At 47.9% G+C, this 49,893-nt stretch carries 29 protein-coding genes; 16 read left to right on the top strand and 13 right to left on the bottom strand.

Annotation, left to right across the window (positions count from 1 at the left end):
• Positions 1-185 precede the first annotated feature (185 nt).
• The 3 genes from gyrB to dnaA all read right to left on the bottom strand — a co-directional run bounded on the left by gyrB (position 186) and on the right by dnaA (position 5,816).
• On the bottom strand, positions 186-2,681 hold the full coding sequence (gyrB, locus tag AAKU61_RS15655) for a DNA topoisomerase (ATP-hydrolyzing) subunit B (protein WP_354333742.1): 2,496 nt from the start codon (positions 2,679-2,681) through the stop codon (positions 186-188).
• A gap of 317 nt (positions 2,682-2,998) precedes the next feature.
• The gene (gene dnaN, locus AAKU61_RS15650) at positions 2,999-4,105 is read right to left on the bottom strand and encodes a DNA polymerase III subunit beta (protein WP_354333741.1); all 1,107 of its coding nucleotides are present in this window, start codon (positions 4,103-4,105) and stop codon (positions 2,999-3,001) included.
• Between the two features lie 316 nt (positions 4,106-4,421).
• Positions 4,422-5,816, bottom strand: coding sequence for a chromosomal replication initiator protein DnaA (gene dnaA, locus AAKU61_RS15645; protein WP_354333739.1), 1,395 nt, complete (start codon positions 5,814-5,816; stop codon positions 4,422-4,424).
• A 624-nt stretch (positions 5,817-6,440) separates the two neighbouring features.
• On the opposite strand from dnaA, the gene rpmH reads away from it, so the two are divergent.
• The 8 genes from rpmH (at position 6,441) to AAKU61_RS15605 (ending at position 15,417) form a co-directional block, all read left to right on the top strand.
• Positions 6,441-6,575: a 50S ribosomal protein L34 gene (rpmH, locus tag AAKU61_RS15640; RefSeq protein ID WP_061535510.1), complete on the top strand. Its 135-nt coding sequence runs from the start codon at positions 6,441-6,443 to the stop codon at positions 6,573-6,575.
• 72 nt (positions 6,576-6,647) lie between these two features.
• Complete coding sequence (locus AAKU61_RS15635; protein WP_354333737.1) at positions 6,648-7,049, top strand: ribonuclease P protein component; 402 nt, start codon at positions 6,648-6,650, stop codon at positions 7,047-7,049.
• A 10-nt stretch (positions 7,050-7,059) separates the two neighbouring features.
• Entirely contained in the window at positions 7,060-7,422 is a 363-nt protein-coding gene (gene yidD, locus AAKU61_RS15630) for a membrane protein insertion efficiency factor YidD (protein ID WP_354333735.1), read from the top strand.
• A gap of 7 nt (positions 7,423-7,429) precedes the next feature.
• On the top strand, positions 7,430-9,115 hold the full coding sequence (yidC, locus tag AAKU61_RS15625; RefSeq protein ID WP_354333733.1) for a membrane protein insertase YidC: 1,686 nt from the start codon (positions 7,430-7,432) through the stop codon (positions 9,113-9,115).
• A 139-nt stretch (positions 9,116-9,254) separates the two neighbouring features.
• Positions 9,255-10,742, top strand: a complete 1,488-nt coding sequence (locus AAKU61_RS15620) for a tRNA modification GTPase (protein ID WP_354333731.1) — start codon at positions 9,255-9,257, stop codon at positions 10,740-10,742.
• A gap of 437 nt (positions 10,743-11,179) precedes the next feature.
• Complete coding sequence (locus tag AAKU61_RS15615; RefSeq protein ID WP_503012625.1) at positions 11,180-13,585, top strand: penicillin acylase family protein; 2,406 nt, start codon at positions 11,180-11,182, stop codon at positions 13,583-13,585.
• Between the two features lie 92 nt (positions 13,586-13,677).
• The gene (locus tag AAKU61_RS15610) at positions 13,678-14,448 is read left to right on the top strand and encodes a class II glutamine amidotransferase (protein ID WP_354333727.1); all 771 of its coding nucleotides are present in this window, start codon (positions 13,678-13,680) and stop codon (positions 14,446-14,448) included.
• A gap of 27 nt (positions 14,449-14,475) precedes the next feature.
• Positions 14,476-15,417: a LysR family transcriptional regulator gene (locus tag AAKU61_RS15605; RefSeq protein ID WP_354333725.1), complete on the top strand. Its 942-nt coding sequence runs from the start codon at positions 14,476-14,478 to the stop codon at positions 15,415-15,417.
• Between the two features lie 134 nt (positions 15,418-15,551).
• Here the strand turns inward: AAKU61_RS15605 and AAKU61_RS15600 are convergent, their stop codons facing one another.
• From AAKU61_RS15600 to AAKU61_RS15585, 4 genes are all read right to left on the bottom strand, one after another.
• A complete protein-coding gene (locus AAKU61_RS15600; RefSeq protein WP_354333723.1) occupies positions 15,552-17,627 on the bottom strand; it encodes a TonB-dependent receptor domain-containing protein in 2,076 nt (691 codons plus the stop codon).
• Between the two features lie 144 nt (positions 17,628-17,771).
• Positions 17,772-18,158 (bottom strand): TonB-dependent receptor plug domain-containing protein, encoded by a 387-nt coding sequence (locus AAKU61_RS15595; RefSeq protein WP_354333721.1) that lies wholly within the window; start codon positions 18,156-18,158, stop codon positions 17,772-17,774.
• 851 nt (positions 18,159-19,009) lie between these two features.
• Entirely contained in the window at positions 19,010-21,043 is a 2,034-nt protein-coding gene (locus tag AAKU61_RS15590; RefSeq protein ID WP_354333719.1) for an oxidoreductase, read from the bottom strand.
• 465 nt (positions 21,044-21,508) lie between these two features.
• Complete coding sequence (locus tag AAKU61_RS15585) at positions 21,509-21,787, bottom strand: DUF4148 domain-containing protein (RefSeq protein ID WP_354333718.1); 279 nt, start codon at positions 21,785-21,787, stop codon at positions 21,509-21,511.
• Between the two features lie 277 nt (positions 21,788-22,064).
• On the opposite strand from AAKU61_RS15585, the gene AAKU61_RS15580 reads away from it, so the two are divergent.
• A complete protein-coding gene (locus AAKU61_RS15580) occupies positions 22,065-22,988 on the top strand; it encodes a LysR family transcriptional regulator (RefSeq protein ID WP_354333716.1) in 924 nt (307 codons plus the stop codon).
• 8 nt (positions 22,989-22,996) lie between these two features.
• On the opposite strand, the gene AAKU61_RS15575 is transcribed toward AAKU61_RS15580, so the two are convergent.
• Positions 22,997-23,725, bottom strand: coding sequence for a DUF1045 domain-containing protein (locus AAKU61_RS15575; protein WP_354333714.1), 729 nt, complete (start codon positions 23,723-23,725; stop codon positions 22,997-22,999).
• A 76-nt stretch (positions 23,726-23,801) separates the two neighbouring features.
• Here AAKU61_RS15575 and AAKU61_RS15570 point away from each other — a divergent pair, with 76 nt between their 5' ends.
• The 6 genes from AAKU61_RS15570 to AAKU61_RS15545 all read left to right on the top strand — a co-directional run bounded on the left by AAKU61_RS15570 (position 23,802) and on the right by AAKU61_RS15545 (position 37,819).
• Complete coding sequence (locus AAKU61_RS15570) at positions 23,802-24,938, top strand: alpha-D-ribose 1-methylphosphonate 5-triphosphate diphosphatase (RefSeq protein ID WP_354333712.1); 1,137 nt, start codon at positions 23,802-23,804, stop codon at positions 24,936-24,938.
• A gap of 571 nt (positions 24,939-25,509) precedes the next feature.
• Positions 25,510-28,401: a TonB-dependent receptor domain-containing protein gene (locus AAKU61_RS15565; RefSeq protein ID WP_354333710.1), complete on the top strand. Its 2,892-nt coding sequence runs from the start codon at positions 25,510-25,512 to the stop codon at positions 28,399-28,401.
• A 118-nt stretch (positions 28,402-28,519) separates the two neighbouring features.
• Positions 28,520-29,794: an aspartyl/asparaginyl beta-hydroxylase domain-containing protein gene (locus tag AAKU61_RS15560; RefSeq protein WP_354333708.1), complete on the top strand. Its 1,275-nt coding sequence runs from the start codon at positions 28,520-28,522 to the stop codon at positions 29,792-29,794.
• A gap of 295 nt (positions 29,795-30,089) precedes the next feature.
• The gene (locus tag AAKU61_RS15555; RefSeq protein WP_354333706.1) at positions 30,090-33,644 is read left to right on the top strand and encodes a transglutaminase family protein; all 3,555 of its coding nucleotides are present in this window, start codon (positions 30,090-30,092) and stop codon (positions 33,642-33,644) included.
• A 468-nt stretch (positions 33,645-34,112) separates the two neighbouring features.
• Positions 34,113-36,884 carry a circularly permuted type 2 ATP-grasp protein gene (locus AAKU61_RS15550; protein ID WP_354333704.1) on the top strand — a complete coding sequence of 924 codons (2,772 nt, stop codon included), beginning with the start codon at positions 34,113-34,115 and terminating at the stop codon, positions 36,882-36,884.
• The gene (locus AAKU61_RS15545; protein WP_354333702.1) at positions 36,881-37,819 is read left to right on the top strand and encodes a transglutaminase family protein; all 939 of its coding nucleotides are present in this window, start codon (positions 36,881-36,883) and stop codon (positions 37,817-37,819) included. The genes AAKU61_RS15550 and AAKU61_RS15545 overlap by 4 nt, the downstream gene beginning before the upstream one ends.
• Before the next feature lie 175 nt (positions 37,820-37,994).
• Here AAKU61_RS15545 and AAKU61_RS15540 read toward each other — a convergent pair whose 3' ends face one another.
• The 4 genes from AAKU61_RS15540 to AAKU61_RS15525 all read right to left on the bottom strand — a co-directional run bounded on the left by AAKU61_RS15540 (position 37,995) and on the right by AAKU61_RS15525 (position 43,371).
• Complete coding sequence (locus AAKU61_RS15540; RefSeq protein ID WP_354333700.1) at positions 37,995-39,746, bottom strand: hypothetical protein; 1,752 nt, start codon at positions 39,744-39,746, stop codon at positions 37,995-37,997.
• Between the two features lie 20 nt (positions 39,747-39,766).
• On the bottom strand, positions 39,767-41,038 hold the full coding sequence (locus tag AAKU61_RS15535; RefSeq protein WP_354333698.1) for an ATP-grasp domain-containing protein: 1,272 nt from the start codon (positions 41,036-41,038) through the stop codon (positions 39,767-39,769).
• A 45-nt stretch (positions 41,039-41,083) separates the two neighbouring features.
• On the bottom strand, positions 41,084-42,607 hold the full coding sequence (locus AAKU61_RS15530; RefSeq protein ID WP_354333696.1) for a pyridoxal phosphate-dependent decarboxylase family protein: 1,524 nt from the start codon (positions 42,605-42,607) through the stop codon (positions 41,084-41,086).
• 380 nt (positions 42,608-42,987) lie between these two features.
• On the bottom strand, positions 42,988-43,371 hold the full coding sequence (locus tag AAKU61_RS15525) for a flagellar protein FlaG (RefSeq protein WP_354333694.1): 384 nt from the start codon (positions 43,369-43,371) through the stop codon (positions 42,988-42,990).
• Positions 43,372-44,045: 674 nt separating this feature from the next.
• On the opposite strand from AAKU61_RS15525, the gene AAKU61_RS15520 reads away from it, so the two are divergent.
• Entirely contained in the window at positions 44,046-46,442 is a 2,397-nt protein-coding gene (locus AAKU61_RS15520) for a DEAD/DEAH box helicase (RefSeq protein ID WP_354333692.1), read from the top strand.
• Between the two features lie 119 nt (positions 46,443-46,561).
• Here AAKU61_RS15520 and AAKU61_RS15515 read toward each other — a convergent pair whose 3' ends face one another.
• Positions 46,562-49,387 carry an ATP-binding protein gene (locus AAKU61_RS15515; RefSeq protein ID WP_354333690.1) on the bottom strand — a complete coding sequence of 942 codons (2,826 nt, stop codon included), beginning with the start codon at positions 49,385-49,387 and terminating at the stop codon, positions 46,562-46,564.
• Between the last annotated feature and the right edge of the window lie 506 nt (positions 49,388-49,893).

Here is a 49,893-nt window from a genome sequence, read left to right as displayed (position 1 = left end):
CCTACCTGTAAAAATAATCGTATTGATGAATTGCTTCCGCTGCGGGCAAAATCGGTTATTTGCTGATCGTCTAGGTGGGTCTGTCGGACGCATACGGTCAAAAAATGATGTGCTCGTCAAAACCCATACCTGTAAAAAAAGCCATCCAAAAAATGGATGGCTTTTTTGATTGTTATATTTTTACGTTATACGTCAATATTCCCAGCCCTTAAAGCATTGGATTCGATGAAAGCACGACGAGGTTCTACATCATCGCCCATTAGCGTAGTAAATATCTGATCAGCAGCAATCGCGTCTTCGATTTGTACTTTGAGCAGGCGACGTACTTTTGGATCCATGGTGGTTTCCCATAACTGCATTGGGTTCATTTCGCCTAGTCCTTTGTAGCGCTGTTTGCTGACGCCGCGTTCGGCTTCGTCGCGCAGCCATAGCATGGCGTGATGGAAGTCGGCTACGGCGCTTTCTTTCATACGCTCGCCTTCGCCACGGCGGATGAAGGAGCCTTCGCCTAGCAGGCCGCGGAAGGTGTTGGCGGCGTTTTCTAAAACTTTGTAATCGTTACTATCGACGAAGTCGGCGTCGATGCTGCTGACTTTGACGTTACCGTGGTACATGCGTTCTATGCGCAGGCCGAAGGAGCCAGACAAATCATCCGTGCGTACGATGGCTTTGACCGCCGGGTCGTTGATAGTGGTGGTGAGGGCGGTGGCGGAGATTTGTGCGTTTTCTGCGGTGTCCATTTTGAGCGTGACGCCGGTCATGATGGCAGTGAGGGCGGCACGATCGATCATGCGGGTCAGGCGCGTCATGATGGCGTTGGCGAGATTGTATTGGCGTACCAGTTCTGCCAGTGGTTCGCCCGTAATCGGGTCTGCGCCTGTGCTTGGGATGAGCGATGCGCCAGTCAAGGCAACGGTCATCATGTAGCTGGCTTCTTCAGAGTCATCTTTGAGGTAGCGTTCATCGCGGCCAGCTTTTACTTTGTACAAAGGTGGCTGGGCGATGTAGATGTGGCCGCGCTCTACCAGTTGTGGCATCTGGCGATAGAACAAGGTCAGCAGCAAGGTACGGATGTGGGCACCGTCGACGTCGGCATCGGTCATGATGATGATGCGGTGGTAGCGCAGTTTTTCTACATTGAATTCGTCTGGGCCGATGCTGGTGCCTAGCGTGGCGATCAGAGTGGTGATCTGTTCGCTAGAGAGCATTTTTTCAAAGCGGGCTTTTTCTACGTTAAGAACTTTACCGCGCAGTGGCAAGATCGCCTGGAACTTACGATCCCGGCCTTGCTTGGCGGAGCCACCTGCGGAGTCACCTTCGACGATATACAGTTCGCACAGCGCGGGGTCTTTTTCCTGGCAATCGGCGAGTTTGGCGGATAAGCCTAAGCCGTCCATGACGCCTTTACGGCGTGTGAGTTCGCGGGCTTTACGGGCTGCTTCGCGCGCGCGTGAGGCTTCTACGATTTTGCCGCAAATGATTTTGGCGTCGTTAGGGCGTTCTTGCAGGTAGTCGGATAAAGTTTTGGCGACGATCTCTTCGACCGGGCCACGGACTTCGCTGGAAACCAGTTTGTCTTTGGTTTGTGAGCTGAACTTTGGCTCAGGTACTTTGACGGACAAGACGCAGGTTAAACCTTCTCGCATATCGTCGCCGGTGACTTCGACTTTGGCTTTTTTGGCGTAGTCGTGTTCTTCAATGTATTTATTAATCACACGGGTCATCGCTGCGCGCAAGCCAGTCAGATGGGTGCCGCCGTCGCGTTGCGGGATGTTATTGGTGAAGCATAAAACTTGTTCGTTGTAGGCGTCGTTCCATTGCATGGAAACATCAACGGTGATGTTGGTGCCTTGGTCAGACAGACGCTCGCCAGTGGCTTGGAAAATCGTTGGGTGCAAGACGCTTTTAGATTTGTTGATGTATTCCACAAAGCCACGGGTGCCGCCCTCAAAGGCAAACATTTCTTCTTTGCCTGTACGTTGGTCGGTCAGTTTGATGCGCACGCCGTTATTGAGGAACGATAATTCGCGAATACGTTTTGCCAGAATCTCGTAATGGAATTCGACATGGGTGAAGATTTCTTCATCGGCCCAGAAGTGGACTTCGGTACCGCGCTTGTCGGTGTCGCCGATGACTTTAATCGGGGACACGACGATGCCGTCGATGGTTTCTATTTCACGGTTTTGCGGCACGCCACGGACAAATTCCATCGCATATTGTTTGCCGTCGCGGCGGATGGTGAGCTTGAGTAATTTGGACAGTCCATTAACGCAGGAGACACCAACGCCATGCAAACCGCCGGAGACTTTGTAAGAGTTTTGATCGAACTTACCACCAGCATGCAGCTCGGTCATAACGATCTCTGCCGCGCTGCGTTTTGGGTCGTGCTTGTCGTCCCATTTGATACCGGTCGGAATACCGCGACCGTTATCGGTAATGGAGATGGAGTTGTCGGCGTGGATGGTGACGTTGATCTCGGTACAGTGACCGGCTAGCGATTCATCGATCGAGTTGTCCAGCACCTCAAATACAAGGTGATGCAGACCGGTACCGTCCGATGTATCGCCAATGTACATGCCGGGGCGCTTACGCACGGCTTCCAAACCTTCCAGAATCTGGATTGAGGATGCGCCATAAGCATTTGGCTGCGCTGGAGTGTTGTCTTGGGTGTTCTCGGACATGGTTACCTTCTTTATTATGGTCTTACTTGTTCAAACGTACTAACTGATCTGGAGTTTTAGTTCCCACTCGCAAGCAGCGTAATTGCTGAATGCGGGACTGGGATGAGGGCGCTTATTTCGTTAACTTAGTGAGTCAAATTAATTCGTCAACTTAGTTACCAATTGAATTAGTCATATAACTTGAATAAATCCTGCACAAACCACTTTAAAATCCAAAGCAGATTTGTATAGGCCTAGATCGACTAATCGCCCTCACTCCCCAGCCGCATTCAGCAATTACGCTGCATGCGGCTGGGGAGCTTTAGCACTCTTTCGCACTAAATCCGCATTGGCATAACGACGTATTTAAAATCGGCGTTGTCTGGGATGGTGATTAATGCGGATGAGTTGGAGTCACCAAAGGCGAGGTTGATCTGATCGACTTTAAGGTTGTTCAACACATCCAGCAAATAGGTGACATTGAAGCCGATATCGACACTGTCGCCGCCGTAATCGATTTCAATTTCTTCTACGGCTTCTTCCTGATCGGCGTTGGTAGACAGGATTTGCATACTGCCCGGTGTGACTACACAACGCACACCTTTGAACTTGTCGCTGGTCATAATGGCGGCACGTTGCAAAGAGCGCAGCAATTGCTCGCGACCCAAGGTGAAATTGTTTTTGTAACCCTTAGGGATTACGCGGTTGAAGTCAGGAAATTTGCCTTCAACCAATTTGGAAATCAACTCAATATCGGCAAACGTCAGTTTGACCTGATTGTTGGCGATGTCGAGTTGCACCAGATCGTCTTTGTCTTCTAACAAACGCTGCAATTCGATAATCGTTTTGCGCGGGATGATGACTTCTTGACGTGGGAATTCTTGTTCAACTTCCACCTGGCAGTACGCCAGACGATGACCGTCGGTCGCCACGGCAATCACGTTTTTACCATCGACCACGAGCAACAAACCATTCAGGTAATAACGAATGTCTTGCTGCGCCATAGAAAAGTGCACCATGTTAAACAGATGCTTGAGCGTTTTTTGCGGCAGGCTAACGCTGGCGTTGAAGTGTTCTGCTTGCGCGACGGTAGGGAATTCTTCTGCCGCCAAGGTTTGCAAAGAGAAGCGCGATTTGCCTGACTGCACAGTCATCTTTTTATTGTCGAGCTTGAGGACGATGTCATTGTCGTCCGGCAGTGCGCGCAAAATATCGAGCAGCTTACGCGCAGCGACGGTGGTAGCAATGCTCTCGCCACCCGAACCGATATCGGCATGGGTGGTGATTTGCACTTCAATGTCAGTCGACAAGAAAGACACTTTTTCGCCGTCCTTGCGTATGAGGATATTGGCCAGAATCGGCAATGTGTGCCGACGCTCGACAATACCGCTCACGATTTGCAGAGGCCGGAGGATTGTGTCCCGGTGGGTTTTGACCAATTGCATGTTTATATCCTCGCGTAATTTTGTTAATAAAGGATGATTCACTTCTGTAGCTTACTTCTATGGCTTGGTTCTGTAACTTTGTTCTGTAACTTAGTTTTATAACTTCAATGCCGTAACGCAATGACTTAAAAAACTTAAATACATCGTCCAATCATTCTGCGGCTTCTGGGGCAAAAATGGCCTGGAGGCCACAGAATGATTGGACGTCTAAAATGGTACTTCTAAAACCCTAGGGTGCGCCATGCTCACCATCAACTTTACTTACTTCGTTGCCGCTTGCTTTGGTGCGCACGGCACACCCTACAATTTGTAATGCTTAACCCTTCAGAGTTTGCTCCAGCACATGTAGTTCATGATTACATTCTGGATTCTTGCTGCGATCTGCCGTGATTTTTCGTACTGCGTGCAAGACTGTGGTGTGATCGCGGCCGCCGAACAGTTCACCAATTTCTGGCAAACTTTTTTGCGTTAATTCTTTCGCCAGGTACATCGCGATCTGGCGTGGTCTGGCGATATTGGCTGGACGCTTTTTAGAGTACATGTCGGCGACTTTCATGTTGAAAAAGTCTGCAACTGTCTTCTGGATATTTTCTACCGAAATCTGGCGGTTCTGTACCGATAGCAAATCTTTTAAGGCTTCTTTGACGACATCAATCGTGATTTCTTTGCCGTGAAAACGCGAGTACGCCAGAATTTTTCGCAAAGCGCCTTCTAGTTCGCGGACGTTAGAACGCAGATGTTTGGCGACGAAGAAGGCGACGTCATCAGAGAAATGTACGCCTTCGGAATGCGCTTTTTTGAGCAAAATCGCTACGCGCATTTCTAGCTCTGGCGGCTCAATTGCTACCGTCAGACCAGAATCAAAACGTGAAATCAGACGATCGTCCATACCCGTGATTTCTTTTGGGTAGGTATCGCTGGTGATGATGATTTGCTTCTTGGCGGCGATCAGCGCTTCAAACGCGTAGAAGAATTCTTCTTGCGTGCGGCTTTTGCCACCAAAGAATTGAATATCATCGATCAGCAATAAATCTAGCGAATGATAGTAATGCTTAAATTCGTCAAACCCTTTGCGCTGGTAAGCAGTAACGACATCGCGTACGTATTGCTCAGCGTGGATGTAGCGAATGCGTGCTTTAGGGTTGTCCACCAGAATCTGATTACCAATCGCGTGAATCAGATGGGTTTTACCTAAACCTACGCCGCCATATAAGAACAGCGGGTTGTACGATACGCCAGGATTATTTGCTACTTGGATGGCTGCTGCGCGGGCTAACTGATTGGCTTTACCCGTCACAAAACTATCAAAGGTCAGATCAACATTAATTCGGCTTTGGTCGCGGCGCGGCGTGGATTCTGGCACCGGATCATGCATTTGCGGTGGCATGTCGTTGTTGCTAGTGGACGACTCGCGTGGATCGCTACTTTGATTTATATTGGTGTTTGCAGCGGGAGCCGGTTTTTTATTGATCCGTGGGTCCAGAATAAACTGGACATCAATATTTTCATCCCAAAATTGCACTGCCAGTTCAGTAATCCGGCTGGCGAATTGGGTTTTAACCCAATCCAGTTTAAAACGATTGGGCGCACCAATCCGCAACCGGCCGTCTTCATAATCGATCGGGGTCAGTGGTTTGATCCAGGCGCTATACTGCTGCGGCGTAAGTTCCTGCTCTAATTGGGACGAGCAGGCTTGCCAGAAATTTTCCATGTAGTCACTTTAATGATGCTGATGTGCGGCGTGTTATCGAATGTCAAATTGCTGCTGATTCGCTGCTTAGTCATTAACTTAGCAATGAGTTTAATTGTTGCTTGCTAAACCCTGCAAACGATTCTGCATGAATACTACTTACGCAAAACAAATTAAACATCTTGCCATTAAGGCAAATCGGTCATGCCACACTAATCCGCTATTTTACTCTTGCTATCCCGAGTTATCCACAGGCTAATGCGGAAATTTGTTAGGACTTACGCAAAACCGCCCTAGCTGCGTTGTAGCTCCTAGCTGTACTAAAGTACTATCTGCGTCGCTACGCCTTGACGGGACAATTTTGCGTAAGCCCTATTTGTTTACTTCGACTGCGCTATGACAAGATGAAAAAATGTGCTAAGTGATTGACACGTAAGCAGAAAGTAGTGTCTAATTCAGGGTTCCCTACCCTCTTTTTGTTGATTGCATTGATAGTTTGTTATAAATGCAACACACCATGAGCAGCGGTTTTGGGGAAGTAATGGCGAGTAAGCAATTTTAATTCTGGTTTTAATTCGCATAAAAGCATTACTCGTACATTACCCGTGATTCCGATTTTTTATTTGCTCAAATAGCGAGACCAACATGAAACGTACTTACCAACCTTCCGTCGTTCGCCGCAAGCGCACTCACGGCTTCCGCGCACGCATGGCAACCCGTGGCGGCCGCGCTGTATTGAACGCACGTCGCGCTAAAGGTCGCAAGCGCTTGGCAGCTTGATCTGTCCAGCTATGGTCAGTGCTTGTATTGGCTGGTGGCATGAGTTGCACAACTACTAATATGGTTAATGCAATGACATCAGCAAACGCAAGTGGTGATTTTGCACGCGTTCGGCGCATCGTTAAAACGGATGAATTTTCATCCGTTTTTCGTTTGCGGCCGGTACAAAGAACAGCACATTTTGTTTTGTATGCAAGACCGACCGAGCTGCCAAACGCGCGCTTGGGCGTGGTTGCAGCCAAGCGTTTTGCGCCGCGTGCGGCGACACGCAATACGATCAAGCGTGTTACGCGGGAAATTTTTCGTTGTTCGTCCCTGACCAATGTGGATTGTATCGTGCGCTTGTCCAAGCCCGTAAATACCAAAGCAGGTCCAGCTACCACCGCGCAACTGAAGCGTGAGTTGCGGCTGGAGATCTTGCGTCTGTTTGCGCCAGTGCGTTTGCTGGTTACCGACGGTGCAGAAGCGCTGTGAAATCTCTGCCATGAAACCTTTATTGCTCCTGCTGCTGCGTTTTTACAAACTCGCTATCAGCCCTATGCTGGGACAAAATTGCCGTTTTTATCCGTCCTGCTCAGATTACGCGGCAGAGGCAATCCGCGAGCATGGCGCTGCAAAAGGTTGTTTGCTGGCGGGCAAACGCGTATGTAAGTGTCACACATGGCATCCGGGTGGCGTGGATCCAGTTCCACAAAAATCTGAAAAAAACAGTTTCGTCCCCACATCCGACGGACGTTCTAAAAAGCGTCAAGCTGCGTATGCCAAAAATGCTACTCATGCAACTAAGCATCACAATATGATGGCTTTAAAAAAACGTCCTGATTCTTCTTCTAAATCTACCTGCTAAAACACAAATGGATATCAAACGTACCGTCCTGTGGGTTGTTTTCTCGATGTCGCTGTTGATCCTTTGGGACAACTGGATGCGTCATAACGGCAAACCATCCATGTTCTCTTTTACGCCATCTAGTCAGGCGCAGCAGAGCAAAAACGCCAGCGCTTCTGCATCGGGTTCATCTGCTGCCAGCACCACTGCCACTAGCAACGTCAGCGCTAATGGTGTTGCCACTGGCACCGACGCTGCTGCCGTGAAAAATGAGCACATCACGATTACTACTGATGTAATCAAAGCCGATATCGACACCTTGGGTGGCGAGATCAGTCGCTTGGAATTACTCAAGTATAAAGATGTAGACGACCACACCAAGAACGTTGTGCTGTTTAATGAAAGTGCTAAACGTACTTATCTGGCTCAAACTGGTCTGATGGGTGGTGCTTTCCCAAACCACAAATCTAGCTTCACTGCTAAGCCAGGCGTGCGCACGATGGATGCGGGCGACAAAGTGCAGCTGGTACTGGAATCTGAATTAAACGGCGTTAAGTTGATTAAGACTTATACCTTCAAAAAAGGTGACTACGTCATCGACGTCAAACATGACGTGACGAATAATTCTCCGGTAGCGATCACACCATCTTTGTATTTGCAGTTATTGCATGATGGTACCAAGCCAGAAAACGGCGGCATGTTTAGCGCCTCCAGAGAATTTTATGCTCCTGCTGTCTACACTGAGTCGGATCATTTTCAGAAACTGGATTTCCAGAAAATTGAAAAAGATAGCGCCAATCCAGACGCTAAGCCAAATCACGCGACCAAAGCAGACAATGGTTGGGTCGCCGTGCTTCAGCATTTTTTCGTGTCAGCTTTCATCCCGCAAGACAAAGCGCCACGCACTATCGTGACCGAAAAAGTCAAAGACAATCTGTATGCAGTAGCGACTATTTTGCCAATGGGCAGCATTGCACCAGGCGCGACGGTCAGCATGGATGCGCGTCTGTACTCTGGTCCGCAAGAGTCTGACAAGTTAGAAAAAATTTCACCGGGGCTGGATCTGGTAAAAGATTATTGGTACTTTGCGATTATTGCAAAACCGATGTTTTGGCTGATGGAATTAATCCATAAGTTGCTGGGCAATTGGGGCTGGACAATTGTAGTTTTTACGATCTCCATCAAGCTGGCATTGTTCCCGTTGTCGGCTGCTGGTTATCGCAGTATGGCGAAGATGAAAGTACTCACACCAAAAATGCAAGCCGTGCGTGAGCGTCATAAAGACGAGCCGCAAAAAATGAATCAAGCCATGATGGAGTTGTATAAAACTGAGAAAATCAATCCTCTCGGCGGCTGCTTGCCAATTCTGATCCAGATGCCAGTCTTCTTGTCGCTGTACTGGGTGTTGCAAGCCAGCGTAGAAATGCGCGGCGCTCCGTGGGTGGGCTGGATTACCGATTTGACCGCACCAGATCCTTGGTACATTTTGCCCGTGTTGTATGCGATCTCCATGTTTGTAACGGCTAAGCTCAATCCAAAACCGGCTGATCCTATGCAAGCCAAGATGATGATGTTTATGCCACTGGCTTTCTCAGTGATGTTCTTCTTCTTCCCGGCGGGTCTGGTCTTGTACTGGGTTGTGAATAACGTCTTGTCGATCGCGCAGCAATGGGTGATTAATAATAAGTTGATCCCTCCAGAGCACAAGTCTTAAGGTTTTGAAGGTTTAAGCCAAAAGTCTATGTTAAAAAAGCCCATCTTAATCATGGGCTTTTTTTCTATGGACTCCTGTAGTATTTAGACCAAACCACAGACCATTTTCCTGTATTTTTTTGCAGAGTTAGAATTACACCATGAACCAACATCGCCATCATCAAAGTAGTTACGACAGCACGCCAATTACCGCGATTGCCACGGCACCGGGGCGGGGCGGTATTGGTGTTGTACGTATTTCCGGCAAAGATTTAAGGCCGGTGATTGATGCCTTATTTGGGGGCGCATTTGCCAACGGTTTAAAAGCGATACAACTCAAGCCACGCCACGCGACGTACCTGCCATTTACGCAAGCGGATGGTAGCGTGATTGATCAGGGCATCGTGCTCTACTTTAAAGGTCCGCATTCTTATACCGGTGAAGATGTCTTGGAGCTACAAGGCCACGGCGGGCCAGTGGTGATGCAAATGCTACTGACGCGTTGTCTGGAGGCGGGCAAAGATGCCGGCTTGCGCTTAGCGCAACCGGGTGAATTTACTCAGCGTGCTTTCCTCAACGATAAACTGGATTTGGCACAGGCCGAGGCCGTGTCGGATTTGATTGAGGCATCGACCGAAGCCGCTGCCAAATCAGCATCACAATCGTTGTCCGGTGTTTTTTCTAAAGTGATTCATGTGCTGGTAGAAAAAGTCGTGCACCTGCGCATGCTGGTAGAAGCGACGCTGGATTTTCCTGAAGAGGAAATCGATTTTTTAGAAAAATCGGATGCACGTGGTCAGCTCAGCGCCATCCAAACGGCCTTGCAGGCGGTATTTCAACAGGCGGCGCAAGGCGCTTTATTGCGTGAGGGTTTGAATATTGTATTAGCCGGACAACCGAATGTCGGTAAATCTTCCCTGCTCAATGCGCTGGCGGGTGACGATGTTGCTATCGTCACGCCCATCGCTGGCACTACCCGCGACAAAGTGACCGAGACTATCCATATCGAAGGTATCCCGCTTAATATCATCGATACCGCCGGTATTCGTCATGAAGATGATCAATACGATGATGAACACGAGTACGAGCATAATGAGCACAATAAGGACGCGCCGCGCAGCAGCATCGATGCGGTGGAGCGTATCGGCATCGAACGTACTTGGGCTGAAGTCAGCAAAGCCGATGTCATTTTGCATTTACTCGATGCTGGTCGTGGCCCGACCCGCGCTGACGACGCGATCGTGGCGCGTTTCCCGGATCAAGTGCCTGTGATCCGCATCTGGAACAAAATTGATCTGTCCGGCCATCATCCTAGCGTCGATCAGATGGCGGATGCTACTCACGTATATTTGTCTGCGCAAGATCATATCGGCATTGATTTACTGCGCAAAGAATTACTCCGCATCGCTGGTTGGCAACAAACTGGCGAGTCCTTGTATCTCGCGCGCGAACGTCACCTGATCGCGCTAAAGCAAGCTAACGAGCATTTAGAATTTGCTGCCGCCTACGCTGCACAAAATGACCAGTCGCTGGACTTATTTGCGGAAGAGCTGCGCTTAACCCAAGACCGGCTGAATAGTATTACTGGCGAATTTACTTCTGATGATTTGTTGGGCGTGATATTTTCCCGTTTTTGCATCGGCAAGTGAGTGAAGTTAGCTGTGACGTCAGCTATGATCTGATCCAAATCTCCTCGCAGCGGGTTCGATCACTGAAATCGTCTTAGTTCCTTCGCACGGAAATTTTCTTCATAACTTCATATCTGAAGTCTCTGAATTTAACCGTCCATTGTTTATAAGCCTTTCAGAGCAAAATGCTTTGGGAAGGCTGATAAACAATGGACAATCTTTTTTAGACTTTGTTTGTTTAATTTCAAGGCGATAGTAATTGCAAAAAGTACATTAGTTAGCAATAATATGTTTCAATAATTCTAACAAATTGGGACATTGGCTTACTGCTGGCCATCGTGTCCATTTCTTTCCAATATCACCAAGGAGTTAAGATGACGACACGCCGGATGAAGCTGACTACAAAGCCTTATCAACTTCTTACAACGCTCAGTTTGCTGGCACTTGCCACGCCACTGATGGCACAAACCCTGATCAGTGATACTGACGATGCGCTTTTTACCAAAAATTATCATGCGGAAATCCGTCGTACCAGCATGGGTGTACCTCATATCAAAGCGGCTAATTGGGCTGATCTTGGCTACGGCTACGGTTACGCGCAAGCCGAAGACAATTTATGTACGATGGCGGATGGTTTTCTGACGTATCGCGGTGAGCGATCTCAATATCTGGGCCCGAATGCCTTACCGGTTGCGGGAACCACGTTAGAAACGGCGCGCAATATCGATAGCGATTTTTTCCATAAGCATCTGATTACCAATGATGTGCTCAACGCGATGGTTGCGGCACAACCCCAAGATTTACGTGACATGATTCAAGGGTTTGCTGCGGGGTACAACCGTTATTTACGTCATTTGAAGCTCAGTAGTAACACTGCTTATAGCGCATGCCGCAATGCTGATTGGGTACTGCCTATTCGCAGTAGCGATGTGTATCGCCGGATGTATGCCGCCAATTTGGCAGGTGGATATAGTAATTTCGTGAACAGTATCGCCAGCGCGCTACCGCCTGACGCCACCAGCAAAACTCTGAGCACCTTGACTTATCAGTCTGCACAAACGCGTGCGCCAGAACTTCAGGTTGGTGGTAAAAAAGGTGTCGGCAGTAATATGATCGCCTACGGCAGTGCATCAACCAACTCAGGTAGTCCATTATTATTTGGAAATCCTCATTGGTACTGGCGCGGTGTTGATCGGTTCTATCAAGCTCAATTGACGATACCTGGACAAATTAATGTCAGCGGCGCTTCATTTCTGGGCGTGCCTGTGATCCTGATTGGATTTAACGACAATGTCGCGTGGTCACATACGGTATCGACCGCACGTCGTTTTGGAATCTATGAACTAAGCTTGGCAAATAACGACAGCACGAGTTATATGCGTGATGGTAAAAAAGTGCGCATGACACCATCCACGATAGCCGTGACCGTCAAATCAGCAGATGGTCGTTTAGCCGTAGTGAAACGGACTTTATACCGTTCTGAGTACGGTCCGATGATGAACCTAGGCTTGCTCAATCCTGCATTAGCCTGGAACACTACAACAGCGTTTGCCATCCGTGATATCAGTGCGAGTAATTTCCGTAGCTTCCGAAACTGGCTACGTTGGAATCAAGCCAAATCGATGGAAGAATTTATCCGTATTCAAAAAGAGGAAGTTGCAACACCTTGGGTCAACACGACGGCAATTGCGCGTAATTCGAGTAAGGCCTGGTATGCCGACATGGGTGCTGTTCCCAATGTAACGGCGGCACAAACGGCCAGTTGCACGACGGCTATAGGTCAGATGATGGCAGCTTATTTGCCGCGAGTCCCGTTTTTTGACGGCGCTAAAAGTGCTTGCGACTGGAAAACTGACGTCGACTCAGTACAGCGCGGCGCACTCGGCCCCTCCAAATTGCCCAGTCTGTTACGTAATGATTATGTCGCAAACATGAACGACAGTTATTGGAGTACCAATCCCAAGGCGCTATTGACGGGATTTCCGGCTATTCTTGGCACAACCGGAACAGAGTCATTGAGCATGCGTACACGCTTGGGGCACACCATGGCACAAGGTCGCTTGGATGGAACTGACGGTTATGTGGGAAATAAAGCTGGTACAGAAGTCGTTGAACAAATGGTACTTAATAGCCGGGTACTGACCGCTGAACTGTTTAAGGCACAAGTATTACCGATGATTTGTGGATCAACGACTCTTACCATCAGCAGTGATCCTGAGACCGGCGAGAGTTTTCCGGCAAAACTAGTCAATGTCAGCGCTGCTTGTACTGCTTTAAGTAGTTGGGACAACACTGGTAACCCCGGAGTACGCGGCCCGCATATCTGGGACGAATTTTGGCGACGTGTTTCATTGCTGTCGGAAGCACAACTGTACAAAGTGCAGTTTAGTCCCGCTGATCCTATTCACACTCCACGTGATATCAGTCCTGTTGCCGCATCCAACTTACAGCAAGCTTTTGGCGCTGCTATTTTACGCATACAGGCCAGTGGATTTGCGATGAGCGCGACTCGGGGTGAGACTTTATTTGTTACACGCAATCAACACAAGATAGGCTTATTTGGAGGCTGCGATAACGTTGGTTATTTCACAGTTGCTTGTTCGGACAATCGTCTGGATCAAGGAGGCTATAGCATGGACGGAAACCCTAACGGGAATAGCTATATGCAGGTTGTCAGCTTCCCAAATGGTAACGTCGAGGCGCATAGCTTTTTGACCTTTTCGTTATCTGATGACCCGGCATCGATACGCTCCAGAAATTACACAGAACGTTATGCATCAAAGAACTGGCTGAAATTACCATTCACAGAGAGTGAGATCCATAACGATAGCGGCTATCGTAGTAGCTATATCAGTGAATGGTAGTCTGGCTTAGGACAAATCCCCGAAGTCACTTGGTCACTGTCGCGCAATGATGCTAAGCTTAGATTTTATGTAAAGCAGCATTGCGTCTGACTATGTGTCAATTATTAGGAATGAATTGCAATACCCCGACCGATATCGTATTTAGCTTTACGGGGTTTGCTACACGCGGCGGTCGTACGGACGAACATAAAGATGGCTGGGGCATCGCATTTTTTGAAGGCAATGGTGTACGCCATTTTGTCGATCACCAAGCCGCTGTTGCTTCCCCGATTGCCGAGCTGATCAAGCGTTATCCGATCAAATCTAAAAACGTCATCGCCCACATCCGTAAAGCGACCCAAGGACAAGTCACGCTAGAAAATTGTCATCCCTTTGTGCGTGAATGTTGGGGCCGTTATTGGGTGTTTGCGCACAATGGCGATCTGAAAAATTTTCATCCGGTCTTAGATGGGGCATACCATCCTGTCGGTACAACAGACAGCGAACGGGCATTTTGTTATCTACTACAAGAAATGCGCCGTCGTTTTGGCGAGGCTTTGCCATCGATGACCGAGATCACCCGGTTCATGCGCCAGATTACCAATGAGATTGCGCAATACGGTACCTTCAATATGATGCTGTCGAATGGCGAGGCACTATTCGCACATTGCTCTACTAAATTACATTACATCGTCAGAAAATATCCTTTTGCCACCGCCAGTTTGTCGGATGAAGAAGTGGCTGTCGATTTTTCTGAAGTGACCACGCCTCAAGATCGCGTTGCCGTCATCGTCACAGAACCATTGACCAAGAATGAGAACTGGACCCAGTTTGCGGCGGGTGAGCTGATGGTATTTGTGGATGGCGATGTGCATGCCCTATGATGATTTGTCTTTTTTATTTTTACAACCATGAGCAATCGGCCTAGCGACCACCTCGATACCAACTTATTGCGCGTCTTGCATACATTGCTGACCGAGCGCAGCGTTACCCGCACCGCCATGAAGTTGGGACAATCCCAACCAGCAATTAGCAATATGCTAAAGCGCTTGCGTGACATTACCGGCGACGCAATATTAGTACGCGGCAAAAACGGAATGACAGCGACCGAACGCGGCGAAGAATTATTGCTGCTAGCAAAGCAGGGGCTCAGCGTGCTGGAGAGCATCACGCATCCCGCGCCTAGTTTTGTTGCTGCACAAAGCCAGCGAGTATTCCACCTCGGTGCACCGGATTATTTAAGCGTTTTGCTGATCCCGATGATCATGGAGAAAATACGCGAACAAGCACCCAATGCGGGTCTGGTCATTCATTCATTAAATGCAGGATTTGATTATGCGTCGGCGCTAGAAAACGGTGAGCTGGATTGCGTCATTGGTAATTGGCCGGACCAACCACCGCACTTACATTTAGCGCATTTATTTGAAGATGACTTAGTCTGCATGGTTAATAACCAGCATCCGATCGTCAAAAAAGGTCTATCGCTTAAATATTATTTAGAGATGCCGCATCTCGCGCCCACTCCTTATATGATGGGACATCGCAGCATCATTGATAGCGCTCTGGCGGAGCAAGGGTTAAAGCGACATATACAAATGACGATCCCTTACTTTGGCATGGTGCCGGATGTACTGTCGCGTACGGATTTGATTTTTACCACCAGCCGTAGCTTCGCCATGCACTTTGTCGGGCAATGGCCGATTACGATTTTGCCTATGCCGGTAGAGATGCCAAAAATGCGTTTCTTCATGCTGTGGCATGAGCGCTCACATGCGGCAGCAGAGGTGCAATGGTTGCGTAAGATGGTGTCGGACTCTTCCAAGGAGGCGATGGGGCTATCTCAGGAAAAATGATTGCAAGCAGACTTGACTGAGTGGATCAAGTCATCATTTTGCAGTCCGCCAAAAAGAATCAAATAAATAAAAAGACGGCACAGAAAGTACATTCTGTGCCGTCTTTTATTATTTGCTAACTTAACTAGGTTTTATTAAAACTTGTAAGTTGCCCGCACGTACAAAGCACGTCCCAAAGGATTTGTGAAGTGTGGATCATACCCTTGTTGGAAGGTAACACCTTGATTAGTGAACGGTGGGTTGGTGTTAAACAGATTTTTCACGCCAGCCGTTAATGACAAGTTTTTAAATCCATTGTAAGACCCTGTGATTGCCCATACAGAATATGCTTTCACGTCTTGTACATATTGGTCGTCCACTGCATTCTGATCATGGTAACCGGACAAATATTTTTCCGACAGAGTAGCAATCCACGGACCGTTATTCCATTGCAAGCTCAGTGTGTGCTTCCAGCGGAATACAGGGCCATTGTCGGCAAACGTACCGACGTTTTCTGTATAAACGCCATTTTTTTCAGTCTGGTAAGAATAGCGATTTACATAAGTTCCTTCCATCGCCAGCATGAAGTTACCTAAAGAAGATTTAGGTAAGCGCCATGTGCCGCTCACATCAATACCGTCTGTTTTTGTGTCGCCCAAGTTGAAATTGGTTGCAGAGACGTAAGCTAAGGTGCCATCTGCATTGCGTACAAACAAATTGGCATATTTGACTGGATCTCCAAAGATGACAGATTCTGGCAGTGTGCCAATGCTGTCGGTCAGGTGAATATTCCAATAGTCAGCCGTCAATGTGACTGCTGGCGTTGGTTCAAACACGACACCTACAGAAAAGTTTTTAGCTTTTTCTGGTGTCAATCCTTTATTTCCGCCACTTTGAATATTTTGCTGCGCGTTACATGCGGTATTTGGGTTTGCACCTGGTATTGCTACTCCGCCTGGGCATAATTTTGGATCGTCATAAGTATCTGCAGTATTACTCACAACGTTAGGAGCATTTTTCTCGTACAAAGACGGTGCGCGGAATCCAGTATTGGCTGATGCGCGGAATAAAAGTTCTTTTGTTGGTTGATAACGCAAGCCAACTTTTGGATTGAACGTTGAGCCTACATCGCTGTAGTTATCTACCCGTCCGTCTAACGTCAGCTCCAATTCTTTGGTTATTGGTGCGATAAATTCTGCAAATACCGCTTCGATGTTACGTTGACCAGCGATACTCTTTGAATCTGACAAACCAGTACTTGATGCTTGAGAAGCGACCGCTGTGTTGACATCATAGTTAGCTTTGTCTTGATGTGCTTCTGCGCCAAACGCAATACCCATCGCACCGCCAGCCAATGCGCCAAACTCGCGACTCATTTTGAAATCTACGCCGGTAGAAGTAGTTTTTCCCGACAACGTTTGACCAACCAATTGAATGCTACTCAAGTATGCTGTACCAGCCGCATCTTGTGGTCCAAACGGATTCAAGATACCTGAAGTGACACCATTAAGTACACCAGTGTCTGTCACATAACCATGCGTCAGTGTGCTTGACGCTTGTGCTTGTGTGTAGATAAAACCAGTTTTATAGTCCCACGATCCGATAGTGCCTTCTAGTCCAGCCAAGAAGCGGTCAGATTTACTCACGTCTTTTTCTGTACGTTTGCCGACTTCCAACGGACGCCAGTTGATGCTTAGGTCACCAGTCAAACCAGGAAAAGCAGCTACACCGCCGCTACCACCAGGATAATACTTACTACCAACCGGAACAACCAATCCAGTCAACGCGGCACTCTCACCATCATACAAAGGCGCAGCAGCAACAGAGTTAATGTTTGTTGATTCTGAGTGTAAATATTCTACCGTTGCGTTGTTGTCGGCATTGAGTTTAAACGTACCCTTACCGAAAAAGCTGATTTGCTTAGTCTCTGGGATGTCATCTACTTGAGAAGTGTAGTCATAACGGCAGGTACCATTCGACGCTTTTGGGAAGGAATGATTTACTGGATCGCATCCGTTAGCAAAAGAGATGTTGCCGCCATTGCCACTACCATTATCAAAGAAGTTTGCTGACGGTGTATTTCCACTCGTTTTGTACAGACCTCTGTTAAGAATAATGCCTGTCGCTGAGAAATCACGCTGAACAGCAGTTAATGAATTTTGTTTGTGTGCGTCGATTACGCCAAAAATATTGAAGCCATCTTTCTCTAGATCGCCGTAACCAATGAGCAAGTTTGCGCGAGTTTCAGTTCCACCCGATTTTTGAGGTACGGTGGTTTCCGCTGTCAGTTCAACACCATTTACGGAGCGCTTAGTGATAAAGTTAATTACACCACCGATAGCATCAGTACCGTAGATCGCTGATGCTCCGTCGCGCTATACCTCAACTTGTTGAAGCGCGCTGATTGGGATAATGTTCAGATCGACGGCAGCACCATCATAGGGGTGATTGGCTATGCGACGCCCGTTTAACAGAATCAACGTTTTGTTTGAGCCTATGCCGCGTAAGTCTGCTAACGATACACCACCTGTAGAGGCGCCGACACTCTGACTCGCACCTTGTGAAGATTGGTTTGATGCTAATGAACTTACAACTTGTTCTGCGGTAGTTAAACCCTGCTTCACGAAATCATCTGCTTTAATGACGGTCACTGGCAAAGAACTCTCAGCCGCTAAACGTTTAATAGATGAACCTGTGACTTCAACACGTTGTACTGCTGCTTCTTGTGAGAACGCAGGATGTACAAACATACCTAAGCTCAAAGCGATCCCGCTTGAGAATATGATTCTGACTGATCGAGACAGAATTTTTTCTTTAATCATTACTACACTCCTAAGGACGGTTGAAGTACGAATTTTTCAACTTCTCAAACTTTTTTCGCACGATATTTTGTAAATAAAACCAAGGTTTTGGACTCTTACATGTAAATAAAGTCGCCAAAATTTCTTGATGAAGTATGGGATCATTTCTGTAAGAAGGCTGTCAATAAATGTGCATGCGGACAACATCCAAAAATACAACATATTTTTTACGTTTTGAAGGCAAATTTTATTTTTCAAATTGATTTTTCAAGTCTTTGGTGAATTTCTTATCCATATGTTTTCTTAATTTTTATGAGAATAAAATTCTCAATTTAAATAAATTTACAAAATTAAAAGTGATTTAATGTATTTAAATTGAAATTATCTTCAATTAGTTATTTTTTTAACTGGTAAAAAAAGTAGAAAAAACCAAGGGTTTTAGTCAATATATTAAGATCAAAAAATAGCAAGGCCTAGTACGATACGATGCACTTTGTATTAATAAGTTACAAAAAACATCTCGTTTTTATGGCTAGAAAACCACTTTTTATGAGTATTTATTGAATAAACAATTTGTTCTTTTGAGAAGTCTGGGAGCAAACTGAACGTTAGCTTTCGCTAAACTAACGTTATGGATGATCAGGTTTGTGGTGTGAGATTCTTCTGGGGGTGTCCAGAAAATTCCTGAACATGTCAGGTAAGCCTATGTAGGCCAGCAAAGATTGCTTGAGGGAGTAGCTTTATAGTTTTAATGGCTATCTGGCAATGTCTTGATATATTTATGAACGGCAACTTTATACAAATCTGTACAACTACAAACTAACAGCCAATTCAGCACCCTCTTTAATCGCCCGCTTCGCATCCAACTCTGATGCCAATGCCGCACCGCCAATTTTATGAAACCGCGGACTTTGGTCACCAGGGTTCTCTGGCATCAGTTCAGTCAATGATTCTTGCCCCGCGCAGAGAATGACGTTATCGACTTCCAGTACGCGTGCTTGACCGTTGACGGTGATGTGTAAACCCTGATCGTCAATTTTTAGATACTCAACGCCCGCCAGCATTTCTACGCCATTGCGTTGTAATGTAGCGCGATGCACCCAGCCTGAAGTTTTACCTAGGCCTGCGCCAACTTTGCTGGCTTTGCGTTGCAAGAGATAAATCTGGCGATACGGATTGGCGGGTTCTGGGGTGATCAGACCGCCGTTTCTGTGCGCTTGTGGGTCAACGCCCCATTCGGCAAACCAGTGTTGCAAGCTCACTGGCAAGGCGACTGCCGGGTCGTGTAATAAGTATTCGCCGACATCAAAGCCGATGCCGCCTGCGCCGATGATCGCAACGCGTTTGCCTACCGGTTTTTTATGTAGCAGGACGTCAATGTAGGATAAAACTTTGGGATGATCTACACCCTCTAACCTAGGCGTGCGTGGCACGATGCCGGTGGCGACGATGATGTCGTCGAAACTTTGTGATAACAATTGCTCGCGGGTGACGCGTTGGTTTAATTGGAGTTTGACACCTGTCGAGGTGATTTTCTTACCGAAGTAGCGCAAGGTTTCTGCAAACTCTTCTTTACCCGGTACTTGCATGGCGATTTTAAACTGGCCGCCGATGCTGTCGCTACTGTCGAACAAGGTCACATCATGCCCACATTCGGCGGCGACAGTGGCGGCAGATAATCCCGCTGGGCCAGCGCCGATGACGGCAACGCGTTTGCGCTTGATGGTTTTGATATAGCGTAATTCGGTCTCATGTCCGGCTCGCGGGTTGACCAGACAGGAGGCACGTTTGTTCGAAAAGGTATGGTCAAGACAGGCTTGATTACAGGCGATGCAGGTATTGATGGTATCGGCGTGACCAGCGGCGGCTTTGTTGACGAATTCCGGATCGGCTAAAAAAGGTCGTGCCATCGATACCATGTCGGCATCGCCGCGCGCAATAATCGCCTCGCCCTGGTCAGGCATGTTGATACGATTGGAGGCGACTACGGGAATCGACACCGCTTTTTTCAGGCGACCAGCGACGCTGGCGAATGCCGCGCGCGGTACCGAGGTGACGATGGTGGGCACGCGGGCTTCATGCCAGCCGATACCAGTATTGAGAATATTGACGCCAGCTTGCTCTAGCGCCTGCGCTACTTCTACCACCTCTTGCCAGCTGTTATCGCCTTCGACCAGATCGAGTATAGAGTGGCGATACATGATGATGAAGTTGCTACCGACAGCAGCGCGTACGCGACGGACGATGTCGACCGGCAGACGCATCCGGTTTTCTATGCTGCCGCCCCAGCGATCCTTGCGCAGATTAGTGCGGGCGCACAGAAATTGGTTGAGCAAATAGCCTTCGCTGCCCATGATTTCAACCCCGTCATAGCCGGATTTTTGTGCCAGTCGAGCGCAGCGTACATAAGCTCGTATGGTGCTTTCGATGCCGCTCTCGGTCAGCGCTTTGGGCTTGAACAGGGAGATTGGCGATTTTTTTGCCGAGGCGGAAACGACGAAGGGTTGGTAACCATAGCGACCGGAGTGCAGGATTTGCATCACAATCTTGCCGCCTTCTTCATGCACGGCGCGGGTGACTTTTTTATGATTCCAGATATCGGCAAGGCTATTCATGGTGCCGCCAAATGGCAACAACCAGCCACGCCTGTTGGGTGAGACGCCGCCAGTGACGATCAGACCTGCGCCACCACGCGCTCTTTCACGAAAATACTCTGCTAGTTTGTGATAATTATAAAAGCGGTCTTCCAAACCCGTATGCATAGAACCCATGATGGTACGGTTACGCAGAGTCGTGAAGCCGAGATCCAGCGGGGCGAGCAAGTGTGGATAATGTGGGTTTGGCATAGGACGCTTTACTAAAAGTGTTGGTGTTGCGCAAGAATACACAAATGCCGTTAGTAAGGGATAACTAAGAGATAGTTTGTGCACTCTAATAGTATGGCCTCTAAAAGCGGCACTTCTAAAAAATTGATACCGCAGCACTGAGTTGTTGTATTGCAGGCGTTAAGGCCGTATTTACTGCTTCTTGTAAGATGAAAGTTGGGCAGTATTCATATACTCCCCATAGATATTGTTAAAATCGCCTTATTGTCCATTAATTCTATGGACAACTTAATATTACTAGGTGGGAGTATTTTTTTGTGGAGGAAAATAATGTTCTATATAAAAGCAAAACGCCACCCTAAGGTGGCGTTTTAACATCTGATCTGCTCAAAACTTTCTAACGCTCTGGCGATATTTGCCAGAAGTAAAAACTGAGTTAAAGCAGATGTAAGCCTGAGTTAAGACCTACATCAGCTTAACTTTGACTTATTCAGTAGTGCTAGTTTTAGCTTTTGCTGCTTTAGCTGTTTCTAATTTAGAGTCAGCTTGGTCTTTTGTAGTGCTTGCTGTTGCAGTTGTGCTTTTCGGCGCTACAAACCAGGCAAATTCTTGACCGCCAACTTGCTCGCCAGCTGCGCGGGCTTGTGCCAACTCAGCGACGACTTCAGCACGAGTTTTTGTGGACGTTGTCGCATCTGCAGCAAAAGCAGCGCTAGTTGTCAAAGCGATCAGGCTAACAGCAGCAAATATTTGTTTCGCATTCATGTTCATTCTCCAGTAATCAAATTAAGTAAGTGGTAACTCATCGTTGGACCAATCCTGGCTCGGCATATGCCGGTCTCAATTTGCATGAGAAGTGAATTAAAACCTACACCATTCACTTCCGATGCCAACTGCAACATGCCTGAGGATTTGGCTTCGATGCGCTATTTATGTTGCACTGCACACCGATGAAAGGAGTATAGGCTTTTCGGATTGAACAAGAAAGGTGGTAATCAGTAATATACTATTGCGGAATACGAAACAATAAGGGGCTTGAAAAATGGATCGCTTGCAATCGATGCGTATTTTTTCCAAGGTAGTCGAGCTAGGGAGCTTTGCCCGTGCCGCGTTATCGCTGGAGGTGTCCAACGCGGTAGTCACTCGTTACATGGCTGATTTAGAGACGCATCTTGGGACGCGCTTGCTTAATCGTACCACTCGAAAACTATCATTGACAGAAACAGGGAAAATCTACTTAGAGCGTGTGCGCCAAATTTTGGCCGATGTGGATGACGCCGATGCGGTTGCTTCATTCTCTGCAAAAAAGCCTAGCGGCACCTTGCGGATTTACTCGCATCCCGGTTTTGGCAAGACCCAGCTAGCGCCCTTATTACCTAGATTTGCTAAAGAATTTCCAGACGTCGTGTTGGATGTCAGGATTTCTGATCGGACTGTCGATCTGGTAGAGGAGGGAATTGATGTTGGTTTTTTCCTTAACTTACAAAAAATAGACGCTAGCATGATCGCCCGTAAGCTTGCTACTTCCGAGGTGATGTTGTGCGCATCGCCTCAGTATTTAAAGCAGTACGGTGTGCCGAAAGATGCCGACGATGTGTCTAACCATAAGTGCCTGAATTTTGGTTATGACTTCATGCGGGATAACTGGATGGTTCAGGGGCGGAAGGGTGCTTTGCCCGAGCCGCGACCAATTCCCGTCCATAGCTGCGTTATTTCTAATAATGCCGATGTACTCAGGGTTTGTGCGCTAGCCGGTATGGGCTTGGTATTGCGTCCTTCGTTTACTTTGGGCGACGATTTAATTAGCGGTCGCTTGGTCAGGTTATTTCCCGAATACTCGTTGGGCGAAGTGTCGGTCTCTATGGTCTATCCAAGCCGTCGTTTGCTGTCTGCCAAGGTCAGAAACTTTGTTAATTTTGTTTCCGACCAATTTCCACATCCTGAAAGTGATATGTGGCTGAGTTAGTGTCTACTTTAGTCGTCTATATTGACTGGGCTAACCGCGTGAACGCGCCCACGAAAATAACAGCGATGCAGTAGCGAGAACGCTGCACCCGGATACTCTTCTTTAAAAATACAAAGATGATCGATGCTTAAAGGTACATCAATTGCAAAGCATGCTTCAGCAGCCTGCTGCAAAATTAACGCCGTTGAGTAATCGATATGCGCCAGAGAATCGGTCAGTGTCATGTGGAAGCGATATTGCTCTTCGGTATAAGGATAAGCCCAACGTTTTAGCAACTCTTCTTGCCGCGCCGTCAAATTTTGTTGGCGACGCTTTTGCCAGTCAGCATCAGTCATCGGCGCACGTAATGGATCAAAATATACCACGCAGTCTTGGGCAAGCGCTGCAATTTCGCTATGGCCGGTGGTCGTTTGCAGTGCTAAAAAATCTCCCAACTTTTGTACACTCGGCGTAACGATGTTCAGCGCTGTAGTCTGCTGACAAAATTGGGCGACATGCTGCACTAAATCATCTTCATTTACGCCTTGTGCCAGACTGAATGGTGCTTTTAAGGTGGCATGAAATCCGTACCTGCGCGCATTTTGAGTCAGATCCGCTAGGTAATTTGGCTTCATTCCAGAGATCAGATTTTGTGAGGGATGTGTATCAGACGACGGATCTCGCCCCAGCCAATGGCAACCGGCATGCCACCAGGGTGAATCAGCATTGGGCGCAAAATAGAGAGCGTAACGTGTCATAGGCCTATTGGATTGAGCGCGTTTCGCCACATAGCGCATGCTATGCTTCCAGCCGCACCCAATAATCAAAATCGATATGATACACACCATACGCAACGCCAGAATCGTGACGACCGATTCTGAATTTATCGGTAGCTTTTGCTATGAAGAGCAAATGATTACCGATGTGTCCTCCGGCAATACTGGATTAGCAGGCACTAATTGGGACGGGGATTTTCTACTACCAGGTCTGGTAGAAATTCATACTGACAACCTAGAAAAACATTTAATGCCGCGACCCAAGGTCAGTTGGCCGATCTTGCCCGCAATTGTTGCGCATGATGCGCAAATTGCCGCTTCTGGTATCACCACTGTATTGGATGCAATTGCTATCGGCGATATCGATACCGACAGCCTGCGCATGCAGACATTGCATGCCAGTATTCAGGGTTTGCAAACTGCAGCAAGCGCCGGTATTTTGCGCGCAGATCATTTTTTACATTTACGCCTTGAGCTAGCAGAACCAAAGCTGATCGAGATGTTCACGCCATTCCTGCAAGATCATCGCTTAAAACTCGTCTCGTTAATGGATCACACGCCAGGTCAAAGACAGTGGACGAATTTGCAACATTATCGTACCTATGTAACGGGCAAGCGTGGTTGGACCAACGAAAAAGTGGATGGTATGTTGGCACATTTACTAGAACGCCAGCAAACCCACGCTGCGGCTAACCGGAGGGAAGTCATCAGATTGTGCCGCGAGTTAGCAACGCCCATCCCTTTGGCTAGCCATGATGACACCACACTAGATCATGTCAACGAGGGCGTGCTCGAAGGCGTCAGCATGTCAGAGTTCCCCACCACTTTAGCCGCGGCACAAGCTGCCCGCGAGCATCAATTAGCCATCATCATGGGCGCGCCCAATGTCGTTCGCGGCGGCTCTCATTCGGGCAATGTATCAGCCAAAGACTTAGCCAAGGCTGATTTGCTAGACGTTTTGTCATCAGATTACGTTCCAGCCAGCTTATTACACGCCGCTTTTTTACTCCAAGAGTCGGGCATGACTCTACCAAAAGCAATTGCAACAGTAACAAGTAATCCCGCAAAAATCTTAGGCATGCATGATCGGGGAGCAATCACAAAAGGCTTACGTGCAGACTTTATTCGGGTGCGGATGTTCGAGAATTTTCCGGTGGTTGTCGGGGTTTGGAAGGCAGGGAAGCAGATTGTCTGAGCTTGAAAGCAACAATAAATTATTATTTTATAAATAAAAATAAACGCACTTACAAAAACTTACATTTATAAATTGCACTAATTTGGGTCAATTTAGTGCAATTATTTAATGCGATACATTACATTTCCACGTAGCAATGATTTATCTAATATAAGTATTAACAAAACGAATGAGATATAAAAGTCTGAAAATCATTTATCTTAAAAAATAAAATATTAATCCTCATCATTTTTCCAAATTTTTATTTAGATTTATTTGAAAAAATACTTTCAAAGTTATTTTATTTAAGAAAAAAATCAAGCTTTAGAGATTTTTTAAAATGCACAAAACCTAAGCAATCCAAAAAAACTTATCAAAATATTCAAAAAACTTCTTGTTGTTTTTTTGTGCTACTTAGCTAAGGGCGCATTGACAGTAATCTTCCAGAAATGGTTCCATGCAGTATCAAGATTTTTTGATACTTTTGGATACGTTAATTTACAAAGATCAAAAAACTTGGGGTTGTTTGCAAACCTAAACAAAAAATTTCTGTTTTTGATAGATAGTCGCCATACCTTTAGGGAGTTACACAATGATAAAAGAAAAAATTCTGTCTCGATCAGTACGCTTAATGTTTACTGGGGGATTGATTTTAGGAGCGCAACTTGCTGCAGCTCAAGATGTTGAGAAAGTACAAAAGGTTGAGGTAACAGGTACTCGTATTCCTACGATTAATGTTGATGGCCCAAGTCCAGTAACTGTACTAAGCGCAAAAGATATTAAAATTGACGGTGCAAGAAGTGTAGAAGATTTATTAAATAATCTTCCACAAGTGTTTGCTGACCAAGGTGGTGCCGTTTCTAACGGCGCAACTGGTACATCTACTGTGAGTTTGCGTGGCTTAGGTGCTGATCGCACTTTGGTGCTAGTAAATGGTCGTCGTTTGCCATCAGGTAGCGTTAACAGTACCGCAGCCGATCTGAATGAAGTACCAGCTGGCTTGATCAAGCGCGTTGACGTATTGACAGGTGGAGCTGGAGCTGTTTACGGCGCAGGTGCTGTAGCAGGTGTCGTTAACTTTATTCTCAAAGATAATTACGAAGGTGTTGAACTACAAGTAAACTCCAGTGGTAATAACCACAGCCAACATAATGATGTAGGTGCTGTGGTCAGTGGTCGTGGCTTTCCGGTACCAGGCAGCATTGGGTATGACGGCAAAGTTCAAGACGCTAGTATTTTAATGGGTAGTAACTTTGCCGATGGTAAAGGTAATGCGACCCTTTATTTCACTTATAAGAAAACGGATGCTCTATTGCAATCACAACGCGATTTTTCGTCTTGTGCACTAGGTTCTTCCGCGGCAGGATTTAGCTGCAGTGGCTCTGGCACACCAACGGGTGGTCGCGTCGGTTTGCAATCTGGAGGAGGCTCGTTCACTAACGCAGACGGAAATGGAACAGCGCGTAAGTATGTTTCAAAAACAGATGCGTACAATTTTGGACCGTTAAACTATTTACAACGTCCATCGGAAATTTATGGTTTCAATGCGCAAGCACATTTTGATATCAACGATCAAGTACGTGTGTACGAAGAATTTAACTTCCATACTTACAATACAGACGCGCAGGTCGCTCCCGGCGGTGTATTTTATGGACAGCAAGCAACTTTATCTTATGATAACCCTTTGCTTTCTAGTTCTTGGAAGTCCGCACTTGGTTTAAATAACCCTGGTGATACCGCTGCTGTGTTTGTTGGCAAGCGTAACGTGGAAGGTGGTCCTCGTATCAGTAGCATCACCGATACGTCATATCGTAACGTCTTAGGCGTTAAAGGTGATGTAGGCAATTGGCATTATGACGCTTTTGCACAAATCTCTCGTGTAAATCACCAGGAATCAGAAAATAATTATTTTTCTACTACTAGGATTGCTAACGCGTTAGATGTCGTAAATGTAAATGGTCAGGCAGTCTGTCGCTCTGTAGTAAATGGAAGCGATCCTACTTGTGTACCTTATAACATGTTTAAACTTGGTGGCGTAAACCAAGCTGCTCTTAATTATCTTCAAGTAACTGGTTTGAAAACAGGATATACGCAACAAACTGTTTTGGGCGCTAATATTGGCTCTGATTTATCAGCTTATGGTATTAAGTCTCCATGGTCATCAAGCGGCATTGGTGTTTCTTTTGGTACTGAACAGCGTGCAGAAAAACTCGTTTATACACCAGATCTCGAAAATTCTACTGGTGATTTAGCTGGTAGCGGCGGTCCGTCACCAGCAGTTGCTGGTAGCTACTCTGTTAAAGAAGCGTTTGGTGAAGTTCATATTCCTATCGCAGAAAAGCTTCCATTTATTGAATCCTTAGATTTGAGTACTAGTTATCGTTATTCAGACTACAGTACAAATAAAACTACGAACACCTACGGATTAGGTTTGGAGTGGTCACCAATTAAACAGCTGCGACTGCGTGGTAGTTATCAAGTGGCGGTTCGTGCTCCAACGATATTTGACTTATATAACCAGCAGGCAGTGGGTTTAAATGGCCCTTCAGATGATCCATGTAGCGGCACTACTCCATCAGCTAGCGCTGCTCAATGTGCGAAAACAGGAGTTACTGCAGCGCAATATGGTAACGTGACTAACAACTCGGCTAATCAGTATCAGTCTTTGACGGGTGGCAACCAAAATGTTAATCCTGAAAAAGCGAAAACTTACACATTAGGATTCGTAGTAGAGCCTGTTAAAAATCTGAGTATTACAGTTGATGCATTTAACATTAAGATCGACAATACTATAAGCACAGTTGATCCAACTACAGCATTAAATCAATGCTTGCAAACAGGTAACCCTGTCTTCTGTAATCTGGTTCATCGTGATAAGTTCGGCAGTCTTTGGTTGTCTACTGACGGGTACATTCTTGCCAATACAACAAATATTGGAAAAGTAACGACTTCTGGTATTGATGTCGGTGGTAGCTACAGCTTTAAACTGAACACTCTAGGTAGCTTAAACTTTGGTTTCAATGGAACTTATCTGAGCAAGCTGACGACTGAGAACGTGCCTGGTTTAGGTGCTTACGATTGCAAAGGGTATTTTGGTGCTACTTGTGGTACACCAAATCCAGAGTGGCGTCATAAGTTCCGTACCACTTGGGCAACACCATGGAAAGTGGAAGTTTCCGGAACTTGGCGTCACTTTAGCAGTGTAAATAACGATACGTTAAATCCAAGTCCTTTGTTGGCTGGTACAGTTAACCCAATTGAGGCTACTTTGGGCGCACGTGACTACTTCGATTTATATGCGGCGTATCCAATCACGAAAACAATCACTATCAGTGGTGGTATTAATAACTTGTTTGACAAGGATCCGCCAATTGCTTCAACTAACGCTACAGCAGCAGCAGGTTCGGCAAATGGTAATACTTATCCACAAGTCTATGATTCATACGGACGCAAGCTATTTATAAACTTGACTGCTAAATTCTGAGCCAGTTCTTTTTATAGGTGATGTGAGATAAAAAACGGCAAGCTTTAGTTTGCCGTTTTTTTATGTAAATAGATAAGGACGATTTGCTAAAGACCATAAGCCGGAAAAGTGAAACTAAATGGAAACAACTCGAGCAATCTTAAAAGAAATTGAAGTGTTGACTGCGCTAGCTAAGAATGCCATTCAAGCGGGTAATGAACAAGAAGCACTAAAGTTTTGGAGCGCAATTTTGCAAATGTCTCCTAATCATGTTCTGACATTAAGTGAGTTAGGAAAACATGCATTAAAAAGAGGCGAATTTAAATCAGCTTTAATTGCGTTTCAGAGGATCGTTTCCATAGATTCGAGCAACCTGCAGTCATGGATTAGCTTGGCAATTACTTATCGTCAATTAAAGGATGAAGCAGCTGAAGAGCGATCCATTCAGCAGGCACTAATTATTGATCCTAGCGATCTGCTAGCATTGATAATGCGTGCCGATTTACTCGATAGACAGGGCTTACATCACCAAGCTGTTGTGGCTCATGTAGCCGTAGCCAAAGTCGCTCCCCCAATGGAAAAATTACATCCAAGTCTTCACCCATCAGTTTTACATGCAACTAAGTATAAGGAAGACTACGATAAAAAATATGCACAATTTCTAGATGACTATTTGGCACCTTTTTATAAAGAATTTTCCGATGAAAAGCTTCATCGCTTTCGAGATTCTATTGACATCTTGGTTGGTCGCAAAAAAAGGTTTGATTCACAATCAGTTGGTTTTCATTACTCTAGCCTTGCTCCTATCGAATTTTTCGAGCGAGAGGAATTTCCTTGGCTTGTAAAAATTGAACAGGAAACAGATCAAATCCGCGATGAATTTTTACAAATATTACAGGCCGAAAAAGGTTTTACACCTTATCTTGAATATCCTCAAGGGTTACCATTGAACCAGTTTGCAGAATTAAATAATTCGCCAAATTGGAGTGCATTTCATTTATATAAAAACGGTCTATTAATAGAAGAAAATACAATGAAGTGCCCAAGAACTATGGAGTTGCTGTCAAATGTTCCGCAGCCTATTCAATTGGATAAAACACCGTCTGCAATGTTTTCTTTACTTAAACCATTTACAAAAATTCCACCACATACTGGTATTTCAAATGTACGGTTAGTTACCCATATCCCCCTGATTATTCCGAACGATTGTGGTTTTCGAGTTGGGAACCAAGTAAGATCTTGGGAGCCGGGGAAAGCATTAATATTTGACGATACAATTGAGCACGAGGCTTGGAATAATAGTAATAAGTTGCGAGTCGTACTTATATTCGACATTTGGCATCCGCATTTAAGTATCGCAGAGAGGGCGCTAATAACAGCAATGTCGCATGGTATAAAAGCATTCAAAAATTAAATAACTCATGCTTTCGTTGAAGTTGCCTAATTAACAGTTTCTCTGAGTTTTTGTTATTGACTTTTAAGAATCATATTTGCTTTTTACGTTTTATCTGTCACACGCTCGAGAGTAATGCTCGTCAGTCGTGCTGGCGACACATCGCTGGCGTATCATTCAAATTCAATATGCCGCCCTGTTTTCTTAAGTCCCATAGCATTTTACATGGGCATGAATCCTGCTTTTAGTGAAATTACATGGCATTTTGACGCTGCTCTCTAGCGCCGTTTTAACCCTTATCGAAAGGCAATATCGAATGGCTATCCGTGTCGCATTGCATCACAAAACCAGCTACCGTTATGACCGCCTGGTTGCTCTTTCTCCGCATGAGGTGCGCCTGCGTCCAGCGCCTCACGCACGTACGCCGATTTTGTCTTACTCACTAACCGTCGCGCCGGAACAGCATTTTATCAACTGGCAGCAAGACCCCTACGGTAATTACATTGGTCGTTTTGTTTTTCCTGAAAAATCGGATGTGCTGGAATTTACTGTCGATCTGGTTGCCGATATGACGGTGATTAATCCTTTTGACTTTTTTGTTGAGAAATACGCCGAGCATTTTCCTTTTAGCTATCCTGCGCAATTGAGTGCAGAACTTAGCCCTTATTTGCTGACCGAAAAACCGGGTGAATTGCAGACCAAATGGGTGGAGGACGCACGTACTGCGATTCTGAAAAAAGATTTGCTGACCAATGATTTTCTGGTCGCTATCAATCAGCGTTTGCAGGGCGATATCGGATATCTGCTCAGGCTGGAGCCGGGCGTACAGACGCCGGAAGAAACTTTAACCAATCGCTCCGGTTCTTGCCGTGACAGTGGCTGGTTATTGGTGCAAATTTTGCGTCAGATGGGTTTGGCGGCACGCTTTGTATCGGGCTATTTAATCCAGCTCACCGCTGATCAGGAAGCATTAGATGGCCCTAGCGGTACTACCGTTGACTTCACCGATTTGCATGCCTGGGCGGAAGTGTATATCCCGGGTGCCGGCTGGATTGGTTTAGATCCGACCTCCGGCATGCTGGCCAGTGAAGGGCATATTCCATTGGCGTGCACTGCGTTGCCCTCTTCTGCGGCACCAGTGACGGGCTTTACCGATAAGGCCGAAGTGACTTTCCACCATGAGATGACGATTACCCGCATCCATGAAGATCCGCGCGTGACCAAGCCGTATTCCGACGCCGACTGGAAGGCGATTGATCTGATCGGCCAGCAAGTCGATGCAGATTTAAAACGACAAGATGTACGACTGACGCAAGGTGGTGAGCCGACCTTTGTCTCTATCGACGATATGGATGGTGCTCAGTGGAATACGCTGGCGCATGGTGATAAAAAACGGGAATTGGCCGGCGAGCTGATGCACAGGTTGAAAAACCATTTTGCGCCTGGCGGCATGCTGCACTACGGTCAGGGAAAATGGTATCCGGGCGAACCTTTACCGCGCTGGGCTTTAAATATTTATTGGCGGATTGATGGTCAGCCGATGTGGCTGGACGCCAGCTTATTCTCGGATGAGAAAAAAGCCGATGGGTATACCAATGCCGAGGCATATCTGTTTATGACGGCGCTGGTTAAAGCGCTATCACTGCCAGAAGGTAGCCAGATTCCAGCCTATGAAGATGTGATGCAACAGGCGCAGCGCGAACAGGGTTTGCCCGTCAATTTAGATCCGCTGAAAGCTGATTTAAAAGCGCCAGAAGAACGTCGTCGCTTAGCGCGTTTGCTGGAGCACGGCCTTGGCGAGGTGGTTGGTTACGTCTTGCCGCTGAAGCCAAAAGACACAGACCCGAGCATCTCTTTGGGGGTTGCCTGGCGGACCTCGCCGTGGCCAATTAAGCGCGAACATTTATACCTGATCGATGGCGATTCTCCGATGGGTTTACGCCTGCCGCTGAGTGCATTGCCTTGGGTGCAGCCAGAAAAAGAAATCCATGAGTTTGATGTAGACCCGTTCGCCCCGCGCACGCCTTTGCCTTCTGCCAAAGACGACAAACTAGTGACCAGTAATAGTGCTACAAATGCCAGTGTTGCTGCCGACAAAACTAAGGCTGTCGCAGCAGTGACAACAATTGTTTCTTCAACTAAAACAGCCGCGAGCGGTACCAGCCCGGCACCGCTAACAGCCGCTATGGCTGCACACGCCGCAGTGGTTGCGGCGGCAACGTCGGCAGGAGCAACGCCGGCCGCCGTCGCTACTTTAATGGCGAAATCTCCTGCCACTTCTTCTGTACCCGCCAAACCAGTTTCGCCAGCGGCGAGCTTAAACAAATCTGTGATAGAACCGCGTGATGTCATCCACACCGCTTTGTGCGTGCAGGTACGTGACGGCCGTTTGCATATTTTTATGCCGCCGGTAAAGCGGATAGAAGATTATCTGGCCTTGGTCAATGTGGTCGAATACACCGCCGCCAAGCTGAAGTTAAAACTTTGGATTGAAGGTTATCCGCCGCCACGCGACCCTCGTATCAAATTACTCAGCGTGACGCCAGATCCGGGTGTGATTGAAGTCAATATTCATCCAGCCGCAAGCTGGAATGAGCTGGTCTACAACATGTCTACGCTGTACCAGGAAGCGCGTCTGACGCGTCTGGGTACAGAAAAATTTATGGTCGATGGTCGCCACACCGGCACTGGCGGTGGCAATCATGCCACGCTCGGCGGTGCCACCCCAGAAGACAGCCCGATGTTGCGTCGGCCAGATTTGTTGAAGAGTTTAATCACCTACTGGCAAAACCATCCCGCCTTGTCTTATTTATTTTCGGGCACGTTTATCGGTCCGACCAGTCAGGCGCCGCGGGTGGATGAGGCGCGTGACGATAACTTGTATGAGTTGGCAATCGCCTTCCAGCAAATGGATCAGGCGCTGCCGACCATGCATCCGGGCGATAAACCTTGGATGGTCGATCGCTTGCTGCGTAATTTGCTGGTGGATTTGACCGGGAATACGCATCGTTCAGAATTTTCTATCGACAAACTGTATTCACCCGATGGCCCTACCGGCCGTTTAGGCTTGGTCGAATTCCGCGCGTTTGAAATGCCGCCGCATGAGCGTATGAGCCTGCTGCAAATGCTGCTGCTGCGCGCACTGGTAGCACGTTTTTGGCGTCAGCCTTATCAAGCCAAGCTGGTTAATTGGGGAACGTCTTTGCATGATCGCTGGATGCTGCCGCATTTTGTGGCGCAGGACATCCGTGATGTCGTGAAGGATTTGCGCGCTTCCGGTTATGCGTTTGAAGAGCATTGGTTTGATCCGTTTATTGAATTCCGCTTCCCGCGGTTTGGTACCGTCGTGTACGAAGGTGTTGAGATGGAATTGCGTCAGGCAATTGAGCCGTGGAATGTGCTGGGTGAGGAAATGACCGGTGGCGGCACTGCGCGTTATGTGGATTCTTCCGTCGAACGGATGCAGCTATTAGTTCGCGGCTTAACGGCTGGGCGTCATACGATTGCTTGCAATGGACGTATGTTGCCGTTACATCCCACTGGCATACCCGGCGAATACGTTGCAGGTGTCCGCTTCCGCGCCTGGAGCCCTTGGTCGGCATTGCATCCCACAATCAAAATTCAGGCGCCGCTGACATTTGATCTGGTGGATACTTGGAGCGGCCGTGCGATTGGTGGCTGTACTTATCACGTGTCGCACCCCGGTGGTCGCAGCGAATCCAGTTCGCCGGTGAATGCCAATGCCGCAGAGGCACGCCGTTTTGCGCGTTTCTGGTCGCACGGGCATACGCCGGGACCGATGTTTGTCCACAAAGAAGATCTCAATCCTAGTTTCCCGATGACGCTGGATTTACGTTGGCAGGTATACTAAGGGCTCGCCAGAGCGCTGTCGGAGAAAGTAGAGCGAATCTACGTTCTCCGACTTGGCTGAATAGTGCAGGGAATAAACAAGATATCAGGGCGAACAACAACACAATATGTTTCTGCACTTGTTAATCTGGACTAGAGTTAAATTAAATACTGGTAGTAAGTATATTAAGTTGTCCATATATTCACTGGTCTATATGGTCATTTTGAATAAAATTGGGGGGAGTATATTGCTGCGTGCTAAATTTAGAGATGATTTTCTGCATCCACGGCACCTCAAATTTTGCTCCTCCTTATTCAAAAAAAGAGATCCGTTGTGGATTGTCGATGCTGGGTAAGGTTCGCCAAAATCAGCAAATAGGTAATCTAAGTAGCTAAGTAATTCAGTAATTAAGTAATTGAGCAATTTAGTAGTAAGGAAGTGCAGATCAATACCGTCTGCGCTTTATCTCTGAAAGAAATCATTAGTCTTATGTCGAGTCAACTGCTTGCGAACTATCCTGTAGCACAAGGTAGTTTTGATGAAATGCTGGATATCACCCACCAGCCGCGCGCGCATTGGCGGATTTTGCTGGATAGTTTATCGGCAGAGCCGCCCGATATGATGCGTCAGCGCATCGAAACAGTGCAGCGTCAGGTACGCGAAAACGGTGTCACTTACAACGTCTATGCCGATGCCAAAGGCATGCAACGCCCCTGGGATTTAAACGCACTTCCGCTGATACTGCCGCAAGACGAATGGGCAGGGATTGAGGCCGGAATTATCCAGCGCGCCACTTTACTCAACCGCATTTTGTTGGATGTGTACGGCGACCAAAAATTGCTCGCCCAAGGTTTATTGCCGCCAGCATTAATTCATGGCCATGCCGGATTTTTACGACCTTGCCATGGCATGCGTCACCGAGATGGCGTTGCTTTGCATTTTTATGCAGTGGATATTGCCCGCGCGCCAAATGGCCGCTGGTGGGTGGTGGGCGACCGCACCCAGGCGCCATCCGGTGCCGGTTATGCTTTAGAAAATCGTGCCGTGATGGCGCGGGTTTTCCCTGATTTGTTGCGGGACCTGAAAGTACAAAATCTGGCAGGATTTTTTAGTACCATGCGCGACAGTCTCGCCCACTGGGGACGCCAGTGCGCCGCCAATACGCCGAATGCTGCACCTCTGCGCGACAGCGAACCGCCACTGATTGTGCTGCTCACACCGGGTCCGTATAACGAAACTTATTATGAGCAAACCTATCTGGCGCGCTATCTTGGTTTGCCGCTGGTCGAAGGTAGCGACCTGACCGTGCGCAATGGCATGGTCTGGCTCAAAACTTTGTCTGGTATGCAGAGGGTGCACGTCATTATGCGCCGGGTCGATGATGATTTTTGCGACCCCTTAGAACTACGTACCGACTCTGCCTTAGGTGTGGCCGGACTCACGGAGGTCGCACGCCGTGGCAATGTGTTGATCGCCAATAGCTTGGGCTCTAACTTGCTGGAATCGGGTGCATTACTCGGCTTTTTGCCCTCGCTTTGTGAGCACTTATTAGGCGCGCCGCTCAAGATGCCATCGGTCGCCACTTGGTGGTGTGGTGAACCTGCTGCGCTGGAAGAAGCCATCACTAGACTCGACCAGTTGGTGATCAAACCGAGCTTCCCGCAGTTGCGTGAATTCCCTGTCTTTGGACAAGATCTGAAAGGCGAAGCGCGTACCGCATTTATCGCAAAAATGCGCGCCAATCCTAAAAATTATGTAGCACAAGAATTGGTACGGCTATCCCAAGCCCCAGTCTGGAAGCTAGGCACACCAGACAGCTTAAGCGCCAGCGCCGTCGGCTTGCGGGTCTATGCCTGCGCCACACCTAAAGGATATGTTGTCATGCCGGGTGGTTTGACCCGCGTGGCAACTGGCCCCGATGCGCGCGTGATTGCCATGCAGCGCGGTGGCAGTAGTAAAGACACCTGGGTGCAGGCCAATGCCCATATCGACACCCATCATTTATTAAAGCGCACTACCACTAGTCGTGATCTGATTCGTGACGATACACATTTATCCAGCCGCATGGCCGAGAACTTATTTTGGTTTGGTCGTAATGCAGAGCGTTGCGATAATGTGGCTCGTCTGACGCGTGTGTCGCTGAATTTTTTATTCAATATTTTGTTAGAAGATCGCGGTGCAGAATGGCCTGCGGTGAAAGCCTTGTGTGCATGGTTTCAACTGATTAATCTCAAGCCAGCTAAAGTCAAAGAAGTGCAGCCGGGAGTCACCTCCACAGTAGTTAACGCACTGAGCCAAACGCTGGCTCAAGACCAAGGAAAAAGTCAGGCACAAAGCCAATCTCAAGGTCAGGGTCAGTCGCAAAGCCAGGGCCAGTTTGTAAACCAAACGCAAACGCAAAACCAAACTCTGGCACCAAAACCCACCGCAGACATGGTGTTAACGGATGCCGAGATCGAAGCCGAAATGCTGCTCGGCGTGGTCTCGCCAAACGCGACTGGCTTGGCACGACAACAGCAACAGCTGTACGACATCGCCAGTAAATTGCGTGAGCGTTTATCCGTCGATAACTGGCGAGCACTCAATCGTATGGTGCAACGTGCTAGCACCGAAGGACGTGTTAACCGTACTGAGGGACGCGAAGGAAATGCCAGCACCGAAGCGCAGACACAACAAGGCCCACAGACCTTATCCCAAGCCGAAGTCATGAGCATACTGGATGACGCCGCAGCCACTTCTATGACCATGGTCGGCTTCGCCCTCGATGGTATGAACCGTGATTTGGGTTGGCGTTTTATGTCGGTTGGCCGGCGTCTGGAGCGACTACAATTTCAGACCATCGTTTTACAACGCGCCTTGGTGATGGATGTCAACGGCGATCTTGATTGGGTATTGGAATTATCAGACAGTACCGTCAGCTACAACGCCCGCTATCAGTCGCAACCAGAGTGGTTGCCTGTACTCGATTTGCTAGTTCTGGATGACAGCAATCCACGTTCTATTGTGTACCAGGTCGACGGCATTTTAAAAAGCCTCAGAAAATTAGCCGTCACATATGGTCCCTGCGGTGCAGAACAGTTTGCCCCCATCAGAGAAGAGCTAATCGCGTTGGTGCCAGAGACGGATTTGTATTGCGGTAACGCACATTTGATCGACCTCTTATATCGCATCAAAATCGCCAGCGAAGCCATATCAGAACAGGTCAGCGCACAATTTTTTAGTTATACCGGCGATCAGCAACCAAGATCCCAGACCGCATGAATACTTTAGTCGACAATAATAGTGCCCCAGTGCGCTACCGTGTAGTGCATGAGACCCGTTACACCTACCCAAGCCTGGTCACCTTATCTCAGCAGTTTTTGCACATGACGCCGCGGGATTTTGCGTACCAACAGACAGAGTTCCATCAGATCGTGATGGACCCAAGCGAAGACGACGGTGTCGATGGTGTTGATTATTTTGGTAACGGCACCCGTCACGTGACGATTACGGTGCCGCATAAAACCTTGCTGGTACACGCAGAATCTGTGGTTGCGCTCAGCCCGCGCCGCGATCTTAGTCAGATCAGAGGTACCATGGCGTGGGAGCATTTACGTGACATGATGCTGCAAGTCCGCAGCCCGGCAACCTTAGAAATTTGCCGCTATTTATATGCTTCGCCGCATATCAGCTGTGGCGATTTGTTGGCGCAATATGCGCGCGTCAGTTTTACCCCGGGAAGACCATTGCTGGATGCGGCAATGGATTTAACGCGGCGTATTTTTGACGATTTTGAGTTCGACGACCAAGCTACTGAGATCTCCACAACCTTAGAAGAATTGCTGGAATGGCGGCGTGGCGTATGCCAGGATTTTGCGCATTTAATGATCGGTTGTTTGCGCAGTCTGGGTTTGCCAGCCCGCTACATCAGTGGCTACATTCTCACCCACCCGCCTGCCGGACAAGCAAGACTGATCGGTGCCGATGCATCTCATGCCTGGGTATCTTTATTTTGCCCGGGACTGGGCTGGATTGATTTCGACCCTACCAACCACTGCCTGGTCCAGCGCGAACATATCACCCTGGGCTGGGGGCGGGATTTTAGCGATGTCACACCGATGCGCGGCCTGGTGCTGGGCGGTAACGGTCAAGAACTACAAGTCAATGTCACCGTCATACCGCTAAACGAAGAGTTTGCAGAAGCCTTGCCAGCGTAGAAAACGCTCATCATATTGCTCAGATTAAGCTAGGTATTTTATTATACTGGTAGTATGTATATATAGATTATCCAGTCAATTATTGGACAATCAGCATTATTTATAAAAAATAATGGGGAGTATATGTATTTTGTATCTTATGTGTTTGGCGAAAATGACGTTGAATCAAGTTGATTTAACTCCGCTGGCTGACATGCTGGATCAATACGATTGTTTTATCCAAAACCGCCAATGCCTTCGCAATGACCTGTGATGCTTGTTGGCCGTGATTGGCTGTCGCTTCCACAATCAACCTGGCGCTGGTGCACAGGCGCAAAGCACTGACGGGCAATCCAGCCCGTTGCCCGCACAAAACCGGTTGTCCAAGCTGGCATTGTAATGTCACTACTTTACTAAACTCTTCAAGAAATTCGCCACCAGGCACGTCGCCAAATCCCAAATCAGAACGCCCGCTCAAATCAGGTAGTAACAGTCGGTACACCTGCATCGTTTGTTCCCGACTCAATAGCGTTGGATGGTCGCGATGATCCGACGTTGCAGATGCACATAGCAAAAAAGGGAAAATAGTCTTGTATTGATCCCAACTTGTTTCACCATTCAACGCTTGTCTGTCCAATCGCGGTACTGGCACACTTTGCAGCTCCGGATGCTTCTCCAGATAGCCTGCAAATGCCGCTGAGAACTGTTCTAAAAATTGGACAATCGCTGTCTCAGGTACCGCCCGAAATGCGCGTAACTCCTCCAGCGCCGCCTCCCAGCGCAGCAATAATCCAAAGTTGGCCACATGTGCCAACGCATCTGCCGCCGCCCAATCCTGCGGCCAGTCTGCGCGACAAGAATAGGCACGCAAAGCAGGCGGCATGCTGATTCGGCGTAAGCTTTGTGCGATATCTGGTGGGATCATCAGCACACCAGAAAACGTGGGCCCGGTTAAAAATTTAGAGCCGGTCAATGCCACCATAAAATGATGTAACAAATAGCCATGCAAGCTCGCGTTCGATAATCTGAACTGGCAAGCATCCACTAATACCGTCACCGTATCAGGCAAGCGGTGGCTTAGTTGCTGTGCGCAGGCAATCGAGGGCGCTATCATTCCGGTTTTGGTGACATCAACCAAGGTCAATAAGACTTGTTGACCTCGCGTTGCGCCATGGTTGGCCAAGGACGCAACCTCGGCATCCACCTCGTCGATGGCTCTTGGTGTGCCGTCGGACAAGCGGATGGCCACCGTGACGACTTCAATCTGAGCTTCAGTTTCTACGACAGCATCGGTAACAGCATTAGCAATAATATTAGCGCCGACCGTGACCGATTCGCCCAAGGCAGAGCGGTTACTAAAGTGCCGACCCGCAACTGCCATCGGCACGCCGCTACCGGTTTCTTCCGCTTCCATCATGATTACGAGTAGCGATGCCGCTTTGCTGAGGTCTTCGCTTTTTTCTTTATTCTTTTCTTTATTCGTTTCTTTATTCTGCCGCGCTCGTTGGGCAACAAGCTGAGCTGCAATTAAATGTAGATCGGTACCCGAAGCGGCAAAGATTAAATCGGTACCGGATACTTTATCAAGCTCACATAAGTGATTTAATTCTTGGCGTACACAATCAAGTTCATGCTGGTAAATACTCTGTAGTGTTTCAATATCTATTGCTGCAAGCAGTCGTTGCCTTAAGCTATTTGCCGCTGCAAAAGCGTGGGTAGAAATAGTCGACGCAGTCGATGAGCCATACGCCAGCAGTGCATCATTGGGCGACGATTGGCAGCCATATTTGTTGGAACTACCATCCTCATCTTGCCCCACTGCGATTGCAATCCGCGCATCGCCGCCCTCCCGCAAAAGTTGCTCGGTTGGTGGCAACTTGGCAGGTGCAATAATCTGTTCAGCAACTGCTGCCAGATTCTTGGGTTTAATGGCAATAGATGGAATCATTCATTGGGCATTCATGATGGTCATGAACTTTGCTGGGGCGCAAGCGCCGCAGTTTTAGCAACCATAGACCGGAACGCGGTAAACAATTTTTGCATCTGCGGCTGTTTGTACGGATACAAATCAACCGGGTCCATCGAATGCACAATCATGTCGCTATCCACTTCAAAAATCAGTAACTGCCCGTCGCTAGTTTCTCCGCAATCAATGCCGACATAATCCAGACCTATGCGCTCGCTAATCGCTCTAAATGCAGCTTGATGACGCGGCACAAAATCAAACTGAAAACTGGCCATAAAGCGTTCTTCTTCCGCTCGTTTTTCCGGGCTGTCCGCCATACCTGCATTCAGATAATGGATCATCCAATGAGAAGAAATTCCCATGTGAGAAATAAATGGTTGACCATCAATCAGCATGATTCTGTATTTTCTAAAAAATCCATCCTCACTACGATAATCGACAAAACGAGCGATATAAAATTCATCGCTGAGCATACCCATCAGATAATCGGCGATGGCGCTAGGAGACGTAATTTTTTCTAAGCCCTGACCGGCATGCGATCCCACTGGACGCACAATAATGGGGAAATCACCATCGGGTAGCAGACTGGTGATGGTCAATTCTTCATTGGCGATCTTACGTAGAGTTTTGCGGTCTATTCGCACTGAGGTTGGCATCACAACGCCGTCTGCCGATTGTAATAAGGCACAGGCATTGTCGCGTCCTAGATGTGCAATCCGTCCGGGCATGTTCAGCACAGGTCGAGGCCAATCCTGGACGATATTTTCTAAGGCTTCTAACAGGGCGTGGTTATCATCCGACTCACCCAACGCGACAAACATCACATCATGCTCAGGCAAGGCGGGCAGGGCAGGGATACCATCGCCGACGTAGAGTAAATCCAGCGCGATATCGGCGTTTTCTAATAAAAATTCTAGCGGCGTATTCGCCATTAAATCACCTGCGGCCATCAGTGCCAGTAAACGGATTTTTGGAACAGCCGTAGTCGGCACAGAATACAGTTGCTGTATTTTTAGCGCCTCCATTTGGGTTGCTAATGCCGGTTCACTATGACCAATCAATAGCAGTAACGTCGCCAGGTCCATCATCACATTGCCGTCATTCGGATGCTTGGTTGCATACTCGATCAACTCCGCGCCAAAGGGTTTTAAATCCACGCCAGAAAACGCTAATCGCATTAGCGGTGCCAGACCGATAAATGTATGTTGGCTGTCCTCTTGTGGCGCCGGTGCGCCAGCTCCATTTGCTGCGTTGTCTGTGTCGGGAGTGGTCATAATTTTTCGCTGATCTGATTCAAAATTAGAGAGTATTTAGTGGTATTAATTCGCGTTAGATGCTGCAAGTGAGTTACCAAACCGTATCGCTGCTGTGATGAGTGCATCGACATCTATTTCACGAGTGCGATGATTAACAATCGCTGCGCGGATGGCCAGTTGGCCGTTGATGATGGTGGTGGAAGGCGCTGCAATGCCGGACTCCTGGATGGCGACGACAATCTTCGCATTAATCTGGTCAATATTGTTTTTGTCGATATTGCTTCCGTCTGCCACATGGAGATCAAGCTCAGTGCCACGGTAGCGAAAACAAACAATATTCAACGACACCGGAGCTAGCAGTTCTAGCGCCGGGTTGGCTGCTATCTGCTGCCGCATATACTGCGCTAATTTACAGGTGGTAGAAATCACCTGGCCTAGTCGTTCCGCGCCATACACTTGAATCGTGAACCAGGTTTTAAGTGCTCTGAATCCACGTGATAAATCAGGACCAAAATCACAAGGCCAGGGCGAACCTGCCGCCATGCCTTTGGCTTCGCGTCGCAAATAACTGGCTGGCGTGGCGAAGGTATCGTAGTGCGCTGCACCGTCACGCACCAGAATAAAACCGGCGTCATACGGCACTTGCCCCCATTTGTGAAAATCAAATGCGATCGAATCGGCGCGCTGTATTCCCACCAATTGCGGAGCAATATCGGGGGCCAACATCGCCAGCGCACCATAGGCACCATCGACGTGGAACCAAAGATTTTCGCTTTGTGCGAGATCGGCCAGTGCCGCTAAATCATCCACCGCGCCAACATCTACGGTACCTGCAGTACCAGCAATAAAAAACGGAGTTAATCCGGCCTGGCGATCAGCTACAATGGCGGTTTTTAGCGCAGCAACATCACATTGAAAATCGGCATTCATCGGTATTTGTCGCAAAGCGTTCATGCCAAGACCAGACAAATCCATAGCTTGCGCGATGCAACCATGCGCCCCGGCAGAGGTGTAGGCAACCAGACGCTTAGTGCTTGCAGAAATGCCGGTATGGCGAATTTCCGTGCCCAGTACACCAGTTCTGGCGACGAGCACCGCAATCAAATTTGCCATTGAGGTACCAGTGACAAATAAGCCGCTGGCGGTATCTGGGAAGCTAAATAATTCGCGCATCCACTGGACAACCTGGCGTTCTACTTCCAGCGGTATCTGGTCGCGGCCACCGAGATTGGCGTTGAGTCCGGCGGCTAGCATTTCTGCCACCGTGCCGACCGGTGTGCCACCACCATGTACCCAACCCATAAAGCCGGGATGCGTATTGCCCACCGCATAGGGCAGTACATTTTGCATAAACGTTTGGTGTACATCGGTCAGTTCGCTGCCGTGCACTGGCAAGTTTTGCCGAAACTGCTCACGCGTCTTTGCCGGAATTGGCTGCCAGACCGGGCGATCGCGGATGTGCTCTGCATAACCCAAAATATCGTCCAGCATGCGGTGCGCTTGCGAACGGAATTCTTGCCACGCAAGCGGATCAGCAGGGTCAAGCGAATCGGGTAGATCAAGCGAATCTGCAGACATCTTTTGCATGCTTTTTCTCAGTTGTGAGGTCGGAACTTAGTTTTAACCCAGATTTTCCATTAGGCTGTTACCACTTCGCAAAAACTTAGACGGCATGCGCTATTTCAATGGAAATCTGGATTTAATTATCAATCAAAATAGAAAAGTCCAAGCAAAGAATAAGTGCTTTTTCTAAGCTCAAATCAAAAATCAACAGAAAATACGGCAGAAGAGGATGGTGAGGGAGTTGTTGCTAGGTGCAAATTAGCTTTTGAACCAGCCTGTGCGTGGCAGACTGTTTAGTGTTGTCGGTTTTGTGTTGTAGGTTTAGCCGACAAGGTTTGGGCTGGCGTTGGTGCTAGCGTTGATCCTAGCTAGCGTTTGTGAGGGGGCGGATGTTTAGCACTGGTTTACGCTTTATCGTTGATTAAGAGTCCCTGCAATTTAGCCAAATCTTTTGCCACCGCCAATACTTCCACTGACGGAATTTGTCGTAACACCGTGTTGGTCTGAGAATCAACGATTTTGATGACGACTTTTCCAGAGTCATTATCAATACTGAAATTGACACTATTATCAGAGTTGATAAAGTTATTAATCGCATCAACCGATTTTTTCAGCTCCGCGCTGCTGACCGGCGCGGTGGAGGCGGCTTGATTGTTGGTGCTACTGGTCGCGGCGACAGTCGTGGCATTTGCAGATTTTGCAGCAGGCGCAACGGTTTGTAGCACTGGCACTGGCACAGGCGCACTGGAGACGGCGTTGCTGCTACCTGTTATTTGACTGATACTCATATCATTTCCAATACTAAATAAATACTACAAACCTGATTTGTGCCGCTGTATGCGCCACTTCATTTGCTACATTAACGCAACTTCGTCCCTACAAAACGCAATTTTCTAGCTTAGGGCGGAATAAGGGATTACTAGGTTTATCGGTCGGTTTTCTGAAAAGTTGAGCTTATTTTTAGGTCTAAGCAAAATATTGTCTACTCAGCGATGCCGTGCAGAATCTAGCGTGCTAGTTTTCGGGTTTGCAATCTGATTTTGTGATTTTACAAATCGATTCCCATGCTGATATCGGTTGATATGAATATACTCCCCATAATTTTTTAAAAAATTGGCTTATATGCGAGTAAATGTATGGACAACTTAAATATACGTAAGGGGAGTATTAATTTAGGGAGGAGTTCGAGTAGTATTTCTGGTGTAATCACCAGCGTAAAGCAGCGTTACGGAAACGCTGCAGTAGCAGAATAGAGGCGCATGCACTTTTGTCATGTTTGCTGACATTTGCTCATACTGATTGACCATCTGATCGGCTAAATCTATTTAAATCAATTCAAACCAATTCAAGCCATACTCCCTCATCCACACAAACTCAGCCCCGCCGCTCTCACAAAAGAGTAAACTACGCCTCATATGGCTGCGCATTCGCGGAGCTAGCCCTGATAAGAACTGAGAGCACTATGTCCGATACCCCAATCCCCTTATTTTCTGATTTGCATCTAAGCGAACCGCTGTTACGCGCTTTAAAAGATGTCGGTTACGAATCCCCATCACCGATCCAGGCTGCGACGATTCCGCCGCTGCTGGCAAATCGTGACGTATTGGGTCAGGCGCAGACGGGTACCGGTAAAACCGCTGCGTTTGCGCTGCCGATTTTGTCGCGCATTGATTTCAAGCAAACGACGCCACAAGCTTTGGTGCTGGCACCGACCCGCGAATTGGCGATTCAGGTGGCAGAAGCCTTCCAGCGTTATGCCACGCATATTCCGGGTTTTCATGTATTACCAATTTACGGCGGCCAGAGCTATGGCCCGCAATTATCGGCATTACGTCGTGGCGTGCATGTGGTGGTTGGCACACCTGGTCGTGTGATTGATCATCTGGACAAGGGTTCGCTGGATTTATCCAAGCTTAAAACTTTGGTATTGGATGAGGCCGATGAGATGTTACGCATGGGTTTTATTGATGATGTAGAGCGTATTTTGCAAGAGACACCAGAAACTCGTCAGACGGCCTTGTTCTCCGCCACGATGCCATCCGCGATTAAGCGCATTGCCCAGACCTATCTGGACAATCCGGCAGAGATTACCGTCGCTGCCAAAACCGGTACCGCCGACAATATCCGCCAGCGTTATTGGCTGGTTAGCGGCATGCACAAGCTGGATGCCTTGACCCGTATTTTGGAGGCAGAAACCTTTGACGGCATGATCATTTTTTCGCGTACTAAATTGGGTACGGAAGAATTGGCAAGCAAGCTGGAAGCAAGAGGCTTCTCGGTTGCCGCAATCAACGGTGACGTACAGCAGCAGCAGCGTGAACGCACGATTCAACAACTCAAAGACGGCAAGATCGATATCCTGGTCGCCACCGACGTTGCCGCCCGTGGTCTGGACGTAGAGCGTATCAGCCATGTGATTAATTACGACGTACCACATGATCCGGAAAGCTATACCCATCGTATTGGTCGTACCGGTCGCGCAGGCCGCAGCGGTGAGGCAATTTTGTTCATCACCCCACGTGAAAAAGGTTTATTGAAATCGATAGAGCGTTCTACCCGCCAGTTAATTTCACCATTAGAGTTGCCGACTATCCAGGCGGTGAATGATGTGCGGATTGCTCGTTTTAAAGAACAAATCAGTCTGACTCTGGCCTCCGGCGATTTGGCTTTATTCCAATCCGTGATTGAAGACTACGAGCGTGAAAATAATGTACCCGCGATAGAAATTGCAGCAGCTCTGGCAAAAATGGCTCGTGGTAACGAACCGCTTTTACTCGATAAGAATAAGCGTCCCGCCAGCGACGATACCTGGAACAACGAGCGTGCAAGCCGTACCAATCAATTTGAGCGTAATGACCGGGGTGACCGTAGCGATCGCTCTGATAGAGGCGATAGAGGTGACCGGGGTGACCGCAACGACAGAGCCGCACGCCCAAGTTTCGCGCCAAGAGAACGTGTAGAACGTCCGGCCGATGCTGGTATGAAAACCTTCCGTATCGAGGTCGGCCATGCGCATGGCGTAAAGCCCGGCAATATCGTCGGTGCGATTGCCAATGAAGCGAATATCGATTCTAAACATATCGGTCGTATCGAAATCTATGACGATTACAGTGTCTTGGATTTGCCAGAAGATTTGCCGAAAGATTTGTTAGATCATTTAAAATCGGTTCGCGTCGCAGGTCAGCAATTACGCATCAGTGCTGATCGCGGCATTGGCGGTAATAGTGGCAACAGCACAAATGCAGCATACGAAAAACCAGCGTATGAAAAGCCAACGCATGAAAAACTAACTAAGCCACGCGCAACACCCGACAGCAAACTCACTGCTGCCGTCGAGCGCGCAGCCTATGCCGATAAGAAAGAAGAGAATCTTGCCGAGCGTTTTGGTGATGCCGCAGATCGTCCAGCCAAATCCAAAAAAGATCGTCCGGCCAAAGTGCAATTACCCGTGCAAAGCTACCGGATTGAAGTCGGTCGTGAGCATGCCGTCACACCAAGCAATATTGTCGGCGCCATCGCCAATGAATCTGGGGTAGAAGCCAAGCTGATTGGCCGCATCGATATTTTTGACAGTTACAGCCTGATCGATTTACCACAAGGCATGCCGAAAGAAATCTTAAAGCATCTGAAAACCGTGTGGGTCGCAGGCAAGCAGTTAGACATCAGCGAAGCAAGCGGTGACAGACCGGAGACTTTTCCAAAACCGGCAGCGAAGAAAACTGCTTATGCGGCAGACAAGCCTGAATCTAAGTCTGCCTTTAAGTCAGCAAGTGCAGCTCCTAGACGCGCAGCAGATGGCGGCAAAGCACCGTCAAAATCGCCTTCAAAGTCACCACGCAAGCCAGGCAAATTTGCCTGATCCTTGTTCAAACTTAGTTGCAACAGCTTAGCGACAACGCTACTGAGTTTGAATTCGATAAAAATAAAGGGCTACGATTTTTCGTAGCCCTTTATTTTTTCATAGCTTGTCACGAATATTTATTTTTGTACGACCAATGGCAAATCCAGATAAAAAGTTGAGCCTTCTCCCAGCTTGCTCTTGACGGTAAGTTGTCCTTGTAAAATCGATGTGACGATGTTGTAGCAAATATTTAATCCCAAACCGCTACCGCCTTGCCCAAGCTTGGTGGTGAAAAACGGATCAAAAATCCGCTTCAAATTCTCTTCCGCTATACCGACACCATTATCAGAAAAATGGATTAAAACCCGATGCGGATCTGGTTGTGATGTTGCCAGACGCATGATGCCAGGCTTGCCATGATCAAAGCCGTGCAAAATAGAATTTTCAATTAAGTTCGTAATCACCTGACCTATAGAACCCGGATAACTATCCATCCGTATCATCAGCGGTACGTCCGACAATATGGTGTGACCAGCGTGGCCGATACGAATATTTAAGGTCGCAATAATATCGTGTAATACCTGATGTAATTCAAACGGACGACGTTGCTCTGAGGTGCGGTCAACGGCGACTTGCTTAAAACTGCTGACCAAGGTAGCGGCACTGCTCAGACCGCGCATCATGATCTCTGAAGAGGTTTTGGCATCTTCACAAAACGCCACTAAATCTGAGCGGCGCAAATTTTGCTGATTGAGTTTACTGAGTAAATCAGTCGTGTTGTCTTGCAAGGTGCTGGCCACCAGCAGGCAATTGCCAATCGGGGTATTTAACTCATGCGCTACACCTGCCACCAAGGCACCTAGCGCGGCTAATTTTTCTTGTGCCACTAAGTGTTCTTGGGTCTGGGTCAGGCGCCGGTACGCATCTGCATTGGCAAGCGCAATCGCGCCATAAGCACAGAGGGTACGAAAGATCATGCGCTCTCTTTCGCCATACGCATGTTGTCTGGAGGACTGTATGGTCATCACGCCGAGTACCTTATCCGCACTCATCAACGGGGCAAATAATGTGCTTAATACCGGTTCGGTGCCAGGGAGTAAACCTGGATTGTCTTCGTCGGGCGATATCTCAACCAGAATCTCGCTACGTTCTTTGATACAGCGTGCAGAGTGCGAAATTTCGCTCGACATCAATACCGTATCATGCGCAATCGGCTCACCGTTTTCTACACCAAAGGCGGAGGTCATACTTTGCTGATCGGCGTCCATAATATAGATGACAAACGCGGTGACATGCAGCAGGCCGTGGACGTGACGGTTGAGCGCCTGGAAGACCGCATTGGCGTCTAAACTACCGGTGATCTCTTGACCGACCATCCCCAGGCGCTCCAGAATTTTGCTGGATTGTCGCAGCACTTCGGCGCGCTCTGCCTCAGCATCTGCCAACTGTCGCAAGTGTTCGCTTTCAGCGCGCATGCGCTCAGTCTGGTGACTAAGTTGCATGGCGGTCGCACGGTTACTGGCTTCTTGATTATGAATTTTTTCGCGCGCGGCGATAGCCAGTCTGCCAAGCCCAAATGCATCTTCAAAATTACCAATTTCTGCCTGGGCGTCCGCTACTTCTTCTAGCAGTTCACCAGAAATAGTGTAGCCAGTGATATTGCTGGCAATATCTAATGCGCGCTTTAAATAATGCAGTGCTGCGCTGGCCTCTTGCATGTCAGGCGGTGGCGGCAAGTGATGCCGCATATGAATCGCGGCCAATACCCGCAATACGTCTATCCGGCGATAACTGTCCTGGCTATGCCGCGCCAGTAAGAGTGCCTGCTCGGCAATCGCCAGCGCATCGGCGGGCTGACCCAGCATCGACAAGGCATGCGCTTGCCCGCGCCGTGCACCGATTCTAAAATCAAACTGATCACGGACATCAGCTTTTTCTTGCAGCAAGCGAAAACTGTCCAGCGCCTGTTGATAGTCCCCCAAATCCAGCGATAAATCACTCAGGTAGCGTAGCGCCATCATGTACATGCGCGACTCTGACATCGGTGCCAGGATCGCGATGGTATCGCTTAACAATTCTTTGGCTGCCTCCAGACGACCCAGACGCCGCATGGTTTCTGCCATTTGCATCAGGCAACTGCCAACGCTGCCCGGCCAGTTAGTCGGCATCGCCAGATCGTGTCCGATCTGCATCCACTGTAATGCGGCTTGATGGTCGTTCAGGCTGTTGAAAGCATCGCCGATATTCGTCGTTAAGATGACTGCACGACGGATTTGGCCAGTTTGTAGCGCGTTCCCATAGGCTTGGATGCCGTAAGTGATCGCTTGCCCGAAATCGCTAGACAACGCTGCGGTTATACTCAAAAAATCACAGGCACAGCCGACAATATTCTGACGCGTATCCAGCATTGCTGACTGAAACCTGTCACCCCAGCGCTCCTGCGCTAGAGTCAAGTTGCTTAAGGCGGTTTGCGTCGCAAGAAAAGACTGCGCCATCACCTCGCGCTCAGCATCGTTGGCGGCCAATGCAGCGATTGTCGCCAGCTCCAGTTCAGCGACTAATAGCGTTCTGTCACCCCGCGCCAGCGCGATTGAGGCGAGCAGGTAATGCACATCACAGCAGCCTTTTTTTCCATCGTCGTTGTCAATAGCTAAAAATATCCGGAAGGCATCAGCGACTATTTGCTCAGCTTCTGTAAACTTGGCCATCAACCATTTGGCCTCCGCTCGCACTAAGAGCAAACGTGCCCGTAAGCGTGCTAACTCGCGGCGATCAATATCCCCTGAAGAAAAAGTGACCAGCAGTTGGTCGGCCTGATCTGCCAGTTGCAGTGAATAGTTAGTATCGCGCTGGCGAAATTGCCAAGCTAATGCCACCAACATCGTCAAGCGTTGGCTGCCATTTAGAAGTGGGAGTTGTTCCTCCCAATGAGTAACATCCTCATTGGGAACAAACATATCCATGGCGATATAACTATACAAATTAGTAACCTAGAAATTGGGATAAACGATATGAGGCAAAAGACTAAAGCACGAGGCTTTTTTTGCAATAGCACTTAATAGTACAGCGATTGGTAAGCTTTGCTCAAGCCAGATGGTGATGAACTGAGTGATGAACTGAGTGATGAATTAAGTGATCGATCGAGTGATCGCGTTAAAAACCCTGAAACTAGCGTTGACGCGAATTAAGCAATCTATTGATTGGATTAAGTCAGACATGAATAGACCAAAGTAGACCCGAATAGACCCAAATAGACCAACTAATTGGCAGCAGAGAGCAACCTAGAACAACGCAAAGTAAAAAAAATGCGCCTTCGTTTTAGCAAAAAATCGAAGGCGCAATCTTGGTGTAGACCTAATATTAAATATACTCCCTGAGACCTTTGCATGACAGCCTTAATCAGAGCCGTTTCAGCAAAGGTTGAATTTTTAAAAAATAAAATGATGCTTTTTTAGTGATTTTGTCTTCA

This window comes from Undibacterium sp. GrIS 1.2 (genome assembly GCF_040544435.1).
In the GTDB taxonomy this organism is placed as follows: domain Bacteria; phylum Pseudomonadota; class Gammaproteobacteria; order Burkholderiales; family Burkholderiaceae_D; genus Undibacterium.
The sequence above is the reverse complement of the archived record's forward strand: the minus strand, read 5'-3'. Positions and strand labels throughout refer to the sequence as shown.

Bases quoted from the DNA above. Each gene is read 5' to 3' on its own strand.
- AAKU61_RS15535 (WP_354333698.1), bottom strand. From the start codon at position 41,038: ATGACCACTCCCGACACAGACAACGCAGCAAATGGAGCTGGCGCACCG.
- yidD (WP_354333735.1), top strand. From the start codon at position 7,060: ATGAAACCTTTATTGCTCCTGCTGCTGCGTTTTTACAAACTCGCTATC.
- AAKU61_RS15615 (WP_503012625.1), top strand. From the start codon at position 11,180: ATGGCACAAACCCTGATCAGTGATACTGACGATGCGCTTTTTACCAAA.
- AAKU61_RS15565 (WP_354333710.1), top strand. From the start codon at position 25,510: ATGATAAAAGAAAAAATTCTGTCTCGATCAGTACGCTTAATGTTTACT.
- AAKU61_RS15540 (WP_354333700.1), bottom strand. From the start codon at position 39,746: ATGATTCCATCTATTGCCATTAAACCCAAGAATCTGGCAGCAGTTGCT.
- AAKU61_RS15605 (WP_354333725.1), top strand. From the start codon at position 14,476: ATGAGCAATCGGCCTAGCGACCACCTCGATACCAACTTATTGCGCGTC.
- AAKU61_RS15635 (WP_354333737.1), top strand. From the start codon at position 6,648: ATGACATCAGCAAACGCAAGTGGTGATTTTGCACGCGTTCGGCGCATC.
- AAKU61_RS15620 (WP_354333731.1), top strand. From the start codon at position 9,255: ATGAACCAACATCGCCATCATCAAAGTAGTTACGACAGCACGCCAATT.
- dnaA (WP_354333739.1), bottom strand. From the start codon at position 5,816: ATGGAAAATTTCTGGCAAGCCTGCTCGTCCCAATTAGAGCAGGAACTT.
- AAKU61_RS15515 (WP_354333690.1), bottom strand. From the start codon at position 49,387: ATGGATATGTTTGTTCCCAATGAGGATGTTACTCATTGGGAGGAACAA.
- AAKU61_RS15590 (WP_354333719.1), bottom strand. From the start codon at position 21,043: ATGCCAAACCCACATTATCCACACTTGCTCGCCCCGCTGGATCTCGGC.
- AAKU61_RS15610 (WP_354333727.1), top strand. From the start codon at position 13,678: ATGTGTCAATTATTAGGAATGAATTGCAATACCCCGACCGATATCGTA.
- AAKU61_RS15545 (WP_354333702.1), top strand. From the start codon at position 36,881: ATGAATACTTTAGTCGACAATAATAGTGCCCCAGTGCGCTACCGTGTA.
- AAKU61_RS15570 (WP_354333712.1), top strand. From the start codon at position 23,802: ATGATACACACCATACGCAACGCCAGAATCGTGACGACCGATTCTGAA.
- dnaN (WP_354333741.1), bottom strand. From the start codon at position 4,105: ATGCAATTGGTCAAAACCCACCGGGACACAATCCTCCGGCCTCTGCAA.
- AAKU61_RS15555 (WP_354333706.1), top strand. From the start codon at position 30,090: ATGGCTATCCGTGTCGCATTGCATCACAAAACCAGCTACCGTTATGAC.
- AAKU61_RS15580 (WP_354333716.1), top strand. From the start codon at position 22,065: ATGGATCGCTTGCAATCGATGCGTATTTTTTCCAAGGTAGTCGAGCTA.
- AAKU61_RS15520 (WP_354333692.1), top strand. From the start codon at position 44,046: ATGTCCGATACCCCAATCCCCTTATTTTCTGATTTGCATCTAAGCGAA.
- AAKU61_RS15585 (WP_354333718.1), bottom strand. From the start codon at position 21,787: ATGAATGCGAAACAAATATTTGCTGCTGTTAGCCTGATCGCTTTGACA.
- rpmH (WP_061535510.1), top strand. From the start codon at position 6,441: ATGAAACGTACTTACCAACCTTCCGTCGTTCGCCGCAAGCGCACTCAC.
- AAKU61_RS15575 (WP_354333714.1), bottom strand. From the start codon at position 23,725: ATGACACGTTACGCTCTCTATTTTGCGCCCAATGCTGATTCACCCTGG.
- yidC (WP_354333733.1), top strand. From the start codon at position 7,430: ATGGATATCAAACGTACCGTCCTGTGGGTTGTTTTCTCGATGTCGCTG.
- AAKU61_RS15525 (WP_354333694.1), bottom strand. From the start codon at position 43,371: ATGAGTATCAGTCAAATAACAGGTAGCAGCAACGCCGTCTCCAGTGCG.
- AAKU61_RS15560 (WP_354333708.1), top strand. From the start codon at position 28,520: ATGGAAACAACTCGAGCAATCTTAAAAGAAATTGAAGTGTTGACTGCG.
- gyrB (WP_354333742.1), bottom strand. From the start codon at position 2,681: ATGTCCGAGAACACCCAAGACAACACTCCAGCGCAGCCAAATGCTTAT.
- AAKU61_RS15550 (WP_354333704.1), top strand. From the start codon at position 34,113: ATGTCGAGTCAACTGCTTGCGAACTATCCTGTAGCACAAGGTAGTTTT.
- AAKU61_RS15530 (WP_354333696.1), bottom strand. From the start codon at position 42,607: ATGCAAAAGATGTCTGCAGATTCGCTTGATCTACCCGATTCGCTTGAC.